The sequence below is a fragment of the Microbacterium caowuchunii genome (assembly GCF_008727755.1).
Classification (GTDB): domain Bacteria; phylum Actinomycetota; class Actinomycetes; order Actinomycetales; family Microbacteriaceae; genus Microbacterium; species Microbacterium caowuchunii.
In genome coordinates this window covers 2668128-2722923 of the sequence record NZ_CP044231.1, presented here as the reverse complement: position 1 = coordinate 2722923, position 54796 = coordinate 2668128, and the positions used below count along the sequence as shown (strand labels likewise).

Genomic DNA, 54796 nt, shown 5'->3' with positions numbered 1-54796 from the left:
TGGTACCGCCCCGGCGGCCCCGTCGACGGGGACCGCCTGGGCCACGACATCCTGACCGTCGCGCTGGACGGGCTGCGTACCGACGGGGATGCGCTCACGCGCGCAGATCGACGCCCTTCGGCTCCTTGATCAGCGACACCCCGACCAGGGAGATGACCGCCGCGAGCGCGATGTAGGCGCCGATCGTCCACGACATCCCGGTCGCCCCGAGCAGCGCCTCGGCGATCATGGGCGCGAACGCGCCGCCCATGATCGCGCCGAGCGCATAACCGATCGAGACGCCGGAGTAGCGGACGTTGGCCGGGAAGAGCTCCGCATACAGCGCCGCCTGGGGGCCGTACGACAGGCCCAGGCCGATCGTCATGACGAAGAGGGCGACGAAGTACCAGAGGATGTTCGCGGTGTCGATCAGGAACCACATCGGCACGGCCCAGAGTGCCAGGATCAGGTAGCCGATCTGGAAGGTGCGCACCCGGCCGAGCCGGTCCGAGACGCGGCCGCCCCAGAGGGTGAACGCGAGCCAGCCGAAGGAGGCCAGGGTCGTCGCGAGCAGCACGGTCGGGCGATCCATCCCCAGTACGGCGACCGCGTACGTGGCGAAGAAGGCGATCAGCAGGTAGCCGGCCGCGTTGTTGCCGATGAACACGACCGCGGTGAGCGCCACCTGACGCCAGTTCTTCCGGAACAGCTGGCCGAGCGGAGCCGAGGACTCCTTGCGCCGGCGCATCAGGTCCTCGAAGACGGGGCTCTCCTCGACGGCACGACGGATCACGTACCCGATGGCGATGAGCACGATCGACAGGAGGAACGGGATGCGCCATCCCCACTCGAGGAAGGCCTCGGGGGACATCGCCGAGGTCAGGATCCACAGCGTCGCGGTCGCGAGGATCATGCCGATCGGCACGCCGATCTGCGGGAACGCGCCGAAATAGCCGCGCCGGCCCGGGGGAGCGTGCTCGACCGAGAGCAGAGCCGCCCCACCCCACTCGCCGCCGGCGGAGAACCCCTGGAGGATGCGGAGCAGGATCAGCAGGATCGGAGCGATGATCCCCGCCGCGGCGTACGTCGGCAGCACACCGATGAGCGCGGTGGAGGCCCCCATCATGACGAGGGTGAGCACCAGCATCTTCTTGCGGCCGAGGCGATCGCCGAGGTGTCCCGCGACGACCGCGCCGAGTGGGCGGAAGAGGAAGGAGATGCCGATCGTGGCGAACGAGAGCACCTGGGCGAGCCCGGGATTGGACCCGGCCAGCGGGGCGAGGAACAGCGGCGCCAGCACGAGGCCGGCGGCTTGGGCGTAGATGAAGAAGTCGTACCATTCGATCGAGGTGCCGACCAGGGTGCCCGCCAGGACCTTCCGTTCTTCGCGGGTCACCGCCTCCGGGCGCGTGCGGGCTTGCGTCGAGGACGCCATGAGAACTCCATTGTTCAGGGGGAGAGCGGCCAGGGTCATTACTGACCGATCGGTGAGTAACGCACAACATAGCGGACACCGGTGATCGCGTCACCCCACTGGCCCATCCGGGTCGACCAGGAGGTTGCTGATGCGTCCGGTCGCGAGGAGGGCGCCCTCCTCGTCCTCGATGCGGATGTCGTAGGTCGCCATGCGCCGCCCGCGATGCAACGCGGTCGCCGTTCCGGTGACGAGGCCTGCGCGGGCGCCGCGATGGTGGGTGATGTTCAGGTCGACGCCCACGCACACCCTGCCCATCGTGCTCGCATGGATCATGGCGGCCCATGATCCGATCGCCTCGGCCAGTGCGGCGCTCGCGCCGCCGTGCAGGCGGCCGAGGGATTGCGTGTTCCCGGCCACGGGCATGGTCGCCACGACCCGGTCGGGGGACTCGTCGAGCACGGTGATCCCGAGCTTCCGGTCCAGGTCGCCGGGGACGATCCGCCATCGGGTGTCGCTCATCGGTGCCTCCCTCGCCGCCGGCGCCTTGCCGTCGCCGCGATCCATCTGACACTATTACTGAACGATCGGTCTGCAAAGCGGGGCCGATGCCCTGAAGCGATGGTGCGGAGAGGACGGCGAGGTGATGGCCGACTCCGTCCGCGTGGAGCGGGATGAGGACCGTGTCGTGGCGACGCTGGACCGGCCCGATGTCCGCAACGCCATCGACCGGGAGATGATCGATCGGCTGCACCTCCTCTGCGCCGAGCTCGAGGCCGTTCCCCGGGTCCTGATCCTCACCGGAGCCGGCGGGGTGTTCGCGTCCGGCGCCGACATCGCCCAGCTCCGCGAGCGCGGGGCGGCTGATGCCAGGGCCGGGATCAACACGCACGCCTTCCGCCGCATCCGGGACCTGCCGATGCCCGTCATCGCCGCGATCGACGGCTACGCGCTCGGCGGCGGCGCGGAACTCGCCTATGCCGCCGACATCCGTCTGGGCGCCCCGTCCGCTCGGATCGGAAACCCCGAGACGGGGCTCGGCATCCTCGCGGCCGCCGGTGCGACCTGGCGCCTCCCCGAGATCGTGGGACCGGCGCGTGCTGCCGAGATGCTGCTCACCGGCCGCGTCCTGGACGCCGACGAGGCATACGCGTGGGGCCTGCTCAACGCGGTGCATCCGGCGGATGCCCTCCTGGCGGCGGCGCACGCGCTGACCGACCGGATCGTGGCCAACGACGCGCTCGCCACGCGGTACACCAAGCGTGCGCTGCTCTCCCCGGACGCCGCCCATCCCGCCGTCGAGCTCGACCTGCAGGCCGAGCTGTTCGAGCGCCCGGAGAAGCATCGGCGCATGACCGCGTTCCTCGAACGGAGGAAGCGATGACGGCGACCGCTCCCGCACGGGTCGGGGTGCTCGGCGGCGGGCGGATGGGAGCGGGGATCGCGCACGCCTTCGTGCTCGCCGGGTCCCGGGTCGTCGTGGTCGAGCGCGACGGTGCCGCGGCGGGGGAGGCGACGCGCCGCATCCACGAGAGCCTGCACGGCTCCGTGCGGCGCGGCACCACCGCGCGGACGCCCGAGGACCTGGTGGCGGCTGTGGACGTCGGGACCGACCCCGCCGTGTTCGCCGGCGCCGGGCTCGTGATCGAGGCCGTCCCGGAGGACCGCGCGCTGAAGCTCGCCGCCCTCCGCCGCGTCGAGGCCGTCATGTCCGCGGATGCGGTGCTGGCCTCCAACACCTCGTCGATCCCCATCGACGAACTCGCCCGTGGGCTCCGCCGTCCCCGGCGCCTGCTCGGGCTGCACTTCTTCAACCCCGTCCCCGTCTCGGCCCTCGTCGAGGTCGTGCTCGGCACCGCGACCGATCCGGACGTGGGTGCGGCGGCGACGGAATGGGTGGCCGCCCTCGGCAAGCGGGCGGTGGTCGTGCGCGATTCCCCCGGCTTCGCCTCCAGCCGGCTCGGTGTCGCGCTCGCCCTGGAGGCCATCCGCATGCTCGAGGAGGGCGTGGCGAGCGCCGCGGACATCGACGCCGCCATGGAGCTCGGCTACCGCCATCCGGTCGGCCCGCTGCGCACCACCGACCTGGTCGGGCTCGACGTCCGGCTGGGGATCGCGGAGGAGCTCAGGGCGACCCTGGGGGAGCGGTTCGCGCCGCCCGGTCTGCTCCGCGACCTGGTCGCGGCGGGACATCTGGGCCGGAAATCCGGCCGCGGTTTCTACGAATGGAGTGACGGATGAACGACATCCTGCCCAGCTACCTGCGCGACGCCTGGTGGACCCCGGGGGACGCCGTCGACGCGACGACCGTGCACGACGCCGCGACCGGGGCGGTCGTGGCGCGGGTCAGCGCCCGGGGCGCCGACCTCGCCGGGGCGCTCGAACACGCCCGCACCGTGGGGCAGCGCAGTCTCGGCGCGCTCACCTTCCACCAGCGCGCGATGCTGCTGAAACGGTTCGCCCTCGTGCTGACCGAGCGCAAGGATGAACTGTACGAGCTGTCCAAGCACGCCGGATCCACCGTCCGCGACTCGCTCAGCGACGTCGACGGCGGTATCGGCGTCCTCTTCGCCTACTCGTCGCGGGGGCGGCGCGAGCTGCCCAACGCGACGGTCTACCTGGATGGGCCGGTCGAATCGCTCTCCAAGGACGGTTCGTTCCTCGGCCGGCACGTGTACACGCGCCTGCCGGGTGTCGCCGTGCAGATCAACGCGTTCAACTTCCCCATGTGGGGGGCGCTGGAGAAGTTCGCCCCCGCCTTCCTCGCCGGGGTCCCCTCGGTCGTGAAGCCGGCGACGCCCACGGCGTACGTCGCCGAAGCGTGGGTGCGCATCCTGGTGGAATCGGGCCTCCTCCCCGACGGGGTGCTGCAGCTGGTCAGCGGGAGCGTCCCCCACCTGTTCGACCACCTCGGCCTGGGGGACATCGTGGGCTTCACCGGCAGCGCCTCGACCGCGGACGGACTGCGCCGGAACGAGGGCGTGCAGTCCGGCCGGGTGCGGTTCACGAACGAGACGGACTCGATCAACGCGTCCGTGCTGGGGCAGGACGCGGTCCAAGGGACCCCGGAGTTCGATGCGTACGTCCGTCAGCTCATGGCGGAGCTCACCGCCAAGGCGGGGCAGAAGTGCACGGCGATCCGCCGCGCGATCGTGCCGGCGGAAGCGGTGGACGATGTCGTGGCGGCGCTGCGGGCGGCGATCGAGGAGCGCGTCGTGATCGGGGACCCGCACGTCGACTCGGTCACGATGGGCCCCGTCGTCTCCCGGGCGCAGCGGGACGAGGTGCTGCGGCAGGTGGAGGTGCTCCTGGATGCGGGCGGCGAGCTGCTCATCGGGTCCACCGATGCCCCGGATGTCGTCCGCGCCGACGGCACCGTGGGCCCCGCGCCGGAGGGGGCCTTCCTGAGTCCCATGCTGATCGGGTTCCCGGATCCCGCCACGCCCGCCGCGCACCGGATCGAGGCGTTCGGACCGGTGGCCTCGATCCTGCCCTACCGGACGGTGGCGGAGGCGGCGGATCTCGTGGCGCGCGGGGGCGGATCGCTCGTCACGAGCGTCGCGACGCACGACGACGGCTTCGCGCAGGAGATGCTCGGCCGGATCGGCGCGTACAACGGCCGGGTGCTCTTCCTCAGCCGGGAGGATGCGCGCAGTTCCACCGGTCACGGCTCGCCGGTGCCGCACCTCGTGCACGGCGGACCGGGACGGGCAGGCGGGGGCGAGGAGCTCGGCGGCATCCGCGCGGTGCTCCATCACATGCAGCGCACCGCCGTGCAGGGCTCGCCGGAGACCCTCACCGCCCTCACCGGCGTGTGGCACGCGGGTGCCGCCACCTCGGTCGGGCGCCATCCCTTCCGCAAATCGCTCGCCGAGCTCCGGCTCGGCGACCGGGTGTCGTCGCGTTCGCGCACGGTGACGCTCGACGACATCGAGACGTTCGCGCAGTTCACCGGCGACACGTTCTATGCGCACATGGATGAGGAGTCCGCCGCGGCCAACCCCTTCTTCCCGGGGCGGGTCGCGCACGGATACCTCCTGGTGTCCTGGGCGGCGGGCCTGTTCGTCGATCCGGATCCGGGGCCGGTGCTCGCCAACTACGGGCTCGAGGACCTGCGCTTCGTCACGCCGGTTTCGCCGGGCGATGAGATCCGGGTGGAGCTCACCGCCAAGCAGATCACGCCGCGGGAGACGGACGACTACGGCGAGGTGCGCTGGGATGCGGTGATCCGCAACCAGGAGGACGCCCTGGTCGCCTCCTACGACGTGCTGACGCTCGTCGCGAAGGAGGCGTGAACCGTGGCACTGCGTCCGATGATGCAGGCGGACCGCGCCTCGGCGGCGCTCGGGATGGTGGTGGAGCGGGACGAGCCGGGGCTGGCGGTCGTCGCCATGCCCGTCCGGGAGGACATGACCAACGGGTTCGCGATCACCCACGGCGGGCTGGTGTTCGCCCTGGCCGACACCGCGTTCGCGATCGCGTGCAACGAGGACGAGCGGATCACGGTCGCCGCGGGTGCGGACATCACCTTCCTCAAGTCCACGCGCGCCGGCCAGGTCCTCACCGCCACCGCCGTGCGCCGCGCCGTCCGTGGCCGTACCGGGATCTACGACGTCTCGGTCACCGACGAGACCGGCGATGCGGTGGCCGAGTTCCGCGGCCGCTCGCTGACGACCGACCGGAACGCCTGAGGAGCGCCGATGTCGATCACCGCCCGGACCATGAGCCGCCGGGAGCTGGAGTCGCTCCAGCTCGAGCGCCTCCGGTGGACGGTCCGGCACGCGTACGAGAACGTCCCCCTGTACCGCCGGAAGCTCGGCGAGGCCGGTGTGCGCCCGGACGACATCCGCACGCTGGCGGACGTGCGCCGGCTCCCGTTCACCACCAAGGAGGACCTGCGGCAGACGTACCCGTTCGGGATGTTCGCCGTGCCCATGGCGGACGTGCGCCGCATCCACGCGTCGTCGGGTACCACCGGGCTGCCGACGGTCGTCGGCTACACCGCGGGCGATCTCGATCGCTGGGCCGAGCTGATCGCCCGTTCGCTGGACGCCGCGGGCATCCGGCCGGGGATGAAGGTGCACAACGCCTACGGCTACGGGCTGTTCACCGGCGGGCTCGGGGCGCACGGGGGGATCGAGCGGCTCGGCGCCACCGTGATCCCGGTCTCCGGCGGACAGACCGCCCGCCAGGTGCAGCTCATCCGCGACTTCGAACCGGATGCGATCCTGTGCACCCCGAGCTATCTGCTGACGATCGCCGACGCCCTGGAGGACGCCGGGATCGACCCGCGGACGACGTCCCTCACGGTCGCGGTGCTGGGAGCGGAGCCGTGGACCAACCGGATGCGGGCGGAGATCGAGCGCCGCATGCACATCGACGCGGTCGACATCTACGGGCTCAGTGAGGTGATGGGGCCGGGCGTGGCCAGCGAGAGCGTGACCACGAAGGACGGCCCGCACGTCTGGGAGGACCACTTCCTGCCCGAGATCGTCGACACCGCGACGGGGGAGCCCGTCCCGGACGGCGAGTTCGGCGAGCTCGTGTTCACCTCGCTGACCAAGGAGGCGTTCCCGGTGCTGCGCTACCGGACGCGTGATCTCACCCGGCTCCTCCCGGGCACCGCCTACCCCGCCATGCGGCGCATCGAGAAGATCACCGGCCGCAACGACGACATGATCATCCTCCGCGGGGTGAACCTCTTCCCCACCCAGATCGAGGAGCTGGTGATGGGTATCGAGACGCTCACCTCCCACTTCATCCTCGAACTCACCCGGCACGGGCACCTCGATGCGATGACCGTGCGCATCGAGCGTCCGCCCGGCCTCGACCGGGACACCTGCCTCGCCGCGGCGGAGGTGCTCGCCCAGCGGATCAAGGTCCACATCGGCACCTCCGTCGACGTGCAGGTGGAGGAGCCGGGCACGCTGCCGCGCAGCGAGGGCAAGTACCGGCGCGTCTACGACCGGCGCTGAGCCGCCGGTTGCCGGTCCCGGATCCCGCGGTTAGACTAACTGAACGATCGTTCTGTAAAGGAGTCGACGATGACCGCAGACACCGTGACCGCAGGCACCGTGACCGCAGACGCGGAGCAGCAGGCGCACTTCGACGACCTCATCGCCGCGGACTCCCGTGTCGAGCCGCGGGACTGGATGCCGGAGGCCTACCGGAAGACGCTGATCCGGCAGATCTCCCAGCACGCGCACTCCGAGATCATCGGTATGCAGCCCGAGGGGAACTGGATCACCCGCGCGCCGAGCCTCAAGCGCAAAGCCATCCTCCTGGCGAAGGTGCAGGACGAGGCGGGACACGGGCTCTACCTCTACTCCGCCGCGCAGACGCTGGGGATCACCCGGGACGAGATGACGCACCAGCTCATCGACGGCAAGGCGAAGTACTCCTCGATCTTCAACTACCCCACCCCGACGTGGGCGGACATGGGGGCGATCGGCTGGCTGGTGGACGGCGCGGCGATCTGCAACCAGGTGCCGCTGTGCCGTGCGTCGTACGGTCCTTACGGGCGCGCCATGGTCCGCATCTGCAAGGAGGAGTCGTTCCACCAGCGGCAGGGTTTCGAGATCCTGTTGACCCTCATGCAGGGCACCGACGCACAGCGCGCGATGGCGCAGGATGCCGTCGACCGCTGGTACTGGCCGAGCCTCATGATGTTCGGACCGCCCGATGACGCATCGCCCAACTCCGCCCGGTCCACGGCGTGGAAGATCAAGCGCTTCTCCAACGACGAGCTGCGTCAGCGTTTCCTGGGGATGCTCGTCCCGCAGGCGGAGGCCCTCGGCGTCACTCTGCCGGACCCCGAATTGCACTGGGACGAGGGCGCCCAGCGCTGGCGGATGACCGAGATCGACTGGTCGGAATTCCACGAGATCCTCGCCGGGCGGGGACCGATGAACGCGGTGCGCCTGCAGAACCGCCGCGACGCGCACGAGGACGGGGCCTGGGTGCGAGAGGCCGCGGCGGAGTACGCCCGCAAGCAGGCGGCGACCGCCGAGAACCGAGAGGCGGCGTAGGGATGGCGACGCCCGGAGCCGCGCCGGCCGAGCAGTGGCCACTGTGGGAGGTGTTCGTCCGCGCCAAGCGCGGGCTGAGCCACGTGCACGTCGGCTCGCTCCACGCCCCGGACGCGGACCTGGCCGTCCGCAACGCCCGCGACCTCTACACGCGCCGCAACGAGGGCGTCTCCATCTGGGTCGTGCCCGCCGACGCGGTCACCACGAGCGACCCGGACGCGAAGGGGGCCTTCTTCGAGAGTCCCGCGGGGAAGAACTACCGTCACGCCGCTTACTACACCGCTTCCGCGGGGGTGCCCCACCTATGAGCGCCTTGCCGCACTCCACCGCAGCCGACGATCCGCACGGCGACGTCACGCTGGACGAGGTCGCGCTGGATGCCGAACTGATCGGCGAGGGCGGCGGCGCAGGGTCCGCCGACGCCGCGGAGTACGCGCTGTGGCTGGGGGACGACGCGCTCGTGCTCTCCCAGCAGCTGAGCGGGTGGGTGGCCCATGCGCCGGAGCTCGAGGAGGACGTGGCCCTCGCGAACATCGCACTGGATCTCCTCGGTCACGCCCGCTCCCTGCTGCACCACGCGGGCGGCTTCGATGGGCGGACCGAGGACGACCTGGCGTACTGGCGGGACGAGCACGAGTTCCGCAGCTCCTGGCTCGTGGAACAGCCCAACGGCGACTTCGCCCACACGATCGCCCGTCAACTCGCCGCATCCGCGTACATGTTCGAGCTGTACCGCGCGCTGGCAGGTTCGGCGGACCCGACGCTCGCCGCGATCGCGGCGAAGGCGGTCAAGGAGGTCGACTACCACCGTGACCACGCCGTGCAGTGGACGCTGCGTCTGGCCGGCGGGACCGAGGAGTCCCGCCGCCGGATGACGCGGGCGATGGACGACGTCTGGCCCTACGTCGACGAGCTGTTCCGCGACGAGGAGATCATCGACCGCCTCGAGGGCGTCGCCGTGCGCCCGTCCCTGCTCCGTCCGGGTTTCGACGACACGATCGCGACGGTGCTCGCCGAGGCGGGGATGGACGTCCCGGGTCGCGAGCCCGCGCAGGGCCGGGGACGATCCGGCGGCCACTTCCCGACGCTCGGACCGCTCCTGGCCGAGATGCAGGTCCTCGCCCGGCAGCACCCGGGGGCGACATGGTGACGACGCGGACCGGGGTGTGGGCGATCGCCGCCCGCGTGTGCGACCCGGAGGTGCCGGTGCTCACGATCGAGGACCTCGGCATCCTGCGCGACGTCCGCGAGGAGGGCGGCACCGTCCGGGTGACGATCACGCCGACCTACTCCGGATGCCCCGCCATGGACGTCATCCGGCAGGATCTCGCGCTCGCCTTCGCAGCCGAGGGGTACGGACGCGTCGAGGTCGACCTCGTCCTCGCCCCGGCGTGGACGACGGACTGGATGAGCGAGGAGGGGAAGCGCAAACTCACCGCCTACGGCATCGCGCCGCCCCCCGGGCGAGCGGGCGTACCGTCGGGGCCGGTGCGCGTCCGGATCGGGGTCCGGTGCCCGCGGTGCGGCTCGCTCGATACGCGGGAGGTGGCGCGCTTCGGCTCGACCTCGTGCAAGGCGCTCTACGAATGCTGCTCCTGCCTGGAGCCGTTCGACTTCTTCAAGGTGCACTGATGGCGACCTCGACCACGCGCTCCCGTGCCCGGTTCCACCGGCTGCGCGTCGCGGAGGTGCGGGCGCTGACGGCGGACGCGGTGGAGGTCACCTTCGCGGTGCCGGCGGAGCTGGTCGCGGAGTACGACTTCCTGCCCGGGCAGTACGTCGCCCTGCGTGCCCGTATCGACGGCCACGAGGCGCGCCGCTCCTACTCGCTGTGCCGTCCGCCGGCGCCCGGCTCGCTCAGCATCGCCATCAAGCGCAATCACGGCGGGTGGTTCTCCGCATGGGCGCAGAGCGGGTTGCGTCCGGGCGATGAGATCGACGTGATGAGCCCGCAGGGGACGTTCACCACCGGTCTGCCCGATCTGGATGCCGCGCACGTCGCCGGGATCGCTGCGGGCTCCGGGATCACGCCGATGATGGCGCTGGCGACGGACGTGCTCGCCGCGTCGCCCACCTCCCGATTCACACTCGTCTACACCAACCGGTCGACGCTCGACGTGATGTTCCTGGACGACCTGGCCGATCTGAAGGACCGCCACCCCACGCGGTTCGCCCTCCACCATGTGCTCTCCCGTGAGCAGCGCGCCGCCCCCGTGCTCTCCGGGCGCATCGACGAGGAGCGTCTGCGCCGCATCCTGGAGGGTCTCGTGCGTCCCGCCACGGTGGACGAGTGGTTCCTGTGCGGCCCGCTCGAGCTGGTCCAGCTGTGCCGGCGGACGCTCGCCGACGTCGGCGTGGACGACGCGCACATCCGCTACGAGCTGTTCACCACGGGGGAGTCCCGCGGGCCCACGGGTCCCCGCCCGCCGGTGACGGTGCGCGCGGACGAGCCGGTGCACACGATCGAGTTCACGCTCGACGGGCAGTCCACCCGGGTGGACACACCGGTCAGCGCGCGCGAATCCATCCTGGACGCCGCCCTCCGGGTCCGCCCCGACGTGCCCTTCGCCTGCGCGGGGGGAGTGTGCGGGACCTGCCGCGCGCGGGTGCTCACCGGGTCGGTGACCATGACCGAGAACTACGCCCTCGAACCCGATGAGCTCGAGCGCGGCTACGTGCTGACGTGCCAGTCCCATCCGACATCCGACCGGGTCACGGTCGACTACGACAACTGAGGCGGACATGATCGATCTGCGCATCGACGACGACGTCGCGCACGTGGTGCTCGACGCTCCGGGAAAGCTCAACGCCCTCGACGAGCAGTCCCTGCGCGATCTCGACGCCGCGTACGCGGAGGCCGAGACCGCCGCGGTGCGAGCGCTCGTGCTGCGCGGTGAGGGGCGCGCGTTCTGCGCCGGGCGCGACATCGCGGGCGTCGACCCGGCGACGGACGACGTGCGCGGCTACCTGGAGGGCCTGCTCGCCCCGCTCCTGCGACGGATGGCGGACTTCCCGGCGCCGACGTTCGCCGCTGCGCACGGCGCGTGCCTCGGCGTCGGGCTGGGTCTGCTCGTCGCCACGGACGTCGTCTACGTCGCCGACACCGCGAAGGTCGGCTCGCCGTTCGCTGCGCTCGGCGCCGTGCTCGACTCCGGCGGCCACGCCCTGTTCTACGAGCGGCTGGGCGCCCACCGCACCCTCGACCTCATCTACTCGGGCGATCTGCTGTCCGGTGCGGAAGCGGTGCGGCTGGGACTGTTCTCCCGGAGCCTGCCGGCGGACGAGGTGCTGCCCGCCGTGGAGGCCGCGGCCCGCGCCGCCGCCGCCGGGCCGACGCAGGCGTTCCTCGCCAGCAAGCGCATCATCGCCGCCATCCGGGAGGACGGGGCCGGGCTCTGGGACGTGGTGAGTGCGGAGAACAGCGCGCAGGCGCGGCTGCGGGACACCGAGGACTACCGCGAGGGGTTCGCCGCGTTCGGCGCGAAGCGCCCGCCGGTGTTCCGCGGGCACTGACGCGCGCCGCCGGTTGACCTCCGGCGCGAACCTGTGTGCAATACAAGGCGTGCCCCTTGCCGACTCCGCCGGTGTCCCCATCCTTCCCGGGTGTCATCCGGATCCGACGATCGAGCGCGTCGGTGACGACTTCTACCTGGCCACGTCCACGTTCGAGTACTTCCCCGGCATCCCGGTCTTCCACAGCCGGAATCTGCGCGACTGGTCGCCGCTCGGGCACGCGGTCGACCGCCCGGGTCAGCTCGATCTGACCGGCGTCCCGTCCTCCGGCGGGCTGTTCGCACCCACCCTCCGGCATCACCGGGGACGGTGGTTCCTGGTCTGCACCCTGGTGCACGGGAGCGGCCGCGACGGGGACTTCGTGCTGACCGCCGACGATCCCGCCGGGCCGTGGTCCGACCCGGTGTGGCTCGATGCCCCCGGCATCGACCCGTCGCTGTTCTTCGACGACGACGGGCGGGCCTGGTTCACCGGAACCGAGCTGGTCGAGCGGGACTGGCCCGGTCAGACCGTGGTCTGGATGCGGGAGTTCGATCCGGTGGGCCTGCGGCTCGTGGGGCCGCGCCACGATCTCTGGCACGGCGCACTGACCGGCGCGGTGTGGGCGGAGGGGCCGCACATCCATCGACGCGGCGACTGGTACTACCTCCTCGCCTCGGAGGGTGGGACGGAGTACTTCCATGCCCTGTCCGTCGCCCGCAGTCGTGCGGTCACCGGGCCCTACGAGGGTCATCGGGGCAACCCCGTCCTGACGCACCGGCATCTGGGGCGGGGATACCCGATCCAGAACGTCGGCCACGCCGACCTCGTCCGGCACGGCGACGACGACTGGGCCGCGGTGCTGCTGGCGACCCGTCCGCGCGGCGGAGCCGACCCGCTGGGACGCGAGGCGTTCCTGGTGGACGTCGACTGGGAGGACGACTGGCCGGTCTTCCTCCCCGGTCGGGGCCGACTGGACGCGCTGCCGGCGGCCGGGACCGGGCCCGGGTTCCCTTCCCCCGGGGAGTGGACCCAGGTGCGCACGGCGGTCACCGGATTCTGGCAGGCGGATGCGGCGGCGCGCACGCTCCGGATCGCGCCGACCGGAACGGGGCCCGGCGGCCCCGGCACGCCCGCGTTCGTCGGGATCCGGCAGCGGCACCACGGCTTCACCCTGCGCGGCGACCTCCCACCCGGCGCGGGGATCGCCGCGCGTCTGCGCGACGACGTGCTGCTGGTCGCCGAGCGGAGCGAGGACGGGCTCGTCGTGATGGTGACCGACGGCGCCCCGGCGCGGGAACTGGCCCGGGTCACGCTCGATCCGGGCGTCACCGGCGTCTCGCTGGGCTCGGACGCGGAGACGTTCTCGATAACCGTGGACGGCGGGGACGGGCCGCTGGCCGCGGTGCCGGCCGGTCTGCTCTCGCCGGCGCGGGCCGGTGGCTTCGTGGGGGTCTGGGTCGGCTTCACCGCGCACGGCGGCGAGCCCGTCACCGTGCGCGGGATCGCCTACACCGGGCATCCCGGCGGGTGACTCACTCCACCCGGTGAAGCCGGCCGCGGCCGCGGCCGCCCTCGGAACCCCACACGGCGACGGCAGCGGGGATGTCCCCGATCACGAGAGCCTCGAAGCTTGACAGCGGTTGCGCGGGCGGGACGTATCCCTCGGGGAGATCATCCACGAGTTGTCCCGCACGCGGCCCGCCATCCAGCACGTACATCTCGCGAATGTAACGGATGGCACCCGGCGTGAAGGAGGGGTTGCGCACCCGGGCGGAGGGGTGTTGGGTGCGAGCGTCCAGGCCGGCGGGCTAACGTGTGGGGCAGCACGGTCCCTCCCGAACCCGTGCGCCACGGAGGTCTGGAACATGGCGGAGCCCGATCCGCAGCAGCGTGCAGCCCGTGCCGTCGAGCGTCTGCGACTGTCCGAGGCGAGCCTGTCCCGGCGGCGTCAGACCCAGTGCGGTCCCAGTGAGAACGCCCGCGCGGCGATGCGCTTCATCCTCGAACGCGCCGATGCCGGTGAGCGGGTGACGCCCAGGGCGGTCGCGGCTCACCTCGGCGTCTCGGCGGCCGCGGTCAGCGGCATCCTCGACAAGCTCCACTCCGGCGGCATGATCACATTCGCGGTCAATCCGGACGACCGGCGCAGCAAGCACGTGCTGCCGTTCGACCGGTCGACCGACGCCGATGACGTGGATCCCCTCACCGCGCGCATCCGCGAGGAGGCGGCGGACCTGGACCCCGTGACGGCGGAGGCCGTGGCGGCGTTCATCGAACGCGTCGTCCGCTCGGTGGATGCAGAGTGTCGCTGATCCAGCGACACGTACGGCGGGTCTGTCGCTGATCCCAGCGACGCGTCCGTAGGGTCTGTCGCTGATCCCAGCGACGCGTCCGTAGGGTCTGTCGCTGATCCCAGCGACGCGTCAGGCGTTCTGGCGCTCGCCGGCCCGCTCGGGCGAGAGGGTGAGCCCGTGGGGACCGTTCGCTTCGGACATCAGCTCGTCGATCCACTCCCGATTCAGCGCGGGGCTCCGGCTGCCGTAGAAGGTGAAGACCAGGGCCACGGCGGGATGGATCCACAGGCTCCGCATCCCCATCCCGTGCGGGTCGGGGAGATGGAACAGGAAGGGCTCGCTGCGCCGGAGTTTGTTCATGAAAACGACGCGCAGATGAGCGAGTGTGCGGTCATCGATATCGAATGACTGCGAGCCTGCGTCGTAAAGTAACTGTCCCACAGGCAGAGACTAATGCCCCGGGCCAAATTAACTACTTATGGTTAACCTGCTTAACGATTCAGTCCGTCGGGCGACCGTCGCGTCCGACCCGGCGGGGGACGAGGACCCACAGCAGCACCACGCCGACGACGCACAAGCAGGTGGCCACGAGGGCGGCCACGCGGCCGAGGGCGACATCCACGATGAGGGTCGTCACCCCGATGGTGAGCAGCCCGATCGCGATGAGGTCGGCCGCGACGATGCGTCCGGCGATCACCACGAGCTCCGGTTTCCTGCCCTGCGCGAAGTGCGTGCGGTGCAGCGCCACGGGCGCGAGCGCCAGCAACGAGCAGACGGCGGCGAGTCCGACGAGGGCGACGTACAGGCCCACCTGGACCTCGTCGAGGTCGGGGAAGCGTGGCTGGAACGCCACCGCGAGCAGGAATCCGCTCAGGATCTGGGCGCCGGTCTGCATGACGCGCAACTCCTGCATCAGCTCGTCCCAGTTGCGGTCGGCGCGCTCGTTGCGGCTCTCGTCACGACCGTCGTCGTGCGTACGTGCGCCGGCTCTACCACCGAGTCCGCCCATCCCGGTCCCTTCCCTCACCCCACGATCTAGCAGATCGGCTGGCGTCTCGCCAGTCCCCTCGGCAGGTCGGAGGGGGCGGACATGATCGAAGTGTCAGTCCTCACGAATGGAGTCCACCCGTGCACGCCCCTTCCGCGAACCGTCCCCAGATCGACGAGCTGCTCCCGACCGAGCCGATCGCGCTTCCGATCGTCGACGCACCGCGGCAGCGCTCACGGGCGGTGTGGATCCAGGTCGAGTCCGGCCTGCACGTCGCCAACACGGCGGCGACGTTCGTGGGGACCGTGACCGTGACCGCCGCCGGGTTCGAGGCGCGGGACGGAGCGGGTCGTCACCGCGGCACCTTCACGAGCCTCGACGCGGCGAAGGGGTCGCTCGAGGCGTGCGCCGAGGACGCCGCGGCCGCGCGTCGTGCGCGCCGGACGTCCCCGCACCGCGGCGCCGTCGCCCCGGTGATCTGAGCGACGGCCGCCGGGGGTCTCAGTCCTCGGTCACGCGGACCGCGACGTCGATGTTGCCGCGGGTCGCGTTCGAGTACGGGCACATCTGGTGGGCGGCGTCGGCGAGGGCCTGCGCCTGATCGGCGGGGATGCCGGGGAGCACCACCTCGAGCTCCACGGCGAGCTGGAACCCGCCGCCGTCCTTCGGGCCCAGCTCGACGCGCGCCCCCACGCTCGAATCCTGCAGCGCGACCTTCTGCATCCGGGCCACCGCCTGGAGTGCGCTGTGGAAGCAGGCCGCGTAGCCGGCGGCGAACAGCAGCTCCGGGTTCGGGGCCCCGCCGGGGCCGCCCATCTCCTTGGGCGTGCGGACGTCGGTATCGAGGATGCCGTCGGAGGTGACGACGTGTCCGTTGCGTCCGTCGCCGGTGGAGAGGGCTTCTGCGGTGTAGATGGCTTCCATGGTGGTGCCTTTCGTGTCGTCGGGCGAGCGCGGAGCGGGTGCTCAGCGCGTGCTGCTCGCCTGCACGCTCTCGGTGAGCGTGTGCAGGGAGTCGAGGAGGGCGCGCGCCGAATCCATGGAGAGGCTCATGCACGCGAAGAGCTGCGCGGGGACGTCCGCCATCTCGTCGCGGAGACGGTCACCGTGCTCGGTGAGACGGACGGTGACGACCCGTCCGTCCGCCTCGTCGCGGGTGCGGGTGATGATCCCGCTGCGTTCGAGCCTGGTCAGGAGGGGGGAGAGCGTCCCGGAGTCGAGGGAGAGCGCTGTCCCGAGGTCCCGCACCGATTGGGCGCCGCGCGTCCACAGCTGCACCAGCACCAGGTACTGCGGGTAGGTGAGTCCCCAGGGGGCCAGCAGGCGGCGGTAGGCCTGGGTCGTCGCGCGACTGGCGGTGTAGAGCGAGAAGCACACCATCTGATCCAGGACGTCCTGTTCCGGGTCGAGTTCCGGGATGCTTCGGCTCGTCATGGTAGAACGATTGCACACAATCGAATTGTGCACAATGGGTATTCGCTGACGCGTGTCTGCGCGATGCGCTGTCTTGCGTGACGCGGTGTGTCGCTGCACGTTGAGGGGACCCGGGCGCGGGGGCAGGCTCGCAGCATGAGCGCCGCAGAGGAGAGCCCGGTGATCGGCGTGGCCGAGCTGTCCGCCCTGCGTGCGCGTCGTCGTCCCGTGCGGCTGCTCGACGTGCGCTGGCGGCTCGATCTCCCGGAAGGGCGCCCCCTCTACCTCGGCGGCCACCTGCCCGGCGCGGTGTACGTCGACCTGGAGCAGGAGCTCACGCGCCCCGGGCATCCGGAGGAGGGGCGTCATCCGCTCCCCGCGTTCGCCGACCTCGCCCGCGCCGCACGACGCTGGGGAGTCCGCGTCGGAGACCTCGTGGTGGTCTACGACGACAACGACGGGGTCGCCGCGGCCCGGGCGTGGTGGCTGCTGCGCCGCCGCGGCGTGGAGGTACGGGTCCTCGACGGCGGCCTCCGGGCGTGGATCGAATCGGGTGGCCCGCTCGAGGGCGGTGACCTGCAGCCGACGCCCGGAGACGTCGTGCTCCGTGACGAGGATCCCGGTGCCGCGTCGATCGACGAGGCGGCGGCGGCGCCGCGGGAAGGAGCGCTCATCGACGCGCGATCCCCGCTGCACTACCGCGGGACGGCGCCGACGCCGGATCCCAGGGCAGGGCACATCCCGGGCGCCGTCAACATCCCGACGCTGGCGCACGTCGGACCGGACGGCTGTCTCCGGGGGCCCGCCCACGTGCACCGCACCCTCGCGGATGCCGGGGTCGACCCGGCGCGCCCGATCGTCGTCTCCTGCAGCTCGGGCATCGCAGCCGCGCACACCGCCCTCGCCCTCGCCCACGCCGGGGTCCCGTCCCGGGTCTTCCCCGGTTCCTGGAGCCGATGGTCGCGCACCCCCGGCCGCCCCGTCGCCGTGGGGCCCTCACCCTGGGGTGAGGTCTACGCCCGCTGACCTCGGTCGCCCTGGCGTGAGGTTCCGAGGAGGGGCGGACGCGCCGCAGTACGGGATGGTAAGGTCGTCGGGTGCTGACCTGTCGCTGTTGTCGCTGAGTGATCCTGTGCGCTCTCGCGCATCCTCTCCGACCACCGACAGACGCCGCGACGGGTGAGCCCCGCGGCCCCCGAACATCAGGACATCTCCCATGCGTTACGCCCAGAGCGTCGCCGACCTCGTCGGCAACACCCCCCTCGTCCGTCTCAACCGCGTCACCGAGGGCATCGCCGCCACGGTGCTGGTGAAGATCGAGTACCTCAACCCCGGCGGGTCCTCCAAGGACCGCATCGCCGCGAACATCATCGATGCGGCGGAGCGCGACGGGCAGCTGTTGCCCGGCGGCGTGATCGTCGAGCCCACGAGCGGGAACACCGGCGTCGGGCTCGCGCTCATCGCGCAGCAGCGCGGCTACCGGTGCGTCTTCGTGGTGCCCGACAAGGTCGGCGAGGACAAGCGTGCGGTCCTGCGCGCCTACGGCGCCGAGGTCGTTGTCACCCCCACCGCCGTCGAGCCGGAGGACCCGCAGTCCTACTACTCGGTCTCGGACCGACTGGTGCGGGAGATCCCCGGCGCGTTCAAGCCGAACCAGTACGAGAACCAGAACGGCCCGCGCAGCCACTACGAGACGACCGGCCCGGAGATCTGGCGCGACACCGAGGGGCGGATCACCCACTTCATCGCCGGCGTCGGCACCGGCGGCACGATCAGCGGTACCGGGAAGTACCTCAAGGAGGTCTCCGACGGCCGGGTGCAGGTCATCGGCGTCGACCCGGTCGGCTCGATCTACTCGGGCGGCCCCGTCCACACCTACGACGTCGAGGGCGTCGGTGAGGACTTCTGGCCGGGCGCCTACGACGGTTCGGTCGTCGACGGCTTCGAGAAGGTCGGCGACGCGGAGTCGTTCGCCATGACGCGCCGGCTCGCCCGGGAAGAGGGGCTCCTCGTCGGCGGATCGAGCGGGATGGCCGTCGCCGGCGCGCTCGCCGCCGCCCGCGACCTCCCCGCGGACGCCGTCGTGGTGGTGCTGCTGCCCGATTCCGGGCGCGGGTACATGGGCAAGATCTTCGACGACGCATGGATGCGCGAGCACGGTTACGAGGTCGAGACGGTCGAGCCCCTCGTGCCCGCAGCCGCCACGAACACGGCAGGAGAGAACCGATGACCGATCACGACGCCGCACGCGGCTTCGCCAGCCTCGTCGTCCACGCCGGGCAGAGCCCCGACCCCGCCACCGGCGACGTCATCCCGGCCCTGCACATGTCCACGACGTTCGTGCAGGACGGCATCGGTAACCTCCGGCAGGGCTACGAGTACGGGCGCAGCGGGAACCCGACGCGCACCGCGCTGGAAGCGCAGCTCGCGGCGATCGAGGGCGGCGCGCACGGGATCTCCTTCTCGTCCGGGCTCGCCGCCGAGGACGCCCTCCTCCGGGCGGCGCTCCAGCCGGGCGACGAGGTGCTCCTCGGCAACGACGTCTACGGCGGGACCTACCGCCTGATCGCCCGGGTCCTGGGCCCGTGGGGCATCCGCCTCCGCGTCGTCGACATGAGTGACCTGGAAGCGGTGGCCGCGGCCCTCGCCGAGAGGCCGGCCAAGATCCTCTGGGTCGAGACGCCCTCGAACCCGATGCTGAAGATCAGCGACATCGCCGGTCTCGCCGCGCTCGGTCACGACGCCGGCGCTCTCGTCGTGGTCGACAACACCTTCGCGTCGCCGGCCCTGCAGCAGCCGCTGGCACTCGGCGCCGACGTCGTCGTGCACTCCACGACGAAGTACCTGGGCGGGCACTCCGACGTGGTCGGCGGAGCCGTCGTGACGAATCACGACGCGCTCGCCGAGCAGGTGCGCTTCCTGCAGTTCGCCGCCGGCGCGGTCTCCGGCCCGCACGACGCCTGGCTCACCACCCGCGGCATCAAGACGCTCGCCATCCGCATGCAGCGGCACAGCGAGAACGCGGATGCCGTCGCGCGCTTCCTCACCGGACACGACCGGGTCGCGCGCGTGCACTACCCGGGTCTGGAGTCGCATCCCGGCCACGACCTGGCCGCGCGTCAGATGCGCGGCTTCGGCGGCATCGTGTCGCTGGAGCTGGCGGACGGCCCCGCGGCCCGCCGGTTCGCGGAGTCCACCCGGTTGTTCACCCTCGCGGAGTCCCTCGGCGGCGTGGAATCTCTCCTCAACTACCCGGACGAGATGACCCACGCCTCGGTGCGCGGAACGGAACTCGCGGTGCCGGTGGAGCTGGTGCGGCTCTCGGTCGGCATCGAGGATGCGGACGACCTGATCGCCGATCTGGATCGGGCGCTGTCCGCACTCTGACCGGGGCGACTGGCTAGACTGCCGCACGGAACGTGGTGCTCGACGCACCCGGGGGAGTCGAAGATGACGGTCGCGCGCGGAGGACCTCGCGCCCCGGAGCGCTCGGCCTCCGTTCCCCGCGGCAGGGTGCGTCGCGCCGGACGCGTGTGGTGGGCCGCCGTGACCAGCGGACGGTTCTTCACCTGGTGGTCGGCCGCCGTGTCGCTCCTCGCCTCGGTCACGGTCCTCGGGTCCTACTTCGGTGTCACGCAGGCACAGGACTACCCCGCCGCCGTCGGGGTGTCGGCGATCGGATGGGCGGTCATCGCCGCCCTCGTGCTCCCGGTCGCCTGGGCCGAACGCCGCGTGCGCAGTCCCCGGGGACGCGCCGCGCTGGTGCTCGCGACGCTCGTCGCCGTGTCCGTGCTGCGTCCGTTCCTCAACGACGCGATCGCCGCGGCGCTCCTGCCCACGCAACCGAGCGGCGGGTGGGCGCAGCGCATCGCCACGAACCTCCTCGTCTGGGTGCTGCTGCTGTCCCTCGTGGCCATCGCGACCGTGGGTTACGCGGGGAGCCGATCCGTCGGGCGGCGCCTGCGGTCGGCGCGCGCGGCGCTCGCCGCGGCGGGCGAGCGCGCGGCGGTCTTCGAGCGCCAGGCACAGGCCGAGCTGGACGCGTCGTTCGCCCGCATCCGCACGGGACTCGAGACCCTCCGGACCGGTCGCCCGGGGTTCGAGGACGTGCGCGCCTTCTCCGCCGTGGTGCGAGAGGCCAGCCACCGTCTCGAGGACGTCGCGCGCACGGAGCTTCCTCCGGTGGCCGGCGACGTCGCCCCGGCCGCGCCCCCCGTCGGCTCCTCCCGGCCGATCCTGTCCCGGCTGCGCCCGCCGCCCCCGTTCACGGTCGCAGGAATCTACTTCGCGGCGAGCCTGCCGTACATCGTCACCGTGGCGCCCTGGTACCTGGTGCTGCTCTCCATCGTCGCCCTCGCCCTCCTGAGTGGTGCGGCGGACGTGCTCAGCCGCCGGCTGGGTGCCCGCCGTCCCCCGAGCGGACGCGGCGCGACGCTCATCGTCGTCTGGGCCGGCGCGGGCGCGGTGTACTCGGCGGTCGCCTTCGCGCTGCATCCGGAGTCTGGCGGGATCGTGCTGGTTCCGATCCTCGCCTTCCCCGGCATCGCGGTCGCGATCGCCCTGTGCGCGGATGCCGGCCGCCGCTCCATCGTGCAGGAGCGGCTGCTCACCAGCGCGCTGGCGGCGGAGGCCGCGGCGCTGGCGGCGCTGGCGGCGCGCACCCGGGCCTCGCTGGACACGGCCGCTGAACGCCTCCACGGCCACGTGCAGGGGCGCTGCGTCGTCTTCGCCGCGGCGCTCGACGAACGCGACGCCACGACATCGGAGGCGGAGGCGTTCGCCGTCACGATCGATCGCGCGCTCGAGGAGATGCGGCACGGGGCGACGGACGGAACCCGCGCCTCGGATGTGCTGGCCGACGTGATCACGTCGTGGACGAACGTGCTCCGGATCTCCAGCGAGATCGACCCGGCGGCGCGGTCCGTGCTCGCCGACGCGGGCATCCGCCGCCGCGTGGCCGACATCGCCGCCGAGGCGTTCGTGAACGCCGTGAAGCACTCCGGTGCCCGCTCCGCGGAACTGTCCGTGCGTCCGGCTGACGAACCCGGTCAGGCGCTGCTGGTCGAGGTCGCCGCTCCGGGGGTCCTCGCCGACGGGCTGCGCATGCGCGGGCGCGGTCTCGCGCACCTGAGCGCGCGGGCGTATCAGCGCGGCGCGGACGTGGTGCTGGAGGCGAGCGTTCCCGACCCGGTCGCAGACGGCCCCGTGCCCGCCTCCGTGCGCTGAGTCGCCGCGAGGTCGCGCGGCAGGCGCAGCTCGGCGACGAGTCCGCCACCCGCAGGGCTGTGCAGATCGACCGACCCGCCGTTGCGTTCGGCGAGCTCCCGCGTGATGGCCAGCCCGAGTCCGGTGCCGGGCGTGTTCTCGCGCTCCGCGTCGGGCGCACGGTAGAACCGCTCGAACGCGTGGGACAGTGTTTCCGCCGTCATCCCGGGGCCGGTATCGGCCACGCGGAAGATCACCTCACGCCCGTCCGGGACGGCGCTCACGCGCACCTCGCCGCCGTCGGGGGTGAACTTCAGCGCGTTCGAGACGAGATTGCCGAGGGCGCGCAGCACATCGCGCGGAACGGCGCGCACCGGCAGGGGACCGGCGACGGCGGTGTGCAGCGACAGATCCTTCGCATCCGCCGCCGGACGCTGCGTGAGGGCGACGTCGGCGAGGTAGTCCGCGGCATCGCGGATCTCCACGGCCGCCCGGACCACGGGAGCCCGGCGGGCGCGCCCGAGGGTGAGCAGGTCCTCCACGAGCTCGGACAGCCGGCGGGCGTTCCGGTCGACGACCTCGACCCAACCGCGTTCGAGTTCCGGGAGTCGCGGCGATTCGGCGAGCAGCTCCGTGTAGCCGCGCAGGCTCGTGATGGGGGTGCGCAGCTCGTGGCTCGTCGTGGCCACGAAGTCGTCGCGCTGACGCTCCAGGTCGATCCGCGCGGTGCGGGCGGCATCGCGCTCCAGCTCGGCCTCGGTCCTGGCCTGCATCATCCGTACCGTGCTGGTGACGTCCACCAGCTGCACGGCGAAACGCCGAGGATCGCCCGGGACCCGGTTCGCGAGCAGGCGGATGACGGTTCCGCCCCGCTCGTGCACCTGCTCCGCCTCTCCGCGGAGGGCCGTCTGCGTCGCCGCCTCGATGTCGCCCGCCCAGCGTCCCTCGGGGGAGAGCTCGCCGGACAAGAGGTTCCGGGCCGCGTCGTTCGCCCAGATCACGGTGGACGTCCCGCGCTCGCGCTCGGCGATGACCAGTCCCACCTCCGACTCCAGGAACCCCCCGGTGATGAGGCGCGTCGTCGTCGCCGCCGTGCGGGTGGCCCGGCGCAGCTCGTTGCGGGCGGCGACCATGAGCACCGTGATCGTGGCCAGCGCCACGAGGAAGACCTCCACCGTGATGGCGAGGTCCGTGGTGCTCAGCCCGATCGCGGCGAACGGCCCGCCGCCGCTGAAGCTCAGCGCGATGACGGCGACCGCGGCGACCAGCGACTGTGCGAAGGCGATCGCCATCGGGAACCGGAACGCCGCCCAGGTCACGACGGTGAACGGCAGGAAGGCGAGGGGGAGGTACGCTCCCGGGCGGAACACGACCAGGATGGCGAGGGCCAGGATGGCGGTCTGGATCGCCACCTCGCCCCACCGGAACGGGTCGCCGGCGCGAGCCGGGATCAACGCGAACGGCGCGACCAGCAGCACCGCGGCGGCATGGGAGGCCGCCGCGGGGACGGCGGCGTCGAGCAGATCCCCGCCCTGGACGGCCTGGACGGTCGCTCCGACCAGTGCGCCGAGGACCAGCGCGCCCGCCGCGACTGCGAGGAGGAACCGCAGCGCGTGCGTGATGGTGAGCAGGCCGAAGCGTCCGCCGCCGAAACCGAGCAGCAGCGCCACGACGAAGGCTTCCGTGGCGTTGGCGAAGCTCAAGCCCAGCGCGAGCCCCGGGTCGCGTCCGCTGAGGAGGTTCGCCCCGGCCGTCACGACGAACACGAGGGCGAGAGCGAGCGCGCGGCGGCGGGGCGGGTTCACCAGGACGAACCAGACCGAGAGACCGGCCGCGGGCCACCAGATGGCCAGGGTCCCGCCGGGCGGCGTGAAGTACAGCCCGGAGGCGGCGAGGGCGCCGATCCCCGCAGCGGCGATCGGCCAGACCCACCAGGCGGGCAGCCACGGGCGCATGCCCCGGCCCCAGAGCCCGGGATCGCGCGGCTCCCAGCTTGTCAGCGCGCTGCCCCGGTCCATATTCTGAACGTACCGTGCGGGACGGTGCCGTCCGTGCACGATGGAGCGTTGAGAGGAGCCGACGTGGCCACGATCCTGGTCGTCGAGGATGACGCTGATGTGGCCGGGCTCATCGAGCACCGCCTCGCCGCCTCGGGTCATGACGTGTCGGTGGCGGGGGACGGCGATGCGGGCGTCGAAGCCGCGTACGTCCGTCGCCCGGACGTCGTCATCCTGGACTGGATGATGCCGCGGCGCACCGGCATCCAGGTGTGCGAAGACCTCCGCGCGGACACGTCGTTCCGCACGACCAAGATCATCATGCTGACCGCCCGCGCACAGGCCGCGGACGTCGAGCGCGCGATGGGCGCGGGGGCGAACGACTACCTCACGAAGCCGTTCTCCCCCCGCGAGCTCCTCGCCAGGGTGGAAGCACTCCTGAACTGAGTTCAGCCCTCGGTGACGGCGGCCTCGTCGCGCTTGCGGTCAGAGCGCGTCTTCCACAGGCTCGCCACCGTCGCCACGGCGATCGTCGCGCCGATGAACACCAGCGAGAACCAGATCGGGATCTCCGGCGCCCACTCGACGTGCTCGCCGCCGTTGACGAAAGGCAGCTCGTTCACGTGCAGCGCGTGCAGGACGAGCTTCACGCCGATGAAGCCGAGGATGACCGCGAGGCCCTGCGGCAGGTAGACCAGGCGCTGCAGCAGACCGCCGATGAGGAAGAACAGCTGACGCAGGCCCATCAGGGCGAAGGCGTTGGCGGTGAAGACGATGTACGCCTCGTTGGTCAGACCGTAGATCGCCGGGATGGAGTCGACGGCGAAGATGAGGTCGACGAAGCCGATCGCGATGACGGTGAGCAGCATCGGCGTCACCATGCGCTTGCCGTCGACGCGGGCCGTCAGGCGGTCGCCGTGGTACTCCTCGGTGACCGGGAGCGTACGCCGCACGAACCGCATCAGCCGGCTGTCGGCGGGGTTGGCATCGTGGTCGGCGAACGCCTGCCGGTAGGCGAGGAAGAGCAGGAGTGCGCCGAAGACGTAGAAGATCCAGGAGAAGTTCGAGATGAGCGCGGCGCCCACGGCGATGAACCCGCCGCGCAGGATCAGCGCGATGATGATCCCGATCATCAGCACTTTCTGCTGATAGATCTTCGGCACCGCGAATGCCGTCATCACCAGCAGGAAGACGAAGAGGTTGTCGATAGACAGCGCCTTCTCGGTGAGGTACCCGGCGAAGTACTCGCCGCTGTACGTCCAGCCCGAGACGACGCCGATGCCGATGCCGAACAGCAGCGCGAGGCCGATGTAGAAGCCCGACCACAGGGCGGACTCGCGGATCGTCGGTTCGTGCGGCGTGCGGACGTGCGCGAAGAACTCGTAGACGAAGAACGCGATCGTTACCGCGATCGTGATCATCCAGATGAGGAAGGTGACCTGCATGGAGGTGCTCCAAAGGGGTTGGCGAATACCGGCGCCAAGGTCTCCTCCGCCCCGGACGGGACCGACGGCCCGGGACGCATCGATGCATCCGTATTGACGGGCCGGCCGCAGACGGGAGTACTCCCCTTGTGGGAATCAAGGCTACGGCATGCGCAGGGGTGCGGAGGCACCGCTGCCGATATGCTTCCTCGCGTGGAGGACTGGGTGGAGGACGCGGCGACGCAACTGGACCGGCTGACCGGGTCGTCCATGGCGGGCGCCGTTCCCGGCCGGGTGCGGATCGTGTCGATCACCGAGCCCCGCGGTCGCCTCCGGTACCAGGAGGCGCACCTCGAGGTGAGTGCGGAGGTGCCGGGGCGCGAGCCGGAACTGCGCCGCACCGAGGTCGTCCTCGACCGCCGCTACTGGCCGTCGGCCGGGATGGTGCTGCCCGCCGACATCGCACCGTCCGGCGCGCTCGAGATCCGCTGGGACGTCCTGGCGCGCTGAGCAAGCGTGGGGTCGGCGGCGGGTGGCGGCCGGGGGCGGGTGGCGGCCGGGGGCGCCCGATCCCGGAGCCGGACCTAGCGGGACTTGCCGGAAGCGGTGGACCTCCGCATCCGGTACTTCAACGTTGTGCTGCGGTCAACATTCCGGACAAGCGGCACGTTCGAGCGTGCGGAGCCGGGTTCTCGGCGCGGAGGCGGGCTTTCCCCGGAATGTTGTCCGGCGCGCCGGGTAGGGTACCCCGCAGCCGCAGCCGCAGCCGCAGCCGCAGCCGCAGCCGTCCGGACCCGGACGGGCGGTCGCCGCACCGCGGACGACGTCCCGGCCGCACCTCGGTCAACGTTCCGGATGTGTGGTGCTTTGGGGCTGCGCAGGCCGTCCGCGGAGGCTGATAGCCCGATCGGTCCGGAATGTTGTCCCCTGCAGGGGCTACAGGTCGAGCTTCTCGTTCTCGCCCTCGATCTTGCGGCGGGTGAGCAGTGTCACGAGGTGGACGATCCTGCTTCCGGGGGAGTGCCAGAACTCGGCGCCGTCGGCGGTGAAGTGGAGCAGGCCGACGTTCGGGTCGTCCTTGCCGTTCGGGAACCACGCCTCGAGCGCCGGCTTCCAGAGCTCCGCGAGCTTGGCGCGGTCCTCGACGATGCGCCCGGTGCCGCTGAGGGAGACCCAGGCGTCGTCCGAACTCATCGAGACGCCGGCGTGCGGGTTCCGCGCGAGGTGCTGTGCGGCGGGGGCGTCCTTGCCGATGACGAACCACAGGTCGCCGTCGAACTCCGCCTCCTGCACGGTCAGCGGGTGGGCGACGAGCGAGCCGTCCGTCTCCATCGTCGTCACCATCGCGAACCGGAACTTCCGGATCAGCTGGGTCAGGGTCTTGAGGTCGTCCTCATCGGTCATGACTGCTCCTCCTGGAGTCCGGGGATGTGCGGGAAGTCTCGCACTCGCCCCCGCCGGGCGCGGAGCGGTTGCGCATGCCCGCCGGACTGTGCACAATCACTCGCTATCGTTGCCGGATGGGGAACGCGGGGACGCCTGCACGCGCCCGGGGACGGCGCCGGGCGGGCATGCTGCTGGCCGGCTACACGGCGGTGGCGCTGCTCATCGTGTTCTGGCCGGTTCCGGTGGACCGCGGTGCATCGGGGCTGCTCGACCGCGTGGAGGACCTGCTGCCCTGGGCGACCTACGGCCGCGTCGAGTTCGCCGCGAACGTCGTCTTCTTCATCCCGCTCGGGTGGCTGCTCAGCATCCTGCTCGAGCGGAGACGGTACCTGGTGCTGCCCATCGGCATCCTGGCGACCGTGGCGATCGAGACGATCCAGGGGGATCTGCTCGCTGCGCGAACCGCGAGCGTCACCGACGTGCTCGCGAACACCGCGGGGACGTGCATCGGGATGCTGTTGGCGGCGGTCGTCGCCGTACCCAAACGGGCGCCGGAACGGTAGACAGGGCTGATGGAAGTCATCATCACCGAGGAGGAGCGGATCGGCGAGTTGGTCGCCGACGACATCGCGGCGCTCGTGGCACGCGTACCGGATGCGGTGCTGGGGCTCGCGACCGGGTCCAGCCCGCTCCGGATCTACGACAGCGTCGCTCGCCGCGTCGACGCCGGGACGCTGTCGCTCGCGCGGGCGCGGGCGTTCACCCTCGACGAGTACGTGGGCCTGCCGGCGGGTCATCCCGCCGCCTACCGCACCGTGATCGACGCGGACTTCGTCTCGCGCGTGGACCTGCCCGCGGATGCCGTGCAGGGGCCGGACGGGACCGCGGCCGACCTCGCCGCCGCGTGCGCCGCGTACGAGGCGGCGATCCGGGACGCCGGCGGCGTGGACCTCCAGATCCTCGGGATCGGCACGGACGGGCACATCGCCTTCAACGAGCCGGGGTCGTCGCTGTCCTCCCGCACGCGCGTGAAGACGCTCACCGAACAGACCCGGCGGGACAACGCCCGATTCTTCGACGGCGACCTCGAGTCGGTGCCGCGGCACTGCCTCACCCAGGGCCTCGGCACGATCATGGAGGCCCGGCACATCGTGCTCGTCGCCACCGGCGCCGGCAAGGCGCAGGCCGTCCACCACCTCGTCGAGGGCGCCGTGTCGGCGCTGTGGCCGGCCACCATCCTGCAGCACCATCCCCGCGTCTCGGTGCTCATCGACGAGGCGGCGGCGTCCCGCCTGCAGCTGGCGGACTACTACCGCTACACCTATGCGCATCGGCACCAGGTGGGGCAGTGACCGCCCGTGCCGAGGAGGCCGGCACGGGGGTGCTGATCCACTCCGCGCGCCTGGTCACCGCCGGTCCCGACGGATCGCTGCGCGACGAGCCGGACGCCTGGCTGCTCCTGCGCGGCGGGTCGGTGCAGGCGAGCGGGAACGGGGCCGGGTGGCGGGACCTGGTCGCACCCGGCGACGAGGTCATCGACGCGCGGGAGGCGGCCGGTGCCGGGGCGGTGCTCACCCCGGGCCTCGTCGACATCCACACCCACGGCGGCGGAGGCCACGATGCCGCGGGCGACGCGGAGGATGTCGACGCGGTGCTCGCCGCGCACGCCCGCCACGGCGTCACCCGTGTCGTCCTCTCCCTGGTGAGCGCCCCGATCGCCCGGCTCGTGGCGCAGGCCGACCGGATCGGGGCGCTCATGCCCGAGCGGCCGGGCATCCTCGGCGTGCACCTGGAGGGGCCGTTCCTCGACACCGCGCACTGCGGGGCGCACGACCCCGCTGCGCTGCAGTCGCCCACGCCGGAGGCCCTGGACCGGCTGCTGGGCACCGGCGTCGTCCGCCAGATGACGCTCGCCCCGGAACTCGAGGGAGGGCTGGCCGCGGTGCGGCGCATCGTGCAGGCGGGGGCGGTCGCCGCCGTCGGCCACACTGACGCGGATGCCGGGATGACGCGCCGGGCGATAGAGGCGGGAGCGACGCTGCTCACCCATGCCTTCAACGCCATGCCGCCCCTCCACCACCGCGCCCCGGGGCCGGTGGGCGTCGCGCTCGCCGACGACCGGATGACTCTGGAGGTCATCGCCGACGGGCACCATCTCGATCCGGTCGTGGTGACGATGCTGTTGCGGGCGGCCCCCGGCAGGGTGGCGTTGGTGAGCGATGCGATGGCCGCCGCGGCCGCCCCGGACGGGACGTACGCGCTCGGCGCGGCGGACGTCGAGGTGCGCGACGGCGTGGCGCGGCTGCGCGGGACGGAGGTGCTCGCCGGCTCGACCCTGACCCTCGACCAGGCCGTCCGCAACGTCGTCGGTTACGGCGTGCCCCTGGCCACGGCGGTCGCCGCGGCGACGGCCGTCCCGGCTACGGCGATCGGTCGCCCGGACCTCGGCCGGCTCGGCACGGGCGACCCCGCCGACGTCGTGCTCTGGACCGCGGACCTCGTGCCGCAGGCCGTCTGGCGCACCGGCGTCCGCACCGCCTGAGCGGCCGGGTGGTAGGACTTTTCCGCGCCGTTTTCAAGTCCCATTGACAAGCGGTCCCGCCGACCTAACCTGGGTGGTGTCCCCGGTTAATGAAGACCCCCCGCTTCAGCCGAGGGTACGAAGGGCGAGGCCATGGACGACGTGATCATTCCCGACGGACGATCCACGCAGGACCTGCACGACGACGAGGAACTGCTGGACGAAGCCGACGAGTTCGAGGATGCGGCGGTGGCGGAGTTCATCCGCCGGTTCGGGAGCGTGCCCCTATGACTCGCCCCGAATGGGCTCACCCGGTGAGCAAACCGATACCGATCCCCAGCATCCGTCCCACGCGGTTGTACCGACGCCGGGACCCCCTCATCGAGGACGAGCAGGACGCGAGTGCGGACGTGATCGATCCTTCGGGGAACGCCGCCGCCGGCCAGGGCTGAACTGAGAGACTGTGCCCCCCTCCGGCCTAGAGGAGAGGGGCACAGTGAGCGATCGGCCGGGGAATCCTGGTCTCAGCTCGGGTAAGGCGGACGCCCGGGCCTTCGCGGGGAGCGGACGTCCACCTGGATTAGATCACACCTCGCTGTGCGGATGCAGGAGGGGAAACCCCGAAACCTGGCGTGTCGCTCTGGGGCCTTCCCCCCGTCGAAGCACACCCTCGCGTCGAGCCGCAAGGGGGAGCCTGCCGAGCGTCGCGGGTGATCAGGTGGAATGAGGGCGGCGCCGGCGTCGCCCGTACCTCGTCGGAAGGAGCACCACTATGAGCGACAACCAGAACGACCAGCAGCAGCCCGTCGTCGCCGAGAACCTGCACGAGAAGGTCGAGGAGGCCGCGGCCAGCGCGCACGAGACCGACGATCGCGGCGCAGACGCGGCGAAGGACGCGGATGGGACCGCCGAGGAGGCAGCGACGAGCGCGCACGAGACCGTCGATCGCGGCTCGGATGCGGCGAAGGACGCGGCCGGGACCGCCGAGGACGCCGCGACCAATGCGCACGAGACCGTCGATCGCGGCTCGGATGCGGCGAAGGAAGGGATCGAGCAGACCGCGGACAAGGTCCAGGAGACCGCCGGTGCTGCCGCGGGTGCTGCCGAGGCCGGCGCGGACCGGGCCGGGAAGGGCGTGGACGCCGGAGCGGACAAGGCCGAAGCGGCGGCGAAGCGGGCCAGGGACGCGGTGAAGACCGGCGCGGAGAAGGCCGAGAAGGCCGTCGACGCCGTCGTGGGGAGCACGCTCGAGGACCGCGCTCCGCAGATCGCCAAGGCCGCGAGGGACCTGGCCGGTCAGGGGGCGGACGCCGTGCAGCAGGCGGCGGATGTCGCCTACGGCGCCGCGACCGGGGCGATCGGCTCGGCGCGGGACTCCTACCGGGCCAATCCGCTGAAGACCATCGCCGTGGCCGGTGCCGCGGCGCTCGCGGTGGTCGGCGTGTTCCGGCTGCTGTTGCGCAAGAAGTGACCGGTGGCGTGCCGGCCCTCCCCGATGGGGGACCATAGAGGGGAGGGCTCCACGCGAACGTCGTGCACCTCGGTGGCAGTGAACGGGAAGCGGTGATCGGCGGTGGACTCGACGGCGACCGCGTTGACTCTCGTGATCGTGTCCGTGCTCGCCGTCGTGGTGGTGCTGTCGGCGCTGCTCTGGTCGAGTCTGTTCACGATGCGGCCGGGCCCGTTCCTGCGGTATGCGAGCCTGTCGGCGTTCGCCTCATTCGGGTCGAGTCTCGTCTACCTCATCTGGGCGTTCCAGGGGGACCGCTGGATCGTCGCGATCGGTGACGCCCTGATGCTGTGGGGACCGGCCTGCCTCTGGGTGGCGCTGAGTTCGCTCAACGGCCGGTTCGAGTGGCGCGCCTGGGTCGCGGTGTCCAGCGGGGTGGCGATGTTCGTGCTCACGCTGCTGGTGCCGGAGTCGGTCTCCTCCGCGGTGAAGATCGGCGTGATGCTCGTGTACTGCGTAGCGGTCGCGTACCAGGCGCGGACCCCGCCGGCGAGTGCGCGCCGGGGCATGGCCACCATCACGCTGCTCACGTCGGTGTACGCCGTGTTCTGCGGCGGACGGCTCGTCGCGGCCGGCGTCGGGGGCATGGAGGGTGAGCTCTACCGCGAGTACTTCTCCACGGGGCCGACGACGATCGTCGGCGTCGTCACCGTCATCTTCATCGCCTACGGCGTGCTCCGTGCGGCGCAGGACCCGCGGCCGGCGTGGCGGATGCAGCACGACGCGGTGCGCACCCAGCTGGAGGAGCGCGCTCGGGCTCTGCTCGAGGCGGGGGAGAGCGTGAACTGGCGCACCGTGTCCCTGCCCGAGCTGTCGCTCATGCGGGAGTCCTTCGGGGAGGACTACGTGCAGGACGCGCACCTCGCCCTGCTCACCGCCTGCCGCGACGCGGCCGCGCCCGGCGCCGAAGTGGGGGCGATCGGTCCGGCGCGGATCGTGATGGTCGAGCCGAGCGACAGTCCCGAGCCGTCCCGGGCGGATCTGCGCACCCGGTTCGCCCGCGCCTCTCCGACGCTCACCGAGACCTACGTGCCGGACGTCGACATCGTTACGCTCGTCATCTCCGACCCGGAGGCGCTCGCGGAGGCAGGCGTAGGCTCGACGTCGTGACGAACAGCTGGCACTGGTCCGAAGAGGGCATCAACTTCCACACCCGCAAGTGGGTGCGTCCCGAGGATCTGAACGCGAACGGGACGTTGTTCGGCGGCAGCCTGCTCAAGTGGATCGACGAGGAGGCGGCGATCTACGCCATCCTCCAGCTCGGCAACTACCGCTGCGTGACCAAGCTCATCTCCGAGATCAACTTCGAGGCGTCTGCGCTGCAGGGCGACCTGATCGAGATGGGCCTGACCGCGACGCACTTCGGGCGCACCTCCCTCACGATGCGCGCGGTCGTGCGCAACATGATCACCCGCAAGCGCATCCTGACGATCGAACGGATCGTCTTCGTCAGCGTGGACGAGGACGGCCGGCCCACCCCGCACGGGTTCACCGACATCACCTACGACCGGGACCGGATGCCGACCGAGCACCCGCAGACCGGGAGTGTGCGCCTGCCCCGGGACTGATCCGCCGTCTCGGCTCCGACGCGGCGAGTCGAGGAATATCACACATCGCGGGCGCGCCGACGCGGATGTATCCCGCCACCGGAACGCCCGTCCTGCCAGACCTCCCGCACGTTCAGCGATCCGTCCCAGAGCACGGCGTCGGCGATGTACCCCGGAGCGAAGGCACCCATCGACCGCGCACGCAACGCCCGTGCCGGGAGGAGCGTCGCCGCCGCGACGACCTGGGGCAGGGGGATGCCCGTGGCGGCCGCGTGCCGGATGCCGGCGGCGAGGGTGAGTGTGGAACCGGCGATCGTATCGGATCCCCGCAGGCGCGCGACGCCCTCGCGCACCTCCACCTCCTGCCCGCCCAGACGGTAGGCGCCGTCGCCGCAGGTGGCCGCGGCCATGGCGTCCGTGACGAGCGCCACCCGATCGGGCGCGGCGCGCAGCAGCAGCCCCAGGACGTCGTCGTGCAGGTGCACTCCGTCGGGGATGGCTTCGAGCATCACCCGGGGATCCGCGAGCGCGACCCCCACGACCCCGGGCGCGCGGTGGTGCAGCGGAAGCATGGCGTTGAAGGCATGCGTGACGAGCGTCGCACCCGCGTCGATCGCCGCCCGTGCGGTCGCGGCGTCGCTGTGCGTATGGCCGATCGCCACGACCGTGCCGTGCGCGACGATCCGCGCGATCGCCGCCTGCGCGCCATCGAGCTCCGGCGCGATCGTCATCTGGCGGACCACCCCCGTCTCCAGAAGCGGATCGATCAGCTCCGGGGTCGGCCGGACGAGGGCCTCCGGGGCGTGGGCGCCGGCGTGCAGCGGGCTGAGGAACGGACCCTCCAGATGTGCGCCGAGGATCCCGGGGAGCCGTCGGCAGGCGAGCGCGATGGTCGCCAGCTGGTCGCGCAGGAGCGCCACCGGCGCGCTGACGAGCGAGGCCACCAGCCGGGTCGTCCCGTCCGCACGGTGCGCGGCTGCGGCCGCCGCGACGGCATCGAGACCGTCGTCGAACGAGCAGCCGGCACCGCCGTGATTGTGGATGTCCACGAGTCCCGGGGTGAGCGTCGCGCCGGGGCCGGCCTCGGCGGTGCCGTCGACGACGCGGGTGTCGTCATCGCGGGCGTGCCGCCAGGCGTCGCCGGTGCCGACCGCGCGCACACGCCCGCCGGCGAGGTGGACCCATCCGTCCGCCAGATCGATCGCGGGGCCGGCGGGGAGGGCGGAGACCACCCGGACCGAGTGGATGAGGGTGTTCACGGGCGCTCGTTCACGCGGACGGGGCGCGCTCCACGGCCACGCGGAGGAGACCTCCGGCCTCCTCGAGGCGGCGACCGGCCTCGGCCGGGGCGACCCCGGTCAGGACGGCGAGGATCGCCTCCTTCACATGGCCTCCGGCGGCGTCCAACGCGGACTCGGACTCGTCGGCCGGCACGCCGGTCACGGTCATGACGGTGCGCACGGAGCGGGCGCGGAGCTTCTCGTTCGTGGCGACGAGGTCCACCATGATGCCGCGGTAGGTCTTCCCGAGGCGCACCATGGCGAGCGTGCTCAGCATGTTGAGGATGAGCTTCTGCGCGGTGCCGGACTTCAGGCGCGTGGAGCCGGCGACGAACTCAGGACCGACGACGACCTCGATCGGGATGTCGGCGATCCGCCCGATCGCGGAATCGGTGTTCTGGGCGACGGCGATCGTGAGCGCGCCGCACCCCCGGGCGTGACGGAGGCCACCCACGACATAAGGGGTCCGGCCGGAAGCGGAGATGCCCACGACCACGTCGGCATCGGTGAGGCCGAGTTCGGTGAGTTCCGCGGCCGCGGCGGTGTCGTCGTCCTCCGCGTTCTCCACGGCGGTGAGGAGCGCCGTGGGGCCGCCGGCGATGAGGCCACGGACCATCTCGGGCGGGGTGCCGAACGTGGGCGGGCACTCGGAGGCGTCGAGCACGCCGATCCGTCCCGCCGTCCCGGCGCCGAGATAGATGAGCCGACCGCCCCGGCGGAACCTCTCGACGATGGCATCGACCGCGCGGGCGATGACCGCCGCGTGCTGCGCGACCGCGACGGGGACGCTTTGGTCGCCCTGGTTCATCAGGGTGACCAGCTCCAGGGTGTCGAGCGTGTCGAGGTCGACGGAGTCGCGGGCGGCTTCGGTGGTGAGCGCGGCGAGCTCGTCGATCAACTCGTTCATCCGAGTCGTGTGGGAAGAATCAGGCACGGTGGATGAACCCCTCCAGAGGTAGGTCGCGGAGCGTCGCGATGATGCGCGCGCCATCGAGGGCGGTGCCGGCGGGGGCACGGGTGGTCAGGTCACGGGCCGCGAGGGCGGCGGTGAGGCGGTGGCGGAACCAGTCCGATCCGCTCAGACCGCCCAGGATGCTGACGGTGCGCTGGCCGGTGGGCAGTGCCGCCGCCAGGGCGGTGGCGGCGAGCTCCTCGACGGCCTCGTCGACGATACGCTGGGCCGTCGCGTCGCCGGCCTCGGCCGCGGCGAGCACGGCGGGGGCATGTCGCGCGAGGAACGCGGCGTCGGACGGAGCGGCGGTGAGGCGGGCGACGGCGGCGTCGCCGGTGTCGATGAGTCCGCTCAGGGCGGTGGGGGCGGCGGCACCGGCGGCGGCCATCTCGGCGGCGCGGAACCCGGCGCGGCCGATCCAGGCGCCGGAGCCGACGTCGCCGGCGAGCAGCCCGCGGCCGTCGCGCCGGGAGGTACGGCCGTCGGGGGCGACCGCCAGGGCGACGGCTCCCGTACCCGCGACCAGACACACTCCGGCGGATCCGTCGAAGGCACCCACGTGCGCGGTCACGATGTCCGATGCCACGGCGACCGGGGCGTCGAACGCCCGCGCGAGCCGGTTCGCGAGGTCGGCGGCCCCGTCAGGGGCGGACAGCGCGCCTGCGGCACCGATGCCGAAAGATGTCGGCACGACGGCCGGGGAGAGCCCGGCGACGAGGCTGCGCAGGGCCTCGGCGGTGCGCTCGGGAGCGCCGGGCACGGCGAGCCCGGGCAGGCCCGGTCCGTCCGCGTCGGAGCGGCGTCCGTCCGGGCCCCAGGCGGTGACGCGGCACCGCGTCTTGCCGAGGTCGACGCAGACGATGGCGTCCTCTGTGCTCATGGTTCTCCTTTTGCACGAACTGAAAGAAGTATACGCATCCGGTAATCTGGTCGAAACATAGTTTCATCTACGGATGGGTGGAGTGGGCGACGTGCATCGGCGAGACCATACTGGGACGAGTGATCAGATGACGCCGGGAGCGCGAATGAGCATTCAGTCGACCATCGAAGCGGCCGTCGGGTCGTTGTCGCCCTCCTTGCGGCGCATCGCGGAGACGATCCGGGAGCGTCCGACGATCGTCCTGGAGAGCACGATCAACGATCTGGCTGCAGAGTGCGGCACCTCGGTCGCCTCCGTCGTGCGCTTCTGCCAGGCCATCGGGATGGCCGGCTACGCCCAGCTGCGCGTGGCGCTGGCCACCGAACTCGGCAAGGAATCCGCGCAGTTCGGGATGCCCGCCGCGTACGGCGCGGACGTCTCTCCCGGGGACTCGCTGCAGGAGATCGCGCGGAAGATCTCCTCCCTCGAGCTCATGGCGATCGACGAGACGATCGGCTCCCTCGACTTCGAGGTGCTCGAGCGGGTGGTGGGCAGGTTCGAGAACGCCAGTCGCATCCTGCTCTACGGGGTCGGGGCCAGCCAGTTCGTCGCCGAGGATCTGCAGCACAAGCTCTTCCGCATCGGGCGGGACGCATTCGCGCTGTCCGACCCGCACGAGGCCTGGGCGGCGGCGGCGCTGCCGGTGAGCGGCGTGGTGGCGATGGGGATCTCGCACCTGGGGGAGACCAAGGACACCCTGGAGTTCCTGCGGATCGCCGCGGAGAACGGAGCGTTCACGGTGGCTCTCACCGGGGTGCCCGGCTCCGCCATCGCGAACGCCGCGGATGAGGTGCTCTACACGCGGGCGCGGGAGACGACGTTCCGGGCGGGCGCCATGGTGAGCCGGATCGCGCAGCTCGCGCTGGTCGACTGCCTGTTCGCCGGGATCGCGCAGCGCCGCTACCACTACACCGTGGACGCGTTGCGTCGGACCCGCGAGGTCACCCGGGGCGCGCGGGGCGTCTGAGTCCGCCCCGCGGCATCGCGCACATCGCTGTGCCGTCATGTGTAACAATGCTCCACAAGAAGACTGCATAATGAAACTCAGTGCCGCCGACAGGCGGCTCTCGAAGTCGAGGAGGAACCGGATGATGGACGCGACGGTGCAGTTGCGGACGTTCCAGCCCGGCGATGGTGCACGCATCGCCGCAGCCTGGACGGCGGCGGCCCCGCAGGACCCGATCACCGAGACCCGGTTCCGGGACCTCATCCTGCTCGATCGCAACTTCGACCCGGCGGGCCTGTTCGTCGCCGACCGTGCCGGCGAGGTCGTCGGTGCCGTCTACGTCGTGCGCCGGCGCGTTGCTCACGACGGGGACGACCTCGAGCGCGGCCGCGGCTGGATCCCCTTCTTCTTCGTCACGCCCGATGCGCGGGGTCGCGGACTCGGCCGGGCGCTGCTCACGCGCGGGATCGAATGGCTGCGCGCCCAGGGCGCCGCGGAGGTCGTCTTCTCCAGCTACACGCCGAACTACGTGCTGCCCGGGCTCGACGCCGACCGGTATCCGGAGGCTGCCGCGCTGCTCTCCTCGCTGGGCTTCGAGACCATCGAACGCCCGAGCTCGATGGAGATGTCGCTGCGCGGCTACCGTCTGCCGGAGAGCGAGCGGGTGCGTGCCGCGGAACTGCGCGCCGAGGGCTGGTACCTCGGCACCCTGCGCGACGAGGACATCGTGCCGCTGATCGAACTGGCCGGGCGTGAGTTCAACTCCGACTGGGCGCGCGCCATCCGGGAGGGGATCGTCTCCGGATTGCCGCTGGAGCGCATCATGGTCGCCCGCAACCCCGAGGGGCGCGTGATCGGGTGGGCCATGCACGGCACCTACGAGAACGTGATCGACCGCTTCGGTCCGTTCGGGGTGCTCCCCGAGAGCCGCGGCACGGGCCTCGGCAGGTTGCTGCTGCACCTCACCCTGGAGCGCATGGCCGCGACCCAGGCGCACGCCGCGTGGTTCCTGTGGGCGGACGAGGGCTCGGCGGCCTCGAACCTCTACGTGAAGACCGGCTTCGAGATCACGCGCACCTTCACCATCCTGCGCGCCGAAATCTCCTGAGAAGGGAACCCCATCCATGAGTAAGACCGTCATCGCCGTCGGTGGACACATCGGCGACATGGAACTGACCGCCGGACCCACCCTGGCCAAGGTGGTGCTCGAGGGCGGACGCGCGATCATCGTGGACTGCACCTACGGCGAGCGCGGCCACCCCACGATCGCGCCCAGCATCTACCGCGAGCAGAAGCTCGAGGAGGCCCGCTTCTTCGCCGACACGATCGGTGCGGAACTGGTCACCCTCGACTACTCGGACGGCTTCCTGCCGGACGACGAGGCCGTGGCGGAGCAGATCGCCGAGGTCATCCGCGAAGCCAAGCCCGACATCCTCATCACGCATTGGCTGCACTCGATGCACCGCGACCACGAGCGGGCGGCGCAGGCGGCCATCCGGGCCGCGTTCCTCGCGTCCATCCCGATCGAGGAGATCGACGCCGAGCGTCACTCCGTGCCGGTCATCCTGCACGCGGAGAACTGGGAGGACATGGAGGGCTTCGAGGCCGACACGTTCTACGAGATCCCGGACGAGGCGTACGAGCGGTGGCGTGCCGGGATCGAACGTCACGCGTTCGCGCGCGGGGAGACCTACGGTTTCCGCTTCATCGATTACTACTCCGCGCTGATGCAGGTCAAGGGATGCCTCGTCGGTCACCAGCGCGCCGCCGCTTTCAAGTCCGCCGGGCACGAGCGGTTCGCCCTCGCCGGTCCCTGATCTCCCCTCGAACACAACCGCAATCGCATCTGGAAGGTAAACCATGAAGAAGCACACGCTGCTTGCAGGCCTCGGTGTCGCGGCCTCGGTCGCGCTCGTCGCCACCGGCTGCTCGGCCTCGGGAGGATCCGATGACGGCTCCACCGAAGTGACGTTCCTGACCCACTGGGGTCCGGACCAGGTCACCATGCTCGAGGACGCCGCCGCGGCCTTCACGGAGGAGAACCCGGACATCACCGTCAAGGTCCAGGCCGTGCCGTTCGCGAACCTGCTCTCGACGCTGCGCACGCAGGGCGCGTCCGCCGACGGCCCGACGATCGCCGGCATCTACGACGCCTGGCTGCCGGAGCTCGCCCGCGACGGTCTCGCCGCCGAGGCGCCGAGCGACGTCGCCAAGGACGTCACCGACAACTGGCCGTCCGGTGTGGTCAACGCCGCGACCCAGGAGGGAGCCCTGTACGGCATCCCGAACGAGGTCGACCTGTACCAGTTGAACTACAACACCGCGCTGTTCGAAGAGGCCGGCATCGCCGCTCCGCCCGCCACTTGGGACGAGCTGCTGACGGCCGCCGACGCGATCACCGCGACCGGCGACGGACGTCAGGGGATCGGGTTCATCACGAGTTGGAACTCCGGCGCCGTGCACCCCTTCCTCTCGCTGCTCGCCTCCAACGGGGGCAGCTTCCTGAACGAGGCCGGCGACGCCGCCGACCTGGAGAGCCCGGAGGCCCTCGAGACCGCCGAGCTGTACCAGCAGCTCGTGGACGCGGGAGCGACGAACCCGGCGATGTCTGGTGCGAACGCCAACACCACCGGTCCGTACCTCGACAACTTCGTCAACGGCAAGACCGGCATGATCGTCATGGCGAACTGGTGGGAGAGCTCCCTCAAGGACGCCATGGGCGATGACTTCGCGAACGTCGCCACGGCGCCGATCCCGGTCGGGCCGAGCGGTGACGTGTCCAGCTCGATCTCGTACTCGTGGGACACGATCGTCAACGGCAACGCCTCCGACGAGAAGCAGGCGGCCGCCTGGAAGTTCCTCAGCTGGCTGAACGGCCCGGACTCGGGCGAGAACGGCTCCTCGGCGATGGGTGACATGCTCATCTCGATGGGCATCCTGCCCAGCCGGCTGTCCGACGTCGAGGCGCACGCCGAAGCGCTCGGGTCCGACTTCCTGAGCTCCTACGTCGCCGCGATGGAGACCGCCACGCCGTTCCCGACCGTCCTGGGCGCCAGCGCCGGTGCCGACGCGCTGCAGCGTCAGATCGAGGCGCTGCTGAACGGGCAGGTGGATGCGGCGACCGCCATGAAGACGGCGACCGCGGACGTCGACGCCGCGCTCACCGCCGCACGCTGACGAAAAGGAACCCGTGAACCTCACGTCAACAACCGGGGGAGGCCCGATCTCGGGCCTCCCCCGGCCACGTCGCCGCCGGACGGACAAGGCGCACCGCGGGATCACCGCGGCGATCTTCCTGAGTCCCACGGTGCTCATCATCGGACTGTTCACCGTCGTCCCGATGATCATGACCATCGTCATCAGCTTCCACCGCTGGTCGATGTTCACCCCGATCACCGAGATGGACTTCGTCGGCCTCGACAACTACGCGCGCTTGCTGAGTGACAGCGCGCGCGTCCAGGCGATCGCCAACACCGGCGTGTACGTGCTGCTGAGCGTCGTGATCACCGTGCCGCTGGCGTTCCTCATCGCCATGCTGCTGTACTTCCCGCGGCTGCGCGGGCGCAACATCGTGCGCGTCATCCTCTTCGCCACGTACGTGATCCCGACGATCGCGATCGTGATCATCTGGAGCAATATCTACGCTCCCGGCTACGGCCCGCTGAGCGCCATGATCCAGGCGATCGGGATCACGCCCCCCGGCTGGCTCAGCGACCCTTCCTGGGCGCTGGTCTCCCTCGTCATCTTCAACGTCTGGCAGATGCTCGGCTACTACGTCATCCTGCTGGTCGCCGGTCTCACCCAGATCCCCGAGGAGCTGTACGAGGCCGCCAAGGTCGACGGCGCCGGGATCGTGCGCCAGACCCGGTCCATCACCATCCCGATGCTGAGCGGTTCGCTCGTGTTCGTGGTCCTGATGACCATCATCAACTCCATCCAGGTGTTCGACCCGATCTACCTGCTGACCCAGGGCGGTCCCGCCGGGTCGACCAACGTGGTCTCGTTCGAGATCCAGCGTTCGGCGTTCCAGTACGGGCAGGCCGGCGACGCCAGCGCGCTCGCCGTCTCGCTGTTCATGCTGATCGTGCTGGTCGGCGTGGTCCTGAACGCCATCTCGAAGGCGAGGAAGCGATGAGCCGCCGCCGCACCCATCCCCGCACGCTCGCCCAGCGCGCGCTGCTGTACCTGCTGCTCGCGGTCGTGGCCGTGGTGCCGTTGTTCCCGCTGTACTGGCTGGTGATCTCGGCGTTCAAGACGCCCGCCGAGTTCGTGACGATCCCGCCGACGTGGTTCCCGGCGTCGCCGACGTTCGACCAGGTGAACGCGGCGCTGACCCAGGTGCCGTTCGCCCAGTCCATGATGAACAGCGTCATCATCGCCGGCGGGGCCACGATCTCGGTGCTGATCACCAGCATCCTCGCGGGCTACGTGTTCGCGAAGTACCAGTTCCGCGGGAAGAACCTGATGTTCTGGGGCATCGTCGCGACGATGTTCCTGCCGCCCATCGTCACGCTCGTGCCGCTGTACTACCTGGTGAACTCGATGGGGCTGTCGGACTCCTACATCGGGGTGCTGCTGCCCTGGCTGGCGAACGCGTTCGGGATCTTCCTCATGCGGCAGTTCATCATGGACGTCCCGGATGAGCTCATCGAGGCCGCGCGCCTGGACGGGGCGAGCGAGTTCCGCATCGTCTGGCAGTTCGTGGTGCCGCTGATCAAGCCTGCCGTCGTGACGCTCGCGGTGTTCATGTTCGTGTTCTCGTGGAACAACTTCCTGTGGCCGCTCACGATCCTGCGCACCGAGGCGATGTACCCGGTGGTGCTCACGCTGAACCGGCTCATGTCGTACACGATGAGCTTCGACTACCAGAACGTCGTGATCGCCGGAGCGCTGATCGCGTCGCTGCCCACCCTCATCGTGTTCCTCATCTCCCAGCGCGTGTTCGTGCAGGGGATCGCCTCGAGCGGGGTGAAGGGCTGATGGCGGAGATCCTCATCGTCGCTGATCGGGACGCCGCGGGCGAGCTGGCAGCGCGGGTCGTGTGGGAGTACCTCGACGGCGTCCCCGAGCCGGTGCTCGGGGTGGCGACCGGGTCCACCCCGGAGCCGCTCTACCGGGAACTGGCGCGCACGAGAGGCGGACGGGACCTGTCGCGGCTGCGTGCGTTCGCCCTCGACGAGTACGTCGGCCTCCCCGCCGGGCACCCGGAGTCGTACCGCGAGGTGCTCCGCCGGGAGATCGTCGAGCCGCTCGGACTCGATCCGCAGCACGTGCACGTGCCGCCGGCCGACGCCGCGTCGCTGCCCCACGCGGGGGAGCGGTACGAGGCGGAGATCGCCGCAGCGGGCGGGGTCGGGCTGCAGATCCTCGGTATCGGCAGCGACGGTCATGTGGGATTCAACGAGCCGGGCTCGTCGCTCGCCTCGCGCACGCGGGTGAAGACGCTGACGGAGCAGACCCGGCGCGACAACGCCCGGTTCTTCGACTCGATCGACGACGTGCCCCGGCACTGCGTCACTCAGGGGCTCGGCACCATCCGCGATGCGCGGCACCTGCTGCTCCTCGCGTTCGGGGCGCAGAAGGCGCAGGCGGTCGCGGCGGCGCTCGAGGGTCCGCTCTCGGCGAGCATCCCGGGGTCCATCGTGCAGCTGCATCCGCACGTCACCGTCATCCTCGACGAGGACGCCGCGAGCGGGCTCGGCCACGCGGACTATTACCGCGACGTCGCGCGGTTCAAGCCGGAGTGGCAGGGCTGGTGAACACCGAACTCCCTCCCGCGATCGCCGCCGCGGTGGCGGAGGCGTCGCGCATCAAGACCCGGCTCATCGACCGCGTCGCCTACGCGGGCGACGCCTCGCACTTCCTGCTGACGCCGCAGGCCGTGGTGGTCGCCGCGGATGCCGCGGAGGTCGGTGGACTGCTCCGCGCGGCGGCGCGGGAAGGGATGCCGGTCACGTTCCGCTCCGGGGGGACGAGCCTGTCCGGCCAGGGCAGCGGCGACGGCCTGATGATCGACGTGCGGCAGCGATTCCGCGACATCGAGGTGCTCTCCGACGGGGCGCGGGTGCGCGTGCAGTCGGGCGCAACGGTGCGACAGGTGAACGCGCGTCTCGCCCCGTACGGCTTCCGGCTCGGGCCGGACCCGGCCAGCGAGGCGGCGTGCACGATCGGCGGCGTCGTGGCCAACAACTCCAGCGGGATGGCGTGCGGCACGGACCAGAACACGTACCGCACGCTGGAGTCCGCCGTACTGGTGCTGCCCTCCGGCACGATCCTGGACACGGCCGCCCCGGATGCGGACGCGCACCTGCGTGCGCGGGAACCGGAGCTGGTCGCCGGGCTCCTGCGGCTCCGGGACCGCGTGCGGCAGGATCCGCACTCGGTCGAGGTGATCCGGAAGCACTTCGCGCTGAAGAACACGATGGGCTACGGAGTCAACGCCTTCCTCGACTTCGACGCGCCCGTCGAGCTGCTCCGGCACCTCGTGATCGGATCCGAGGGGACGCTGGCCTTCGTGGCGGAGGCCACGTTCCGCACCGTCCCGATCGCGCCGAAGGTGACGACCGCGCTCGCCGTCTTCCCGTCGCTGCACGCGGCCACCGTGGCTCTTCCCGGTCTCACCGCGACCGGAGCGGCGACGCTGGAACTCATGGACGCGACCTCGCTCCGGGTCGGGCAGCGCCTCCCGGGTGCGCCGGCGCAGATCCTCGGGTTCGAGGTCGAGGACCACGCCGCACTGCTGGTCGAGTACCACGCGCGCACCGACGAGGAGCTGCGGGCCCTGTCCGCGGCGGGTTCCCGCGTGCTCACCGAGGCTCCGCTGCGCACGCCGGCACCCCTGGCCACGGACGCCGCCGCACGGACAGCGGCGTGGTCCTTCCGCAAAGGGCTGTACGCGTCGGTGGCGGGCGCGCGTCCGAGCGGGACGACGGCGCTGCTGGAGGACGTGGCGGTTCCCGTCCCGGCGCTCGCCGAAGCATGCGAGGGGCTGCAGGAGCTGTTCGACCGGTACGGCTACGCGGACAGCGTGATCTTCGGTCACGCCAAGGACGGCAACATCCACTTCATGCTCACGGACCGCTTCGAGGGCGAGTCGGCCCTCGGCCGCTATCTCGGCTTCACCGAGGACATGGTCGATCTCGTGCTCGCGGCCGGGGGGAACCTCAAGGCGGAGCACGGGACCGGGCGGGCGATGGCGCCGTACGTGCGTCGTCAGTACGGCGACGAGCTGTACGACGTGATGTGCGAGATCAAGCGGCTGTGCGATCCGGCGCGCGTGCTGAATCCGGGCGTCGTGATCGACGACGACCCCGATGCGCACATCCGCAGCATCAAGCTGGCTCCGCCGGTCGAGGAGGAGGTCGACCGCTGCGTCGAGTGCGGCTACTGCGAGCCGGTCTGTCCGAGCCGGGATCTGACGTTGACGCCTCGACAGCGCATCGTCGTGCGCCGTGGCATCGAGCGGGCGCGACAGTCCGGCGACGTCTCGGCGGTGGCGCAGCTGGAGCACGACTACGACTACGCCGGCGTGCAGACCTGTGCGGTCGACGGGATGTGCCAGACGGCGTGCCCGGTGCTGATCAACACGGGGTCGCTGGTGAAGCGACTGCGCCGTGAGGACGCGAACCCGGTGCTGGCAGCGGGCTGGAAGGCGGCGGCATCCGGATGGGGCGCCGCCACCCGTGCCGGGGCGGTGGCGCTGTCGGCGGCCAAGGCGGTACCGGCGCCGCTCGTCACCGGTGCGACGGCCGCGGCCCGCGCGGTGCTGGGCGAGGACACGGTGCCGAGGTACAGCGCGGACCTCCCCGGTGGCGGGGCGGCCCGCCGCGGAGCGACGGGAGTCGTCGGCGGGGGCGAGGGAGACCCGATCGCCGTATACGTCCCCGCCTGCGTGAACAGCATGTTCGGCGCGGCTGACGGCGGCGACGGCGTGGCGTTCGCCTTCCGGCGACTGCTCGAACGCGCCGGTGTCGCGGTGGTCGTGCCGGAGGGCGTCGAGTCGATGTGCTGCGGGACGCCCTGGTCGTCGAAGGGCTACGCCGGCGGGTACGACGTCATGTCGCGCCGCGTGGTCGAGCGCGTGCGGGAGGCGTCACGTGGCGGCGAGCTGCCGGTCATCAGCGACGCCGCCAGTTGCAGCGAGGGTTTCGAGCGGATGCTTCGTGCCGAGGGGGTGCGGGTGGAGGACGCCGTGGCCTTCGCCCGGCGGGAGCTGCTGCCGCGGTTGTCGGTGACCGCTCCGGTCGCGTCGCTCGTGCTGCATCCGACGTGCTCGTCGCGGCAGATGGGCCTCGACCCGGACCTCGTGGCGATCGCCGAGGCCGCTGCGGTCACCGTCGATGTGCCCACGGACTGGAGCTGCTGCGGCTTCGCCGGGGACCGGGGGATGCTGCATCCGGAGCTGACCGCGTCGGCCACCGCGCGGGAGGCGGCGGAGGTCGCCGCCCTCGGCGCACAGGCGCACGCGTCCTGCAACCGCACCTGCGAGATCGGCATGACGCGGGCGACCGGTGAGTCCTACCGGCACGTGCTGGAGCTGCTCGAGGAGGCGACCCGGGCGTAGCGCGCTCTCTTACGCTCTCGTCCGCCGTTGCGCAACGCCCCGGGGACCGGGGGTCCGGTCGCGTGTACTAGGGGCACGGATGCGGGGTCCGCATCCGACCGGACATCGAAGGGAAAGCCAGAGCTATGGCACGCATCATCGAGACCGTGGACGTGAAGGCCCCGATCGCCGCGGTGTACAACCAGTGGACGCTGTTCGAACAGTTCCCGCGCTTCATGAGCTTCGTGGAGTCGATCACGCAGACCGACGACACTCACACGCACTGGAAGGTGAAGATCGGAGGCGCCGAGCGCGAGTTCGACGCCGAGATCACGGAGCAGCACCCCGAGGAGCGGATCGCCTGGAACAGCATCGGCGGTGAGGAGAACCACGCCGGCGTCGTGACGTTCCACAAGATCAGCGACACCGAGACGCGCGTGACCGTGCAGCTCGACTGGGAGCCGACGGGGCTCCTGGAGAAGGTCGGGGCGCTCGTGGGTGTCGACGACCACGCCATCAAGAAGGACCTCGAGAACTTCAAGAAGCTCATCGAGGAGGTGCCCGCGGCGGGTACCGAGGGATGGCGCGGCGACGTCCCGCGCTGAGCGCACTGATCCGCGCTAGCTGAGGGATATACCTCCCTCACTGCTGTGCAGGGATCGACTTCCCCGTTGAGCGGAGGAGGGACCGACCTCCCTCCCTGTTGGGCGGAGGAGATGACGCCGGCGGAGGATGCGGGTGCCGCATCCGGTCCTCCGCCGGGCGTATCCCCTCCGCCTGCGCGGGCTCGACTCCGCCCGCGCCGGCTCGCGGGGCTATCGGCGCCGGGCCTTGAGGAACCCGTCGATGATCGACCAGATCGCGACCCCGGCGATCACGAAGCCGGTGATCGTGTCCATGACCGAGGCCACCTCGCCCGCATACCCGTCGGTGATGAGGGTCGGCCAGAGGTCAGGGTTGATCAGGCGGTCCTGGGTGAGCAGCCAGATCGCGGCAACCGCCAGGAGTACCTGCATCAGCGCGTTCGCCGTCGCGGTGGGCACGGTCCATCCGCCCACGCGCAGGTTCACGATCGCGAGGACGGCCCCCGCGGCCATGACGACGAACAGCCCGGCGATCCACCACGGCCACAGATCCGGGTCGAGGATCGAGAGCCCCGGATAATGGCTCGGCGCGAAGCCGATCAATCGGTCCCAGATCACCGCCCCGGCGCCGAGCGCGAGCAGGACCAGTGACGCCACCGTGTCCGCGAATACGGTGCCCGACGGCTCGGGGAGCCGCTCCGGGGTCCACGGAGTCTGGGCCACGGCATCCTGGGCTCCGCTGTGTTCGAGGATGGCGAAGACGAGCGTCACCCAGAAGCCGAGGTGCACGATCACTCCGATCATCGCGACCACCGTCGACCCGATCACCTCGCCGATCGTCGCGCCTGCGAGCGTCTGCCCCAGTGCAACGCCGAATGCAGCCACCGGGACCACGATCCACATCAGCAGCTTCAGCAGCTTCCGCCACTCGAAGTAGACGGACGGCCCGATGAGCCACGTCGGGCTCTCCCGGTAGTCCGCGGCGAGCCGGTCGGGGTCGCCGAGCTCGGTGAGCACGGTTCGCTCCGCCACGTCCGCCGAGGCCCCCGTCTCCACGAGCGCGCCGATCTGATCGTCGATCGAGGCCCGGAGCTCGGCGGCGATGTCGTCGCGTTGCCTCGGCGCGATGGTGCGGGTCGCCGCTGCGACGTAGCGCTCGGTGAGGCTGCTCTTTCCGGTCATGTCATCACTCCTGCGGAAGGTTGTCGATCGCCGTCGCGATCGCGCGGAATTCGTCGGTGAGGGCGCTCGCGAGGGCCAGGCCCGCTGCGCTTGTGCGGTAGAACTTGCGCGGACGCGCCTCGTCGGTGTTCCACTCGCTGGTGAGATGCCCCTGCTTCTCGAGCCGGCGCAGCAGGGGATACAGGGTGTTCGCATCGGTGGGGAAGCCGTGTGCACCGAGCTGTTCGAGCAGGCCGTACCCGTACCCGGGTCGCACGAGCAGGCGCAGGCACGCCAGGACGATCGTGCCGCGCCGCAACTCCTGCAGGTGCGTGTCCAAAGCCTCAGTGTCGCTCATGTGTCACACGATAGTGTGTGACACACATCATCGTCCAGGGCACGGTCGCGGTTCGTCCGAAGCCCGTCGCCCGCGATTATTCACGGTGTGTCCGGGCTGCAGACCTCCGCGGCCCTGGACAGACTTGAGGGCATGGACGCCAGGATCTACCCCATTCGTCGCGAGCTCAGTCTCGTTTACGGAATCGTCGAAGAGACCAAGCGCACTCAGGACCCGGCGATGCTGGTGACGGCGATCGACGCCATGCAGGATGCCCTCTCACGCACCCTCGACCTGGTCGAGGAGCTCGAGGACGAGGCGCACCACCCGGGGCGGTACGTACGGCGGGGACGGATGCCGGCCGTGCAGCACATCTGAGTAGCCGACGGCTGTCCCGAGCTGAGGAGGTCCCGCCCGCTGGAGGACGAACCCGTGGCCAGGGTCCTCGTCTCGACGGGATGTCCTCGTCTCGCACCGGTTCTCCCTGCAGCGGGCATGATGGGGCGGTGACGTCTTCGCTTCCCGCTCTCACCGAGGTCCCCGATCCGCAGTTCGTCATCTCCGGCGGGAACGTCCGGATAGCGACGTACACGTGGGGCGACGAGGCCGATCCGACGGTCGTGCTCGTGCACGGATTCGCTTCGAGCACACGCGACAACTGGGTGAACACGGGCTGGGTGCGGGATCTGCTGCGGGCGGGATACCGCGTGCTCGCAATCGATCAGCGCGGTCACGGGCTGAGCGACAAGCCGCACGACGCGCGCGACTACGACGTGCGCCGGCTGGTGGCCGACGTCGAGGTGGTGCTGGACACCTACCTCGTCGACGAGGCGTCGTACGTCGGCTACTCGCTGGGGGCCCGGGTCGGCTGGGAGGTCACGAAGGACCTGCCGGACCGCATCCTGCGCACCGTGCTCGGCGGGGTGCCGGATGGCGTGCCGCTGAGCCGGCTCGACCTGGACCAGGCGCGCGCATTCGTGGAGCACGGCACGCCCGTCGAGGACCGGGTGACCCAGAATTACGTGTCGCTCATCGAACGGGTGCCGGGCAACGACCTGCGGGCGCTGCTGGCGATCGCCGAGGGGATGCGGTTCTCCTCCGCCGCGGACCCGGATCCGGCGACGGCGCCGGGGCAGCCGATCCTCTTCGCCACCGGGACCCTCGACGCCATCATCGAGGGGTCGCGAGCGCTCGCCGCAGCGTGCCCGCAGGGCCGGTTCGTGGAGATCCCCGGGCGCCACCACTTCAACGCGCCGGGCGCCCGAGCCTTCCGGGAGGCTGCCGTCGCGTTCCTCGGTGAGAGCTGAGCTCAGCGTCCGACGATGTCCCGCGTGGCGTCTGCCAGCTCGGGATGACGGAAGGCGAAGCCGGCGTCGGTGAGGGTGCCGGGCAGCACCCAGCGGCTCTTGAGGATCAGCTCGGGTTCGGTGCGGAGCACCCACATGGCCGGCTCCAGCATCCATCGGAACGCCGGGAGCCCGATCCTCCTGCCGACGGTGTCGCGGAGCGTGCGCATCAGGGTCCGATTGTCGGTGGGCCGGGGGCTCGCGATGTTCACGGGCCCGTCGATGTCGTCGCGGTCGCGGAGGAACCGGATGGCGTCGACCGCGTCCTGCAGGTGCACCCAGCTGAACTCCTGCCGTCCGCGGGTGCGGTGCCACGAGGAGCGCGCCGTGCCGCTCGGGGCGGGGCCGATGCCGCGGTAGCGGCGGTGCGGGAACCACCATCCGTCGATCTGCGGTCCGCCGAGGCCGAGGCGGGCGAGGGTCAGGAGCATGGCGGTCGCGGGGCCGTCCCCGAGTACGATCGCCATCCGCAGGGCGACGCGCCTCGTGCGCGGCAGGTCGCCGGCGAAGAACTCCTGCTCCCAGGTGCGTGCGACGTCGACCGAGAACCCCTCGCCGAGCTCGCCGTCCGCCTCGGTCTGCGGGCGGTCCATCGCGTGCCGGTAGATCGTGGCGGTGGAGGCGTTGAGCCAGACGGCGGGCGGCTCGGCTGCCGCGGCGACGGCCTGGCGGAGCGCGCGTGTCGTGTCGACGCGGGAGCGGAGGATCTCGTCGCGGTTGCGGTCGGTGTACCGGCAGTCGACGGACTTCCCGGCCATGTTCACCAGGACGGAAGATCCGTCGACGAGTGCGGCGATCGCCGCCGGGTCGGCCCAGGTGACCGCGCCGGTCCGTCCGATCGTGCCGACCTCGTAGCCGTCGGCGGTGAACGCGTCGACGACCGCGGTGCCGACGAAGCCGCTCGCTCCGGCGACGACGGCCCGTGGCTTCTCCGGCATCCGTTCTCCATCCCCCGTGGGCGGGTGCTGTCGCGAGCGAGCCTAGCGCCGCGGGCGGAGTGGGCACGCGCGGCGTCGCCACGCTCGTGACGGCGTCAGCGACGCTCGTGACGGGGGCGCCAGCGGGTCAGGCGGAGACGAGGGTGAGGGCTCGCATGATGGCGCCCTCTTCGAGCTCTTGTGGGCGCCCGCTGACCCAGAGGCTGCTCATGTCGGGGTAACGGGCGGGACGACCGTCAGGCTTCAGCGATCCGAGGTGGGCGCGAGGCCGGTGTCGGTGCCGGAGAGGTCTTCCACGATGCGGACGGCGGCGGGCCAGTACCGGGTGTAGTGGTCGGGGTCGGCGTTGATCTGGGTGCGGTGCGCCACCTCCGTGGGGGCGAGGGTCTCGCGTTCCGCGGCGGGGATCTTGATCATGCGCTGGTAGAAGAGCGTGGCGGCGGTGTACGGGTCGAGGCGTTGTTCGCGGGTGCCCCACCAGTCCTGCTGCTGGAACAGTCCGATGGATGAGGTGGGGGAGCCGTCGGGGTTGGTGACGCCGTTGGTCTCCCAGTCGCCGTAGTCGATGTTCCGCAGGGACGATTCGCCCATGGCGGTCATGACGGCGATGGCCTGATCGCGGGGTGGGAGCAGCAGGTCGCGGCCGGCGCGCATGATGACGGCGGCGTTCGCGAGCTGCTCGGTGTCGTAGGCGGCGGCCGGGGGAAGCGCGGGGGCTTCGTCGCTGATGTCCCACGTGCGTTCGTCGTCGAAGGCGCGGACGGCCGAACCGAGCAGCAGGGCGACGCCGACCACGAGGACGAGGGTGATCGCCGACACGGTGCTGATGGCGGTGATCAGCGCGATGCGGATGCGGCGGGCGCGGGCTTCGCGGGCGCGGCGCTCGGCGGCGGTCGGCCGGCGGCGCGGCGGCGACGGCTTGGCCGCCTTGCGCGCCGCCGCGGCGGGTGGCGTACGGCGGCGCGTAGAAGGTGGGGGTGAAGCCGTGCGCGCCATGACCGGCATTGTGTCACGCAGGACTGCGAGGGACGCCCGGACGGGTCAGATGAGGCGGAGTGCTCCTGCTGCACGGTGTCTTCTCGTTCCGCGCCGGCGGGCAGTCGAGTGGAGGGGCGGGTCAGTGGGAGCCGCCGGCGCCGCCCCTCGTCCAGCCACCACACGGACGCGGATGGCGTTCATGAGCACGAGAACGAGGAAGACCGCGGCGAACAGCGGCGACTATCGGGTGCCGTCGGAGAAGCCGTCCACGAGCGCGTCGACGACCGGCGTCGTCCGATCGCCGAAGTCGCTCTCCATCCGCGAGTTGCCGGATCTTCCAGGGCGGGAGTGCGTGGTGGCGCGGGTGATGAGCGCATCGGGGTCGGCGAGGTCGAGCGGGATGATGATGCGGGATGGCCCCTGTGTGGACCGGCTGGCGAGGGCTGCGCGCGTGTCCCGCATGGCGGGAATCACGAGGTGAGGAGGATCAGCCGAGAAGAGGGCGCGACGGCGCAGCATGCCCGCCTTTCGGCGGATCCTCCTCGTGTCGTCGGGGCGGTGGTCGTCGGCGCTCGGCCGTGACCCGAGGGTCGTGTGCGTAGCCTGCGCACCGTACGCGGTCGCCTCCGGGCAGTCAGCACCAAGCCCGTTGGCCCCCGTGCTGTCCAGGCAGAGTTCCGCGTCCGTGCTGACGCCGTGCGCGCCGGATCCGCCATCTCGGTTCCCGGGGCTCTATGGCCACTGTGTCGGGAACGAAGGCATCCAGATGAGAATCGGGCGCCGGACGAGCCCGCGCCCGCGCCCGTGCTCAGAACGGCGGTGGGTCACCGTCGGGCACGAAGGTGACCGGTGGTCGTCCGGTCAAGGATGCCGCTGTCGCGCCCGGGATGGCGGCGCCCGGGGGATGGTCGGTGTAGGTGTGGCCGACCGGGGAGGTCCATTCCAGGACTCCGTCCGCCAGCTGCCGGACCTTCCAGGGTGTGGCGTGTTTCAGGGAGTGGTGTCCGCGGCAGAGGTGCTCGAGGTTGCACGCTTCGGTCGCACCACCGTAGGCGTAGTCGTGCGTGTGGTCCACGTCGCAGCGGATCGCCGGCATCCGGCATCCGGGGAACCGGCACCGGTGGTCCCGCGCTCGCAGGAACCGTCGGAGGTCGGTGGTCGGTTGATAGCGGTCCGTGGTGAGGACCGCGCCGGTGATGGGATGGGTGAGGATGCGGTCGAGTCCGGGGCAGCCGCCGGCGAGGCGCCGGGCGGTGGCTGCGTCGATCGGTCCGGCTCCGGCCAGATCCGCGGTCTCTTCTCCCCGCCCGAGGAGGGTGAGCACGGGAACGGTGACCTGCACGACCGCGCGGATGGCGCCCAGTTCGCCGGGACCGTCACCCGTGACGTCGGGGTCGGTGTCGGGAGTGCCGGTCAGGAGCATGTCGGCGAGCAGGTCCGCCCGGATCTGATCGGACGTGCGCTCATCGGACGCGATGACCTCCGCGGGGGACAGCTCTCGTTCCGCACCCGGGTCGTCCGGCGTCGGCCCGTCGCAGCCGGAGTCGACGACGTCGAGCAGACCGTCCTTCAGCGGGACCGCGGCCTTCGCGCGTTCCCGGATGTCGCGCACGGCTTTCGCCTGGCGGGTGAGCCGGTCATGGATGGCGTGGGCGAGTGTGACCGGGAGCGTGGCGATGAGTTCCGCCATCCCGTCCCCGAGCGGGATGACCTGCACCCGGCGACTCTGCCGGGCGTGCTGGTGGCGCTCGGTGTGGTGCGCGGCTGGAGGTTCTCGGCGAGTCGCTCGAGCACCGCGCGGGCGCGGTTAGGGGAGTCCGATTCGCAGCGCACCGCCGCGGTCTGATCGAACAGCGCTCGTGCCTCCGGGTCGAGCGGGGTTCCGCAATCGCGGACCACGTCGAGGTGCCTACGCAGGATGCGGCCCTGTTCGAATGCGGCGAACGTGGCCGGGTAGTCGTCGACGAACGTCATGGCCCGATCGATCTGCGCCCGCACCGCCCGATCCGAGTCGTTGGCGGCGGTCGCGAGCTCTGCGGCGATGGAGCGCAGAGCCATCTCGCGCGCCTTCGCGGACCGCGCCCGCGCTTGCCGGAGCGCCAGTCTTCCGGCCTCGGCGAGCAGCCGGATCTCGGCAGCTTCGGCTGCGTTCCGGTTCGCTCGCAGCCCGTGCGACCTGGACACGAGCCCCGCCATCGCAGCGGCGTCGACATCGCTGGTGCCGAAGGGGAGCGTCGTTGTCATGTTCCCATTCTGACGAGGGCCTCCGACATCAAGACCCCCAGATCAGGGGCTGAATAAAAGTGGTGGATAAGTCGCGAAACGGCTGCCTGTGGAGGAGAGGATGCGCGACTTATTCTGCTGATTCACTGACTTCGACCTGTGCTCCGCAGTCCTTCCGTCATAGCGACATTGAGGGAAAGGCCCCGGGGCGGTCATGTCTGGGGCAAATCTGCGTCGCCGTGGAATTTCGCCCTGTATTTGTTTCGCGCACGATGCGGATCAGATCAATTCGCTGGTGACATATCGTGCTGGTCGATAGCGTGGAGGTGACGAGGACGTCTGCGAGGGGGATCTGTGATGGTGAGTGCGAGCACCTTGCTCCGGGCGTCGGGAACGCGCTGTCCGCTGGTGGTGCGGACGACGCCTTCGTCTGGCCGGGATCGGCGGTCTCGACGTCGCGACCGTTCTGCCCCGGGCCGGAGCCAGCGTCTTCATGACGCGGTGTGAGGCCCGAGGCGTGTTGGTGGGCGGCGCGTCCAGCCTGGTGATCGCCCGTCCCGCGATGGCAGGCGTGCGCTTCGGGGTGCGACCTGACTAACGCGATCAGCGGGAACGACGAGCCGGCCGAGATGCACACGCCGACTCTGGGACTAGCCGGTCGCACGGTCTCCCATCGCGCGCGGGCTTCCGGTCCGCATGACGACGAGGTGGCGCTCCCGAAGCTCCTGACGAAAGGAAGAGAATGACCAACTCGGAGTATTCGACGCCGGTGGCCCTAGCGAGCGCAACGCCGCGCTTCACTATGGAGATCCCGTTCTTCCACGATGATGTGTGGCGGATCGGGAACAAGGCATTCGACTTCCGTCGTCAGGTGGCCGTCATGGCCATCGTGAACCGGACTCCGGACTCGTTCCACGATCAGGGTGCCAATTTCGCGCTGCATCGGGCGATCGAAACGTCGTTGCGGGCCGTGGAAGACGGCGCGGATTGGGTCGACGTTGGCGGGGTTCCCTTCGGACGGGGCCCGGAAGTTTCCGTGGACGAAGAAATCGAGCGGGTTCTTCCGGTCATCGAGGCCGTGGTGTCGCAATCGGATGTGGTTGTATCCGTTGATACGAACCGTGCCGTCGTGGCAGCTGAAGCGATCCGCGCGGGTGCCGCGGTCATCAATGACACCAGCGGGTTCTGGGATCCGGAGATGCCGGGCGTGATCGCGCGGGGCGGTGCCGCGGTCATCCTGACCCACAGCCTTCATCCGCCGAGGTCAGAGCCCGTTCGGCCTCGGTACGACGATGTCGTGGATGCGGTCCGTGAACGGCTGTTCGCGCTGATCGGCGTAGCCCGCGATGCGGGTATCTCGCCGGATCGTCTCGTCATCGACCCCGGCCACGACCTGAACAAGAACACTCTTCACTCGTTGGAGTTGACCCGCCGTCTGCCTGAGCTGGTCGATCTGGGATATCCCCTTCTCGTCGCCCTCTCCAACAAGGACTTCATCGGGGAGACCCTCGACAGGGAGCGAGGTCAACGTCTCATCGGATCGATCGCGGCAGCGGTGGCGTGCGTCCTGGCGGGGGCCCGCATCGTTCGCGCCCACGACGTAGCCGCGACGGTCGATGCCGTGCGGATGACGGAATCGATGCTGGGCCTGCGTCCCCCTGTTCGGGTGTGGCACAACAACGGGCAGAACTGACATGGTGGTGCGACGGGCCGACGAACGGGACTCACCGCCTCTCGACCTCTCCGGGATCGCCGCGCTTCATGCGCCGCCAGCGGGGCGGCGCTCTCCGTGGATCCGCGCCAACTTCGTTGTCTCCGCGGACGGAGCCGCAGTCGGGCCGGACGGGCGCAGCGGGTCGCTCTCGTCGGAATCGGACCGCCTGGTATTCCGGGCGCTGCGCTGTCGCGCCGATGCGGTCCTCGTCGGCGCTGGAACGGTGCGTGCTGAGGGGTACGAAGGGCCCCTCGTCGACGATGAGCAGGTGAAGTGGCGGGTCGCGCACGGTTTGCGCGAACAGCCGGTCCTGGTCATCGTGTCCGGACGTTTGGAGCTCGATCCGGCGATGCTCGCCTCCTCGCCGGTTCGTCCCATTGTGGTCACTTCGATGCGACCGTCTGAGGCGGAGGTTCGGGCGATGGAGAAGGTTGCTCAGGTCGAGAGATGCGGGGGCGATCGGGTGGACCCGGCCCACTTGCGGGATGTGCTGGTGGGGCTGGGCTTCTATGAGGTCTCGTGTGAAGGCGGCCCGACATTCTTCGGCGGCATGTCCGCCGCAGCGGAAATCGACGAGCTCTGTCTTACCGTCTCGCCGGTCCTCTGCGGTGGGCTGGGTTCACGCATGTCGGTGGGGGACGCGTCCGCACTTCCGTTGATGCTCGGGCACATCTT

General features: G+C 71.0%; 61 protein-coding genes (2 of these 61 only partly in view). 42 read left to right on the top strand and 19 right to left on the bottom strand.

Annotation, left to right across the window (positions count from 1 at the left end; translation table 11 throughout):
- Positions 1 to 129: the end of a TetR/AcrR family transcriptional regulator gene (locus F6J84_RS12935; protein WP_150974233.1), read on the top strand. The gene continues 531 nt to the left of window position 1, outside the view; the window shows 129 of its 660 coding nt (coding positions 532-660); its start codon lies off the left edge, out of view; it ends in the stop codon at positions 127 to 129.
- Here F6J84_RS12935 and F6J84_RS12930 read toward each other — a convergent pair.
- Both F6J84_RS12930 and F6J84_RS12925 read right to left on the bottom strand, forming a co-directional pair.
- Positions 95 to 1414, bottom strand: coding sequence for an MFS transporter (locus F6J84_RS12930; protein ID WP_150974232.1), 1320 nt, complete (start codon positions 1412 to 1414; stop codon positions 95 to 97). The genes F6J84_RS12935 and F6J84_RS12930 overlap by 35 nt on opposite strands.
- Positions 1415 to 1504: 90 nt before the next feature.
- Positions 1505 to 1915: a PaaI family thioesterase gene (locus tag F6J84_RS12925; protein WP_150974231.1), complete on the bottom strand. Its 411-nt coding sequence runs from the start codon at positions 1913 to 1915 to the stop codon at positions 1505 to 1507.
- 124 nt (positions 1916 to 2039) lie between these two features.
- On the opposite strand from F6J84_RS12925, the gene F6J84_RS12920 reads away from it, so the two are divergent.
- From F6J84_RS12920 to F6J84_RS12865, 12 genes are all read left to right on the top strand, one after another.
- The gene (locus tag F6J84_RS12920) at positions 2040 to 2777 is read left to right on the top strand and encodes an enoyl-CoA hydratase/isomerase family protein (protein ID WP_150974230.1); all 738 of its coding nucleotides are present in this window, start codon (positions 2040 to 2042) and stop codon (positions 2775 to 2777) included.
- The gene (locus tag F6J84_RS12915; protein ID WP_150974229.1) at positions 2774 to 3634 is read left to right on the top strand and encodes a 3-hydroxyacyl-CoA dehydrogenase family protein; all 861 of its coding nucleotides are present in this window, start codon (positions 2774 to 2776) and stop codon (positions 3632 to 3634) included. The genes F6J84_RS12920 and F6J84_RS12915 overlap by 4 nt, the downstream gene beginning before the upstream one ends.
- Entirely contained in the window at positions 3631 to 5688 is a 2058-nt protein-coding gene (paaZ, locus tag F6J84_RS12910; RefSeq protein WP_150974228.1) for a phenylacetic acid degradation bifunctional protein PaaZ, read from the top strand. The genes F6J84_RS12915 and paaZ overlap by 4 nt, the downstream gene beginning before the upstream one ends.
- A gap of 3 nt (positions 5689 to 5691) precedes the next feature.
- A complete protein-coding gene (gene paaI / locus F6J84_RS12905) occupies positions 5692 to 6084 on the top strand; it encodes a hydroxyphenylacetyl-CoA thioesterase PaaI (protein ID WP_238702498.1) in 393 nt (130 codons plus the stop codon).
- A gap of 9 nt (positions 6085 to 6093) precedes the next feature.
- On the top strand, positions 6094 to 7368 hold the full coding sequence (gene paaK / locus F6J84_RS12900) for a phenylacetate--CoA ligase PaaK (RefSeq protein ID WP_150974227.1): 1275 nt from the start codon (positions 6094 to 6096) through the stop codon (positions 7366 to 7368).
- 69 nt (positions 7369 to 7437) lie between these two features.
- Positions 7438 to 8421 carry a 1,2-phenylacetyl-CoA epoxidase subunit PaaA gene (gene paaA / locus F6J84_RS12895; RefSeq protein ID WP_150974226.1) on the top strand — a complete coding sequence of 328 codons (984 nt, stop codon included), beginning with the start codon at positions 7438 to 7440 and terminating at the stop codon, positions 8419 to 8421.
- A gap of 2 nt (positions 8422 to 8423) precedes the next feature.
- Positions 8424 to 8729, top strand: a complete 306-nt coding sequence (gene paaB, locus F6J84_RS12890; RefSeq protein ID WP_150894147.1) for a 1,2-phenylacetyl-CoA epoxidase subunit PaaB — start codon at positions 8424 to 8426, stop codon at positions 8727 to 8729.
- Positions 8726 to 9571: a 1,2-phenylacetyl-CoA epoxidase subunit PaaC gene (gene paaC / locus F6J84_RS12885; RefSeq protein ID WP_150974225.1), complete on the top strand. Its 846-nt coding sequence runs from the start codon at positions 8726 to 8728 to the stop codon at positions 9569 to 9571. The genes paaB and paaC overlap by 4 nt, the downstream gene beginning before the upstream one ends.
- The gene (gene paaD / locus F6J84_RS12880) at positions 9565 to 10053 is read left to right on the top strand and encodes a 1,2-phenylacetyl-CoA epoxidase subunit PaaD (RefSeq protein ID WP_150974224.1); all 489 of its coding nucleotides are present in this window, start codon (positions 9565 to 9567) and stop codon (positions 10051 to 10053) included. Before paaC ends, paaD begins: the two co-directional genes overlap by 7 nt.
- Positions 10053 to 11156: a 1,2-phenylacetyl-CoA epoxidase subunit PaaE gene (gene paaE, locus F6J84_RS12875; RefSeq protein ID WP_202980448.1), complete on the top strand. Its 1104-nt coding sequence runs from the start codon at positions 10053 to 10055 to the stop codon at positions 11154 to 11156. Before paaD ends, paaE begins: the two co-directional genes overlap by 1 nt.
- Before the next feature lie 7 nt (positions 11157 to 11163).
- Positions 11164 to 11934 (top strand): enoyl-CoA hydratase/isomerase family protein, encoded by a 771-nt coding sequence (locus tag F6J84_RS12870; RefSeq protein WP_150894156.1) that lies wholly within the window; start codon positions 11164 to 11166, stop codon positions 11932 to 11934.
- 49 nt (positions 11935 to 11983) lie between these two features.
- Positions 11984 to 13447 carry a glycoside hydrolase family 43 protein gene (locus F6J84_RS12865; protein WP_150974222.1) on the top strand — a complete coding sequence of 488 codons (1464 nt, stop codon included), beginning with the start codon at positions 11984 to 11986 and terminating at the stop codon, positions 13445 to 13447.
- A 1-nt stretch (position 13448) separates the two neighbouring features.
- On the opposite strand, the gene F6J84_RS12860 is transcribed toward F6J84_RS12865, so the two are convergent.
- Positions 13449 to 13634 (bottom strand): hypothetical protein, encoded by a 186-nt coding sequence (locus tag F6J84_RS12860; protein WP_150974221.1) that lies wholly within the window; start codon positions 13632 to 13634, stop codon positions 13449 to 13451.
- 147 nt (positions 13635 to 13781) lie between these two features.
- On the opposite strand from F6J84_RS12860, the gene F6J84_RS12855 reads away from it, so the two are divergent.
- On the top strand, positions 13782 to 14228 hold the full coding sequence (locus F6J84_RS12855; RefSeq protein ID WP_150974220.1) for a MarR family transcriptional regulator: 447 nt from the start codon (positions 13782 to 13784) through the stop codon (positions 14226 to 14228).
- 111 nt (positions 14229 to 14339) lie between these two features.
- Here F6J84_RS12855 and F6J84_RS12850 read toward each other — a convergent pair whose 3' ends face one another.
- Positions 14340 to 14651 carry a DUF7882 family protein gene (locus F6J84_RS12850; protein WP_150974219.1) on the bottom strand — a complete coding sequence of 104 codons (312 nt, stop codon included), beginning with the start codon at positions 14649 to 14651 and terminating at the stop codon, positions 14340 to 14342.
- A 58-nt stretch (positions 14652 to 14709) separates the two neighbouring features.
- Positions 14710 to 15237, bottom strand: a complete 528-nt coding sequence (locus F6J84_RS12845) for a DUF6328 family protein (RefSeq protein WP_238702497.1) — start codon at positions 15235 to 15237, stop codon at positions 14710 to 14712.
- 101 nt (positions 15238 to 15338) lie between these two features.
- On the opposite strand from F6J84_RS12845, the gene F6J84_RS12840 reads away from it, so the two are divergent.
- Positions 15339 to 15680: a hypothetical protein gene (locus tag F6J84_RS12840; protein ID WP_150974218.1), complete on the top strand. Its 342-nt coding sequence runs from the start codon at positions 15339 to 15341 to the stop codon at positions 15678 to 15680.
- Between the two features lie 19 nt (positions 15681 to 15699).
- On the opposite strand, the gene F6J84_RS12835 is transcribed toward F6J84_RS12840, so the two are convergent.
- Complete coding sequence (locus F6J84_RS12835; RefSeq protein ID WP_150894170.1) at positions 15700 to 16122, bottom strand: organic hydroperoxide resistance protein; 423 nt, start codon at positions 16120 to 16122, stop codon at positions 15700 to 15702.
- 42 nt (positions 16123 to 16164) lie between these two features.
- Positions 16165 to 16632, bottom strand: coding sequence for a MarR family winged helix-turn-helix transcriptional regulator (locus tag F6J84_RS12830; RefSeq protein WP_238702496.1), 468 nt, complete (start codon positions 16630 to 16632; stop codon positions 16165 to 16167).
- 135 nt (positions 16633 to 16767) lie between these two features.
- On the opposite strand from F6J84_RS12830, the gene F6J84_RS12825 reads away from it, so the two are divergent.
- The 4 genes from F6J84_RS12825 to F6J84_RS12810 all read left to right on the top strand — a co-directional run bounded on the left by F6J84_RS12825 (position 16768) and on the right by F6J84_RS12810 (position 21837).
- The gene (locus F6J84_RS12825; RefSeq protein ID WP_150974217.1) at positions 16768 to 17637 is read left to right on the top strand and encodes a sulfurtransferase; all 870 of its coding nucleotides are present in this window, start codon (positions 16768 to 16770) and stop codon (positions 17635 to 17637) included.
- Positions 17638 to 17827: 190 nt separating this feature from the next.
- Entirely contained in the window at positions 17828 to 18841 is a 1014-nt protein-coding gene (locus F6J84_RS12820) for a pyridoxal-phosphate dependent enzyme (protein WP_150974216.1), read from the top strand.
- The gene (locus F6J84_RS12815) at positions 18838 to 19998 is read left to right on the top strand and encodes a cystathionine gamma-synthase (protein WP_150974215.1); all 1161 of its coding nucleotides are present in this window, start codon (positions 18838 to 18840) and stop codon (positions 19996 to 19998) included. The genes F6J84_RS12820 and F6J84_RS12815 overlap by 4 nt, the downstream gene beginning before the upstream one ends.
- Positions 19999 to 20157: 159 nt before the next feature.
- Positions 20158 to 21837: a sensor histidine kinase gene (locus tag F6J84_RS12810; protein ID WP_150974214.1), complete on the top strand. Its 1680-nt coding sequence runs from the start codon at positions 20158 to 20160 to the stop codon at positions 21835 to 21837.
- On the opposite strand, the gene F6J84_RS12805 is transcribed toward F6J84_RS12810, so the two are convergent.
- Positions 21756 to 23834 carry an ATP-binding protein gene (locus F6J84_RS12805; RefSeq protein WP_191905678.1) on the bottom strand — a complete coding sequence of 693 codons (2079 nt, stop codon included), beginning with the start codon at positions 23832 to 23834 and terminating at the stop codon, positions 21756 to 21758. The genes F6J84_RS12810 and F6J84_RS12805 overlap by 82 nt on opposite strands.
- Positions 23835 to 23897: 63 nt before the next feature.
- Here F6J84_RS12805 and F6J84_RS12800 point away from each other — a divergent pair, with 63 nt between their 5' ends.
- Positions 23898 to 24260: a response regulator transcription factor gene (locus tag F6J84_RS12800; RefSeq protein WP_150894183.1), complete on the top strand. Its 363-nt coding sequence runs from the start codon at positions 23898 to 23900 to the stop codon at positions 24258 to 24260.
- Positions 24261 to 24262: 2 nt separating this feature from the next.
- On the opposite strand, the gene F6J84_RS12795 is transcribed toward F6J84_RS12800, so the two are convergent.
- Positions 24263 to 25258, bottom strand: a complete 996-nt coding sequence (locus F6J84_RS12795; protein WP_150974212.1) for a TerC family protein — start codon at positions 25256 to 25258, stop codon at positions 24263 to 24265.
- Positions 25259 to 25450: 192 nt separating this feature from the next.
- Here F6J84_RS12795 and F6J84_RS12790 point away from each other — a divergent pair, with 192 nt between their 5' ends.
- The gene (locus F6J84_RS12790; protein ID WP_150974211.1) at positions 25451 to 25747 is read left to right on the top strand and encodes a hypothetical protein; all 297 of its coding nucleotides are present in this window, start codon (positions 25451 to 25453) and stop codon (positions 25745 to 25747) included.
- Between the two features lie 426 nt (positions 25748 to 26173).
- Here the strand turns inward: F6J84_RS12790 and F6J84_RS12785 are convergent, their stop codons facing one another.
- Positions 26174 to 26641 carry a pyridoxamine 5'-phosphate oxidase family protein gene (locus F6J84_RS12785; protein ID WP_150974210.1) on the bottom strand — a complete coding sequence of 156 codons (468 nt, stop codon included), beginning with the start codon at positions 26639 to 26641 and terminating at the stop codon, positions 26174 to 26176.
- Between the two features lie 116 nt (positions 26642 to 26757).
- Between F6J84_RS12785 and F6J84_RS12780 the strand changes: the two genes are divergently transcribed.
- The 8 genes from F6J84_RS12780 to F6J84_RS12755 all read left to right on the top strand — a co-directional run bounded on the left by F6J84_RS12780 (position 26758) and on the right by F6J84_RS12755 (position 32222).
- The gene (locus tag F6J84_RS12780) at positions 26758 to 27186 is read left to right on the top strand and encodes a VanZ family protein (RefSeq protein WP_191905677.1); all 429 of its coding nucleotides are present in this window, start codon (positions 26758 to 26760) and stop codon (positions 27184 to 27186) included.
- A 9-nt stretch (positions 27187 to 27195) separates the two neighbouring features.
- The gene (gene nagB, locus F6J84_RS12775) at positions 27196 to 27975 is read left to right on the top strand and encodes a glucosamine-6-phosphate deaminase (protein ID WP_150974208.1); all 780 of its coding nucleotides are present in this window, start codon (positions 27196 to 27198) and stop codon (positions 27973 to 27975) included.
- Positions 27972 to 29165, top strand: coding sequence for an N-acetylglucosamine-6-phosphate deacetylase (locus F6J84_RS12770; protein WP_238702495.1), 1194 nt, complete (start codon positions 27972 to 27974; stop codon positions 29163 to 29165). Before nagB ends, F6J84_RS12770 begins: the two co-directional genes overlap by 4 nt.
- Before the next feature lie 132 nt (positions 29166 to 29297).
- The gene (locus tag F6J84_RS15565; protein WP_191621855.1) at positions 29298 to 29435 is read left to right on the top strand and encodes a hypothetical protein; all 138 of its coding nucleotides are present in this window, start codon (positions 29298 to 29300) and stop codon (positions 29433 to 29435) included.
- A gap of 23 nt (positions 29436 to 29458) precedes the next feature.
- Positions 29459 to 29596, top strand: coding sequence for a hypothetical protein (locus tag F6J84_RS15560; protein ID WP_191905676.1), 138 nt, complete (start codon positions 29459 to 29461; stop codon positions 29594 to 29596).
- Between the two features lie 320 nt (positions 29597 to 29916).
- Entirely contained in the window at positions 29917 to 30615 is a 699-nt protein-coding gene (locus F6J84_RS12765) for a hypothetical protein (RefSeq protein WP_150974207.1), read from the top strand.
- 102 nt (positions 30616 to 30717) lie between these two features.
- Complete coding sequence (locus tag F6J84_RS12760; RefSeq protein ID WP_150974206.1) at positions 30718 to 31764, top strand: hypothetical protein; 1047 nt, start codon at positions 30718 to 30720, stop codon at positions 31762 to 31764.
- The gene (locus F6J84_RS12755; protein WP_150894211.1) at positions 31761 to 32222 is read left to right on the top strand and encodes an acyl-CoA thioesterase; all 462 of its coding nucleotides are present in this window, start codon (positions 31761 to 31763) and stop codon (positions 32220 to 32222) included. The genes F6J84_RS12760 and F6J84_RS12755 overlap by 4 nt, the downstream gene beginning before the upstream one ends.
- A 38-nt stretch (positions 32223 to 32260) precedes the next feature.
- Here F6J84_RS12755 and nagA read toward each other — a convergent pair whose 3' ends face one another.
- From nagA to F6J84_RS12740, 3 genes are read right to left on the bottom strand one after another with little or no spacing between them, the layout of a single operon-like run.
- Positions 32261 to 33460, bottom strand: coding sequence for an N-acetylglucosamine-6-phosphate deacetylase (gene nagA / locus F6J84_RS12750; RefSeq protein WP_150974205.1), 1200 nt, complete (start codon positions 33458 to 33460; stop codon positions 32261 to 32263).
- A 10-nt stretch (positions 33461 to 33470) separates the two neighbouring features.
- Positions 33471 to 34388, bottom strand: coding sequence for an N-acetylmuramic acid 6-phosphate etherase (gene murQ / locus F6J84_RS12745; RefSeq protein ID WP_191905675.1), 918 nt, complete (start codon positions 34386 to 34388; stop codon positions 33471 to 33473).
- Between the two features lie 19 nt (positions 34389 to 34407).
- The gene (locus F6J84_RS12740) at positions 34408 to 35313 is read right to left on the bottom strand and encodes a BadF/BadG/BcrA/BcrD ATPase family protein (protein ID WP_150974203.1); all 906 of its coding nucleotides are present in this window, start codon (positions 35311 to 35313) and stop codon (positions 34408 to 34410) included.
- 145 nt (positions 35314 to 35458) lie between these two features.
- On the opposite strand from F6J84_RS12740, the gene F6J84_RS12735 reads away from it, so the two are divergent.
- The 9 genes from F6J84_RS12735 to F6J84_RS12695 all read left to right on the top strand — a co-directional run bounded on the left by F6J84_RS12735 (position 35459) and on the right by F6J84_RS12695 (position 45445).
- Complete coding sequence (locus F6J84_RS12735; protein ID WP_150974202.1) at positions 35459 to 36319, top strand: MurR/RpiR family transcriptional regulator; 861 nt, start codon at positions 35459 to 35461, stop codon at positions 36317 to 36319.
- A gap of 121 nt (positions 36320 to 36440) precedes the next feature.
- Entirely contained in the window at positions 36441 to 37406 is a 966-nt protein-coding gene (locus F6J84_RS12730; protein ID WP_202980447.1) for a GNAT family N-acetyltransferase, read from the top strand.
- 16 nt (positions 37407 to 37422) lie between these two features.
- Positions 37423 to 38115, top strand: a complete 693-nt coding sequence (locus F6J84_RS12725; RefSeq protein ID WP_150974201.1) for a PIG-L deacetylase family protein — start codon at positions 37423 to 37425, stop codon at positions 38113 to 38115.
- Between the two features lie 43 nt (positions 38116 to 38158).
- Positions 38159 to 39475, top strand: coding sequence for an ABC transporter substrate-binding protein (locus tag F6J84_RS12720; RefSeq protein ID WP_150974200.1), 1317 nt, complete (start codon positions 38159 to 38161; stop codon positions 39473 to 39475).
- 13 nt (positions 39476 to 39488) lie between these two features.
- Positions 39489 to 40433 carry a carbohydrate ABC transporter permease gene (locus tag F6J84_RS12715; RefSeq protein ID WP_150894226.1) on the top strand — a complete coding sequence of 315 codons (945 nt, stop codon included), beginning with the start codon at positions 39489 to 39491 and terminating at the stop codon, positions 40431 to 40433.
- A complete protein-coding gene (locus F6J84_RS12710; RefSeq protein ID WP_150894228.1) occupies positions 40430 to 41278 on the top strand; it encodes a carbohydrate ABC transporter permease in 849 nt (282 codons plus the stop codon). Before F6J84_RS12715 ends, F6J84_RS12710 begins: the two co-directional genes overlap by 4 nt.
- Positions 41278 to 42057, top strand: coding sequence for a glucosamine-6-phosphate deaminase (locus tag F6J84_RS12705; protein ID WP_150974199.1), 780 nt, complete (start codon positions 41278 to 41280; stop codon positions 42055 to 42057). The genes F6J84_RS12710 and F6J84_RS12705 overlap by 1 nt, the downstream gene beginning before the upstream one ends.
- Positions 42054 to 44861: an FAD-binding and (Fe-S)-binding domain-containing protein gene (locus tag F6J84_RS12700; protein WP_238702493.1), complete on the top strand. Its 2808-nt coding sequence runs from the start codon at positions 42054 to 42056 to the stop codon at positions 44859 to 44861. Before F6J84_RS12705 ends, F6J84_RS12700 begins: the two co-directional genes overlap by 4 nt.
- A 125-nt stretch (positions 44862 to 44986) precedes the next feature.
- Positions 44987 to 45445 (top strand): SRPBCC family protein, encoded by a 459-nt coding sequence (locus tag F6J84_RS12695; RefSeq protein WP_150974197.1) that lies wholly within the window; start codon positions 44987 to 44989, stop codon positions 45443 to 45445.
- Between the two features lie 210 nt (positions 45446 to 45655).
- Here the strand turns inward: F6J84_RS12695 and F6J84_RS12690 are convergent, their stop codons facing one another.
- Positions 45656 to 46606, bottom strand: coding sequence for a permease prefix domain 1-containing protein (locus tag F6J84_RS12690; RefSeq protein ID WP_150974196.1), 951 nt, complete (start codon positions 46604 to 46606; stop codon positions 45656 to 45658).
- A 4-nt stretch (positions 46607 to 46610) separates the two neighbouring features.
- A complete protein-coding gene (locus F6J84_RS12685) occupies positions 46611 to 46943 on the bottom strand; it encodes a PadR family transcriptional regulator (RefSeq protein ID WP_150974195.1) in 333 nt (110 codons plus the stop codon).
- Positions 46944 to 47075: 132 nt separating this feature from the next.
- Here F6J84_RS12685 and F6J84_RS12680 point away from each other — a divergent pair, with 132 nt between their 5' ends.
- Positions 47076 to 47300 carry a hypothetical protein gene (locus F6J84_RS12680; RefSeq protein ID WP_150974194.1) on the top strand — a complete coding sequence of 75 codons (225 nt, stop codon included), beginning with the start codon at positions 47076 to 47078 and terminating at the stop codon, positions 47298 to 47300.
- Between the two features lie 128 nt (positions 47301 to 47428).
- The gene (locus tag F6J84_RS12675) at positions 47429 to 48229 is read left to right on the top strand and encodes an alpha/beta fold hydrolase (protein ID WP_150974193.1); all 801 of its coding nucleotides are present in this window, start codon (positions 47429 to 47431) and stop codon (positions 48227 to 48229) included.
- A 2-nt stretch (positions 48230 to 48231) separates the two neighbouring features.
- Here F6J84_RS12675 and F6J84_RS12670 read toward each other — a convergent pair whose 3' ends face one another.
- The 4 genes from F6J84_RS12670 to F6J84_RS12655 all read right to left on the bottom strand — a co-directional run bounded on the left by F6J84_RS12670 (position 48232) and on the right by F6J84_RS12655 (position 51901).
- Entirely contained in the window at positions 48232 to 49206 is a 975-nt protein-coding gene (locus tag F6J84_RS12670) for an epimerase (RefSeq protein WP_150974192.1), read from the bottom strand.
- Positions 49207 to 49449: 243 nt separating this feature from the next.
- The gene (locus F6J84_RS12665; RefSeq protein WP_238702491.1) at positions 49450 to 50202 is read right to left on the bottom strand and encodes a peptidase M23; all 753 of its coding nucleotides are present in this window, start codon (positions 50200 to 50202) and stop codon (positions 49450 to 49452) included.
- 222 nt (positions 50203 to 50424) lie between these two features.
- Positions 50425 to 50646: a hypothetical protein gene (locus F6J84_RS12660; protein WP_150974191.1), complete on the bottom strand. Its 222-nt coding sequence runs from the start codon at positions 50644 to 50646 to the stop codon at positions 50425 to 50427.
- Positions 50647 to 50992: 346 nt separating this feature from the next.
- Entirely contained in the window at positions 50993 to 51901 is a 909-nt protein-coding gene (locus F6J84_RS12655) for an HNH endonuclease signature motif containing protein (RefSeq protein WP_150974190.1), read from the bottom strand.
- Positions 51902 to 53149: 1248 nt separating this feature from the next.
- Here F6J84_RS12655 and folP point away from each other — a divergent pair.
- Together folP and F6J84_RS12645 are read left to right on the top strand one after the other, a co-directional pair.
- On the top strand, positions 53150 to 54100 hold the full coding sequence (folP, locus tag F6J84_RS12650; protein WP_238702490.1) for a dihydropteroate synthase: 951 nt from the start codon (positions 53150 to 53152) through the stop codon (positions 54098 to 54100).
- A 1-nt stretch (position 54101) separates the two neighbouring features.
- Positions 54102 to 54796, top strand: the 5' portion of a protein-coding gene (locus F6J84_RS12645; protein WP_150974189.1) for a pyrimidine reductase family protein. 52 nt of this gene lie beyond the right edge of the window; only the first 695 of its 747 coding nucleotides appear in the window; its start codon is at positions 54102 to 54104; the stop codon falls past the right edge of the window.

Excerpts from the sequence above, each read along its gene's own strand:
- F6J84_RS12930 (WP_150974232.1), bottom strand. The coding sequence starts at position 1,414 with ATGGCGTCCTCGACGCAAGCCCGCACGCGCCCGGAGGCGGTGACCCGC.
- F6J84_RS12925 (WP_150974231.1), bottom strand. The coding sequence starts at position 1,915 with ATGAGCGACACCCGATGGCGGATCGTCCCCGGCGACCTGGACCGGAAG.
- F6J84_RS12920 (WP_150974230.1), top strand. The coding sequence starts at position 2,040 with ATGGCCGACTCCGTCCGCGTGGAGCGGGATGAGGACCGTGTCGTGGCG.
- F6J84_RS12915 (WP_150974229.1), top strand. The coding sequence starts at position 2,774 with ATGACGGCGACCGCTCCCGCACGGGTCGGGGTGCTCGGCGGCGGGCGG.
- paaZ (WP_150974228.1), top strand. The coding sequence starts at position 3,631 with ATGAACGACATCCTGCCCAGCTACCTGCGCGACGCCTGGTGGACCCCG.
- paaK (WP_150974227.1), top strand. The coding sequence starts at position 6,094 with ATGTCGATCACCGCCCGGACCATGAGCCGCCGGGAGCTGGAGTCGCTC.
- paaA (WP_150974226.1), top strand. The coding sequence starts at position 7,438 with ATGACCGCAGACACCGTGACCGCAGGCACCGTGACCGCAGACGCGGAG.
- paaB (WP_150894147.1), top strand. The coding sequence starts at position 8,424 with ATGGCGACGCCCGGAGCCGCGCCGGCCGAGCAGTGGCCACTGTGGGAG.
- paaC (WP_150974225.1), top strand. The coding sequence starts at position 8,726 with ATGAGCGCCTTGCCGCACTCCACCGCAGCCGACGATCCGCACGGCGAC.
- paaD (WP_150974224.1), top strand. The coding sequence starts at position 9,565 with ATGGTGACGACGCGGACCGGGGTGTGGGCGATCGCCGCCCGCGTGTGC.
- paaE (WP_202980448.1), top strand. The coding sequence starts at position 10,053 with ATGGCGACCTCGACCACGCGCTCCCGTGCCCGGTTCCACCGGCTGCGC.
- F6J84_RS12870 (WP_150894156.1), top strand. The coding sequence starts at position 11,164 with ATGATCGATCTGCGCATCGACGACGACGTCGCGCACGTGGTGCTCGAC.
- F6J84_RS12860 (WP_150974221.1), bottom strand. The coding sequence starts at position 13,634 with ATGTACGTGCTGGATGGCGGGCCGCGTGCGGGACAACTCGTGGATGAT.
- F6J84_RS12855 (WP_150974220.1), top strand. The coding sequence starts at position 13,782 with ATGGCGGAGCCCGATCCGCAGCAGCGTGCAGCCCGTGCCGTCGAGCGT.
- F6J84_RS12835 (WP_150894170.1), bottom strand. The coding sequence starts at position 16,122 with ATGGAAGCCATCTACACCGCAGAAGCCCTCTCCACCGGCGACGGACGC.
- F6J84_RS12830 (WP_238702496.1), bottom strand. The coding sequence starts at position 16,632 with ATGACGAGCCGAAGCATCCCGGAACTCGACCCGGAACAGGACGTCCTG.
- F6J84_RS12825 (WP_150974217.1), top strand. The coding sequence starts at position 16,768 with ATGAGCGCCGCAGAGGAGAGCCCGGTGATCGGCGTGGCCGAGCTGTCC.
- F6J84_RS12820 (WP_150974216.1), top strand. The coding sequence starts at position 17,828 with ATGCGTTACGCCCAGAGCGTCGCCGACCTCGTCGGCAACACCCCCCTC.
- F6J84_RS12815 (WP_150974215.1), top strand. The coding sequence starts at position 18,838 with ATGACCGATCACGACGCCGCACGCGGCTTCGCCAGCCTCGTCGTCCAC.
- F6J84_RS12805 (WP_191905678.1), bottom strand. The coding sequence starts at position 23,834 with ATGGACCGGGGCAGCGCGCTGACAAGCTGGGAGCCGCGCGATCCCGGG.
- F6J84_RS12795 (WP_150974212.1), bottom strand. The coding sequence starts at position 25,258 with ATGCAGGTCACCTTCCTCATCTGGATGATCACGATCGCGGTAACGATC.
- F6J84_RS12785 (WP_150974210.1), bottom strand. The coding sequence starts at position 26,641 with ATGACCGATGAGGACGACCTCAAGACCCTGACCCAGCTGATCCGGAAG.
- F6J84_RS12780 (WP_191905677.1), top strand. The coding sequence starts at position 26,758 with ATGGGGAACGCGGGGACGCCTGCACGCGCCCGGGGACGGCGCCGGGCG.
- nagB (WP_150974208.1), top strand. The coding sequence starts at position 27,196 with ATGGAAGTCATCATCACCGAGGAGGAGCGGATCGGCGAGTTGGTCGCC.
- F6J84_RS15565 (WP_191621855.1), top strand. The coding sequence starts at position 29,298 with ATGGACGACGTGATCATTCCCGACGGACGATCCACGCAGGACCTGCAC.
- F6J84_RS12765 (WP_150974207.1), top strand. The coding sequence starts at position 29,917 with ATGAGCGACAACCAGAACGACCAGCAGCAGCCCGTCGTCGCCGAGAAC.
- murQ (WP_191905675.1), bottom strand. The coding sequence starts at position 34,388 with ATGAACGAGTTGATCGACGAGCTCGCCGCGCTCACCACCGAAGCCGCC.
- F6J84_RS12740 (WP_150974203.1), bottom strand. The coding sequence starts at position 35,313 with ATGAGCACAGAGGACGCCATCGTCTGCGTCGACCTCGGCAAGACGCGG.
- F6J84_RS12735 (WP_150974202.1), top strand. The coding sequence starts at position 35,459 with ATGAGCATTCAGTCGACCATCGAAGCGGCCGTCGGGTCGTTGTCGCCC.
- F6J84_RS12730 (WP_202980447.1), top strand. The coding sequence starts at position 36,441 with ATGATGGACGCGACGGTGCAGTTGCGGACGTTCCAGCCCGGCGATGGT.
- F6J84_RS12725 (WP_150974201.1), top strand. The coding sequence starts at position 37,423 with ATGAGTAAGACCGTCATCGCCGTCGGTGGACACATCGGCGACATGGAA.
- F6J84_RS12720 (WP_150974200.1), top strand. The coding sequence starts at position 38,159 with ATGAAGAAGCACACGCTGCTTGCAGGCCTCGGTGTCGCGGCCTCGGTC.
- F6J84_RS12710 (WP_150894228.1), top strand. The coding sequence starts at position 40,430 with ATGAGCCGCCGCCGCACCCATCCCCGCACGCTCGCCCAGCGCGCGCTG.
- F6J84_RS12705 (WP_150974199.1), top strand. The coding sequence starts at position 41,278 with ATGGCGGAGATCCTCATCGTCGCTGATCGGGACGCCGCGGGCGAGCTG.
- F6J84_RS12695 (WP_150974197.1), top strand. The coding sequence starts at position 44,987 with ATGGCACGCATCATCGAGACCGTGGACGTGAAGGCCCCGATCGCCGCG.
- F6J84_RS12690 (WP_150974196.1), bottom strand. The coding sequence starts at position 46,606 with ATGACCGGAAAGAGCAGCCTCACCGAGCGCTACGTCGCAGCGGCGACC.
- F6J84_RS12685 (WP_150974195.1), bottom strand. The coding sequence starts at position 46,943 with ATGAGCGACACTGAGGCTTTGGACACGCACCTGCAGGAGTTGCGGCGC.
- F6J84_RS12680 (WP_150974194.1), top strand. The coding sequence starts at position 47,076 with ATGGACGCCAGGATCTACCCCATTCGTCGCGAGCTCAGTCTCGTTTAC.
- F6J84_RS12670 (WP_150974192.1), bottom strand. The coding sequence starts at position 49,206 with ATGCCGGAGAAGCCACGGGCCGTCGTCGCCGGAGCGAGCGGCTTCGTC.
- F6J84_RS12665 (WP_238702491.1), bottom strand. The coding sequence starts at position 50,202 with ATGGCGCGCACGGCTTCACCCCCACCTTCTACGCGCCGCCGTACGCCA.
- F6J84_RS12660 (WP_150974191.1), bottom strand. The coding sequence starts at position 50,646 with ATGCGGGACACGCGCGCAGCCCTCGCCAGCCGGTCCACACAGGGGCCA.
- folP (WP_238702490.1), top strand. The coding sequence starts at position 53,150 with ATGACCAACTCGGAGTATTCGACGCCGGTGGCCCTAGCGAGCGCAACG.